Origin of the sequence: Nocardia ninae NBRC 108245, assembly GCF_007990755.1 — a bacterium.
GTDB lineage: Bacteria > Actinomycetota > Actinomycetes > Mycobacteriales > Mycobacteriaceae > Nocardia > Nocardia ninae.
In genome coordinates, this window is the sequence record NZ_BJXA01000062.1 from 1 (window position 1) to 54,964 (window position 54,964).

The following is a 54,964-nucleotide window of genomic DNA, read 5'->3' on the forward strand; positions in this document are numbered from 1 at the left end:
CCAGGCGGCCGCCGCCGTCCCGACCGCGCTGCCCGCACTGCCCGCCGACCCGGTCTCCGCGCTCATGCAGGGCGTCGCGGTGCCCGCGCTGCCCGGCGTCGACCTGTTGATGAAGCCGATCCTCGACCTGCTCAGCAGCTTCGGCACCGGCGTCATCGGCGCGCTCGACCCGACCGCCATCCTGAGCCAGTCCTCCAAGGTCATCGATATGGCCATGCAGGTCGGCAAGGGCAGCATGACCACCGTCGAGCAGCTGTGGCAGAGCCAGGCCGCCCGCAACGCACAGGCCACCAGCCAGCAGGCCAACGTCGAAGGCCAGGAGACCAGCAAGCGCGGCATCGACATCTCCGAACTCACCCAGCGGGCCGCCGCGGTGGTACAGCAGGGGAACGCGCAATTGCTCACCGTCGCTTCGTCGTTCGCCACGCAGGCGACCGCCATGGCGCCGGTCATCCTGACCCCGCCCGCCCAGGCCACGCTGATGGCGTCGGCGACCGAGCACCTCGGTCAAGCCGTCGGCATCGTCAACGCCACCCGCGGTGACCTCGCAGGCAAGACCGGCGAGCTGAGCGGCATGGTGCAGCAGCTGGTCGCCCCCGGCGGCGGTCCGGCACCGCAGGAGATCGCGCAGGCGCTGGCCCAGAACGTCGGCCAGCCGATCCTGGAGCAGGCGCAGTCGACCGCGTCGGACACGGCGACGCAGGCCGCGGGCCTGAATTCGTCCACCGGCGCCCCGACTTCGACGTCGCCCGCCTCGGTGAACAGCACCGGCAGCCCGAGCACGACCAACCACGGCACCCCGGTCGGTGTGCCAGGCAGCCCGTCGAGCCGTACCGGCACGGGCAGTCCGAGCAGTCGGCCCAGCACCGGTACCCCGTCGATGCCCAAGACCACCGCCTTGCCCGGCACCAGCATGTCGCCGCTCCGATCGATCAGCGGTGTCCCCGGCACCACCGGTTTCGGCCCGACCTCGACCGGCACGCCGAGCACGACCGCGGCAGGCGCGGGCAGCGGTTTCATGGGTGCGCCCGGCGCTGCAGGCGGTCAGCGCAACGAGGACGAGCACTCGCGGAATGTGCAGCCTTACCAAAGTGCCACCGGGAACGACGATCTCACCGGTCCGCTCGGTGAATCCACGCCGGATGTGATCGGTGCGACGCACTCGGATGAGATCATCGGCTCCGACTACGAGCAGGATCAGTTCTAGGAACGCATCGTTCGGGGTAGCCCGGCTCGAGCAGTGGAAGTTTGCTCGGGTCGGGCTCTTTGCCGTTATGGGTGGTTGGCCCGAGAAGTTGCTGTGCTGCGCGGAATCGCTGGGCCGCACCCGGATACTCGGCCGGCGTAGGGAAGCTGCTCCGCAGCAGCGTCATCCATACGGTGCTGCGGAGGTTAAGCCGAACCGGTGTTCCGTGCTTCACCGAACGGACGTGGTGGCGAGGAATGTCGAGTGGCGCCGCCGCTATTACCCTTTCGGCGGAGCTGGCGAGGTCGTGGTTCGCCGTGCGGGACATGGCGGCGTGGGATGTCGAGTGGTGCCGCCGTCGTGTCCCGCCCGGTGAAGCTCGCGAAGTCGAATGGGAAATGATGGCGGCAAATGTCCAGTGGCGGTGCCGTCACGTCCCGCTCGGTGGAGCTGGCGAGGTCGAATGGGGCGTGGTGGCGGGGAGGGGTAAGTGAGGCCAGCGCTATGTCCGCTCGGCGCAGGTAAGTCGAGCGGGCCGCCGACTGCGTGCGAAAGCTGGGCTGTGGCGCGAGGTGTCGAGTGGCGGGGGCCGTCATGTCCCGCTGGGTGGAGCTGGCGAGGTCGAACGGGACGTGGAGGCGTGAGATGTCGAGTGGCGCTGCCGTCATGTCCCGCCCGGTGAAGCTGGCGAGGTCGAATGGGACACGGTGGCGGGGAATGTCGAGTGGCGACTTCGCTATGTCCCGTTCGGCGGAGTTGACGAGGTCGTGGTTCTCCGAGCGGGACATGGTGGGGAAGTCGAGTGGTGTCGCCATGTTCCGCTCGGCGGAGCCGGGCGCGGGTCAGGGGACGGGGATGAAGGCGTCGAGTAGCTTGCGGTAGAGGTCGGCGAAGCGCTTGCGGGCGGATTGTTGGTCCGGGGACAGCCCTTCGGTGGAGTCGGGGGCGTAGACGATGAGGTGGGCGTCTTCCTCGGGGGCCTGTGGCATCAGGTCGATGATCTGGCTGCCCTGGTCGGTGATGGTCGGCATGCCGAAGTCGACGGCGGCGAGGGCTCGGGTTTCGGCCAGGGCGGCGGTGAGGACCTCGGGTGGGATGTGGCCGTTGACCTTCTGCGGTGGGCTGTCCGGATGTCGTTCCGCGGCAACGGCATCGGGGATCTTGACGGCGCGGCCGTCACCGGATACCTCGAGTTGGGGGCGGAGGTCGATGCGGGTCTGCCAGCCGTTCGGGATGGTGGTGAGGGTGAGCAGCGCCAGCGGAGCGGAGACGGGACCGTGCGCCGCCGGCTGATCGGGCGGGTCGGCTGCCGCGGTTCCGGTGCTGATCGCGAGCGTCAGCATGGCGACCAGCAGTGCGGCTTTCGTTTGTCGCATAGTTCGCAACCTCCGTATCGATGAAAACGCTCCGCTGACATCGCACAGGGATGTCAGCGGAGCGTCAAATCCGCGCGTGGCGAATACCGTTGGCGTGTTGGGCAATCCGACCGGTCAGCGCAGTGCCGGCGGGTTGTCCACACTCGGCGCAGAGTAGGTGTCGCAAGCTTTGACCTGACCGGTCTTGTACCCGGTGAGGAACCACTTCTGCCGCTGCTCCGACGACCCGTGCGTCCAAGCCTCCGGATTCACCCGTCCCCGGGACGCCTGCTGGATCCGGTCGTCGCCGACGGCCGACGCGGCCGAGAGCGCGTCGCGGATGTCGTTGTCCGACAGCGGCTTCAAGAATGGCTGGTTGCTGCCCGGCGCCGGGGTCTTGTCCGCGAAGTGCGCCCAGAGACCGGCGTAGCAGTCGGCCTGCAGTTCGGTGCGCACGGCGGCGGAGTTCGCGCCCTGCGGATCCCGTTGGGCGCGGTCGATATCGCCGAGCTGGTTCTGGATGTGGTGGCCGATCTCGTGCGCCACCACGTACTCCTGGGCGAGCGGTCCACCGCTGGCGCCGAAGCGGTCGACGAGCTCCTGGAAGAAGCTGACGTCGAAGTAGGCGGACTGGTCTGCCGGGCAATAGAACGGGCCGACCGCGCTGGTCGCATTGCCGCATCCGGTGCTGATGGCGCCGGAGAACATCCGGACCTTCGGCTCCACATAACGCTGGCCGGTCTGCTTCGGCAGTTCGGGTGCCCACACCGAGTCCAGACTCTGGATGGTGAGCGCGACCCGGCAGTCGACGTATTTGTTGGCGCTCGCTCCGTCTGTGCAGTGTTCCGGCAAGCCACCACCGGGCGCCTGTGCCACCTGGGAGTCCTGGGCGCCGGTGAGATCGCCGATCAACGAACCCGGATCGCCGCCGAGCAGCAGTGCCAGCACCAGCACGATCAGTCCGCCCGCACCACCCCCCAGCGCGATTTTGCCGCCCCTGCCCGGTCCGCCACCTACCGAAACCCGGTCGGGGTCGATCTGCATGCCCTCGTTGAAGGTCATCGTCGTCGCTCTCTGTGTTGTCGCCTGCACGGGCGCCGCGTGGTCTAAAGCTTGACACAGGCGGGGCGAGGTCTGTTTCCACCCGGCGGACGTGTTTCGCTACGAGGACGGGATGCCACGTTCCGGGCGATTCAACCGGTGAGCGGCGCAGCGGAATCGACGTGGCGGACGGATCGAGCGGGAACGGCGGACCCACGCCGTCGCGACTGAGGTGAACAGCATGGATATCGGTTTCCGGCTCAGCGGCCGGGCTGGCTACGATGACTACCGCACCTGGCCATTGCCTGCCGGTGCGAAGTCGTCGAAAGGAACCTTGTGCTGCGCACCCACTTGGCTGGTTCGCTGCGAAGCGAGCATGCCGGTCAGACCGTGACCCTCACCGGATGGGTGGCCAGGCGGCGTGACCACGGTGGCGTGATCTTCATCGATCTGCGCGACGCGTCGGGTGTGTCGCAGGCGGTGTTCCGTGAGGGCGAACCGGCCGAGCAGGCCCACCGGCTCCGCGCCGAATACTGCGTGCGCGTCACCGGCGTGGTAGAGCTGCGCCCGGACGGCAACGAGAACCCGGAGCTGCCGACCGGCACCATCGAGGTGAACGTCACCGAGCTCGAGGTGCTCAACGAGAGCGCGCCGCTGCCGTTCCAGCTGGACGAGCAGCCCGGCGAAGAAGCCCGGCTGAAGTACCGCTACCTGGACCTGCGCCGCGAAGGCCCGGCGCACGCGATCCGGCTGCGGTCCAAGGCGAACGCCGCCGCCCGCGCGGTGCTGGCGAACCACGAGTTCGTCGAGGTCGAGACGCCGACGCTGACTCGCTCCACCCCCGAGGGTGCCCGCGACTTCCTGGTGCCCGCGCGCCTGCAGCCCGGCAGCTTCTACGCGCTGCCGCAGAGCCCGCAGCTGTTCAAGCAGCTGCTCATGGTCGGCGGCATCGAGCGCTACTACCAGATCGCGCGCTGCTACCGCGACGAAGACTTCCGCGCCGACCGCCAGCCCGAGTTCACTCAGCTCGACATCGAGATGAGCTTCGTGCGCCAGGACGATGTGATCCTGCTCGCCGAGCAGATCCTGGTCGGGCTGTGGAAGCTGATCGGCTACGACATCCCCACCCCGATTCCGCACATGACCTACGCGGAAGCCATGCGGCGCTTCGGTTCCGACAAGCCGGACCTGCGGTTCGGCATCGAGATCACCGAGTGCGCCGAGTACTTCAAGGACACGCCGTTCCGGGTGTTCCAGGCGCCGTACGTCGGCGCGGTCGTCATGCCGGGCGGCGCGAGCCAGCCGCGGCGTCAGCTCGACGCCTGGCAGGAGTGGGCCAAGCAGCGCGGCGCCAAGGGTCTGGCGTATGTGCTGATCAACGAGGACGGCACGCTCGGCGGCCCGGTCGCCAAGAACCTGAGCGACGCGGAGCGCGACGGGCTGGCCAAGCACGTCGGCGCGGTGCCCGGCGACTGCGTGTTCTTCGCGGCAGGCCCGGCCAAGGCGCAGCGCGCGCTGCTCGGTGCGGCGCGTGGCGAGATCGCCCGCAAGGTCGGGCTGATCGACGAGAACGCGTGGGCGTTCGTGTGGATCGTGGACGCGCCGATGTTCGAGCCCGCCGCCGAGGCCACCGCGAGTGGCGATGTGGCACTTGGACATTCGGCCTGGACGGCGGTGCACCACGCGTTCACCTCGCCGAAGCCGGAGTCCGTCGACACCTTCGACACCGACCCCGGTTCCGCGCTCGCCTACGCCTACGACATCGTCTGCAACGGCAACGAGATCGGCGGCGGAAGCATCCGTATCCACCGCCGCGATGTGCAGGAGCGCGTCTTCAAGGTGATGGGCATCAGCCAGGAGGAGGCGCAGGAGAAGTTCGGATTCCTGTTGGACGCCTTCGCCTTCGGCGCACCGCCGCACGGCGGCATCGCGTTCGGCTGGGACCGCATCGTCGCGCTGCTCGCCGGGCTCGACTCGATCCGTGAGGTGATCGCGTTCCCGAAGACCGGCGGCGGCGTCGACCCGCTCACCGACGCGCCCGCACCGATCACCGAGCAGCAGCGCAAGGAGGCGGGGCTGGACGCCAAGCCCGCGTCCAAGGGCGACAAGGCCGACGCGAAGGCGGACAAGCCCGCCGAATAACGGTGGGAACGGTACCTTCTGGACAGTTTCGATCCGTCGACCCGCCGGGCGACGCTGACCACGAGGGGATCCGTTGCTGCATCTGCGCATGATCAGCCCGTCGGACACCACCGACAAGGTGCTGGCCGTGCTCGCCGCGAATCCAGGGGCCACCCATGTGACCCTGGCTCGCGGCGTCGCGGTGGAACCCGTCGGCGACCTGATCCAGGCCGACGTCGCGCGCGAGGCCGCCAACGAGGTGCTGGCCGAGGTGACCGCGCTCGGGATCTGCGAATCCGGCGGCATTACCCTCGGCCCGGTCGAGACCGTGTTGTCCGAAGCGGGAGACCGGGCGGTCAAGGCGGCGCCGGGCGATCCGACCGACGCGGTGGTGTGGGAAGAACTGCTCGCGCAGACGAAAGAGGAGTCGACACTCAACTCGACGTTCATCGCCTTCCTCACCATCGCCTGCCTGCTTGCCGCGGTAGGTGTGGCCACCGATTCTCCGGTGACCATCGTGGGAGCGATGGTGGTCGGGCCGGAGTTCGGTCCGCTCGCCGCGTTCGCGGTCGGCATGGTGCGCAGGGATTTTCGGCTCGCGCGCCGATCCGCGATCGCGTTGGCTGTCGGGTTCCCGATAGCGATGGTGATCACGCTGTTCGCAACGTTGATGTGGGAACAGTTCGGCTGGATCAAGCTGAACGGCGTGGAGAGCCTGCCCAACGTCGACTTCATCTATGAGGTAGGGCCGTTCTCGCTGGTCGTCGCGTTGCTGGCCGGGGCGGCGGGCATGCTGTCGCTGGTTACCTCGAAATCGGCGGCGCTGGTCGGTGTGTTCATCTCGGTGACCACTGTGCCCGCTGCCGGATTCGCCGTCGTCGCAGCCACTTTGGGGGAGTGGAACGCGGCGTTCATGTCCGCGGGTCAGCTCGCGGTGAACCTGGCGGGCATCGTTACGGCCGGTGTGATAGTGCTTGCGCTGCGGCCTCGGGCGGGAAACGAGTCCGGTCCCATGGAACGTTTCAAGCGGTGGATCGGTATGCGCTCGTTGGTTGAGAAGTAGCACCACGGCCCCGTAACCGCACCGGTCAATCTGCAGTGGGGCAGGGGCTGGATGTCAAAGCGGCGCGTTCCGTCATCGGTCGATCTGCCGCGCACCAAGCGGTTACCCCGACCGCAGGAGCACAGCCGCACACTTTCTGATGTGACGCACATGGAATCGCATGCAATTTCGTGTGCGCCACATCAAAAGTTGTGCGGCTGCCGGGTTGTGCGTGCGGCTTACGCCGACATGTGGCGGATTAGAGAGGGGAGACGGTGCCTCCGGTGAGGGTGCGGTAGGCGTAGGTGACTGCCATGACTGCCACGGGTCCTGCAACGAGTAAACCGAGGCCGCACAGTAGAACACCGACGAAGGTGACGAACAGGACGGAAAGGGCAAGCAGTAGCACCGGCCAGATGTTGGTGACCACCAGCGTGGCGCTGGACTTGATCGCCTCGAATGGCCCCTCGTTCTGGTCGACGACGAAGTGCAGGGAGAACATGCACAGGATGCCGGCGATCAGTCCGGGCACGAGGCAGAGCGCTGCACCGATGACGGTCAGGAGGAACGCCAGCAGGGCGGTGATCAGCACATTGCCGGCGTTCACGAAACGGAAGTACGAACCGAAATGCGGTTTGTAGCCGTCGGTTTCATAGAGTGCGCCGCGCACCATGGCGGCTTGCAGCAGCCAGACGGCGGCGAGTACCGCGAGGAAGATCAGTAGTACCGGCAGCAACGTCGTGGGGTCGGTGAGTTGCACGACGAGCACGAAGCCGAGGTAGATGACCAACCCGCATGCGATCACTCCCATCCACGGCCCTGGATTCGAGCGGAACCGTTCCCAGCCGTAGCTGAGCGCCTGGCCCACATCGAGGGTGCCGGGGGCGGAAGCGGCGGCTTGCTGGTAGCCGTAGGTGGGTGGTGTTCCCTGCGGGGGCAGCATGCCCGGTTGTTGCATGCCGCCTTGTGGTGGCGCACCGTAGGACGGCACGTTCCCTTGTGGCGGCATCGATCCCGGTGGCATGGTGCCTTGCTGCGGCATCGAGCCGGGTGGCATGCCTTGTTGCGGCATGGGTCCGGGTGGCATGCCCTGTTGCGGCGTGGATCCGGGTGGCATGCCCTGTTGCGGCGTGGATCCGGGTGGCATGGTGCCATGCGGTGGTGATCCAGTTGGCACGTTTCCTTGGTGTGGTGATCCCGACGGCATGTTGCCGTGTGGCGGCAGCGATCCGGCTGGCGATGTCCCCTCTTGCGGCATGGAACCCGGCGGTACGTTTCCTTGCGATGGCATGGAACCCGACGGCATGTTTCCTTGTTGTGGCGAGCCGGTCGGCATATTTCCTTGTGGCGGCAGCGATCCCGGCGGCACGTTCCCCTGCGAGGGCATCGCTCCCTGCGGCCCAGCGCCTGATGGTGGCGTAGCGCCTGGAGGCATACCCGCGGATGCCGCACCGGCCCCGGACCCTGGCCCCGGAGGCATACCCGCGGGTTCCGCTGCGGGTCCGGTCCCTGGCGCACCGTAACTCGGCTGCGCCGTTTGCTCAGGATGTGCTGATTGCTGCGGCGGCGCTACCGGCGGCGGTGGCTCGACGGGTTCGCTGCCGTACTGCGCGGCACCCGGACCTTCGAACTGCGGGTACCCGGCCGACCCCGCCATCTCGTGCTTGCCGTGCTCGGTGCTCGTGCCCGGCGGCTGCGGTGGGTGACTTTCGTGCTGGCCCTGTTGCGCCGCGCGGCGTTCGTCGTCTCCGTGCTCGGGAGGGTCGCCAGCTGATGCGTGGGGCGGGGGAGGCGGTGTGCCGGTCATGCCATAGACCTTTCCACTCAACTGGTTTGCGGTGTGGCGCAGAGCAGTTGACGATGAGAAAACCTGACGGGTGCAATCGTGTCAAGCAACGGGCGTCCGTCCCGTAACCTCGAGAGAGACACGCCGAACGACGCGGAAAGGTTGTGTATCCGCTCGCTAGAAGTGACCTGATGCGAGTAACTTGAAGGGCGATGACCGCACTATTGGCCGAACGCGCCGCCGAAGTCGTGTCCGCAGCGCAACAGTTGCTCACAAAGCGAATGGGTGCTCCGGTAAAGCTGAGCGATCCGATCGAACTCAGCGGTAGTGGTAGAACGACGGTTCTCCGTGTGCGTGTAGCGGAAAACCCCTACTCGCTGCCGCGAACGCTCATCGTCAAACAAGTTCGCGGACACTCGCAGGACCGCACCACGGGTGGTCTCGCGCCCGGAGTCGCCAGCATCGATTCCGCGTTCCTCCGTGAAGCGGTCTCGTACCAGTTCACCACCGCCCTGAGCCGCGAACAGCGACCGGGCGCGTACCTGATCGCGCACAGTTTGCCTGAGCGTTTGCTGATCCTCAGTGACCTCGGCGAGAATTCGCTGCTCACTCAGATGTTGCGGTCCGGCGCCGAACCGGCGACCAGGAACGGGATGATGGCGTTCGCGCAGGCGCTCGGCCGTATGCACGCCGCCACCGTCGGCCGCGAAGCCGATTTCGTCGCCCTGCTGCGCCGCGTCGACGTGGTGCATCGCGTGGACGGCATTGCCCAGCAGGCCGAATCCGCGATCGCCGAGGTGCCCGGACTGCTGCAGCGTGAACTCGGCATCGAGGTGCCCGGCGAGATCGCCGAACGGATCGTGCGCGGCAACCGACTGTTCTCCGCCGGGCGATTCCGCGCGTTCAGTCCGTCGGATCTGTGCCCCGACAACGTGATTCTCAACGAGGAAGGCGCACGCTTCCTCGACTACGAGTGGGGCGGGTTCCGCGACGCCACCCTCGACATCGCCTACGCACTGGTGTCGTTCCCCGGTTGCCTGTGCGACTTCGAACTGTCCAGGGAACGCGCCAGGCAGATGGTCGAAGCTTGGCGTTCCGAAGTGGTCGGCGTGTGGCCCGCGCTGGCCGACGACGAGCTGATGTCCGAGCGCATCCTCGAAGCTCGCCTCATCTGGGTCTGGTTGTCCACATACTGGTTCCTCCCCGCAGACCACGCCCGCATCGCAGCCGCGCGCGAACACGGCATGTCCGTGCCACGCTCGGAAGCGCTGATCAACCGCTGGGCCGCGTTGGCCGAAGACGCCCGCTGCACCGGCGACGACATCATCGGCGACTTCGCCGAAGACGTCTCAGCGATGCTGGAAGAACGCTGGTCGGAGTAGCTGGAACGCACCACCGTTCCGTACCGCCGACTTGACGTAGATTCCGCGCTCTTGACTGAGGTTGCAGCGTGCGTCAAGAGTGCGGAACTTACGTCAAGTGAGATGACTTGGGTTCGGTGTTGAAGCCTTTGGTGGTTTGCGCTGTGGTTGTCGGGTGAGTGGCACGTGACGGTCGGCTCGTCACGTGTGCTGCCACCAGCGCCAGGCCGACACCTTTCAGTCCGCGGTGGCAACGGCTTTGTTGGACGAGTAGTCGCCGAACGGGACAGCCCGGGGGTCCACTCGCGGTCTAGTGCCGCCAGTCCCGCTCGGCGGTTGGTGACCTCTAGGCGTTGCCAGGAGTGGCAGCGTCGCTGAATTGGATTGGCGCTGCGGCGAATCACGCGGGTCGCCCCCGAAAGTTGCGCTAGCGACGGGCCGATAATAAATGGCACAATGCGTAAGAGTCCGACTTCAAGCGTCGGAATTGATCGAGGGGGCCATCATGGGTTACCTGCTATCAGCGATTGCCGTGCTGGCCATCCTTGCCGCCGCATTCACAATCCTGGTCATCCGCCGCCGCAACGCGGACCGCCACGAACCTGGAAACCCCCTGACCCGCGCCCAACAGGCAGGCACCCAGCTGAGCGGACAGTTTCCCGGTGGTGGTCGAAACCGTCGGCGCCGCAAGAAAGGTTCCCGCGGCTGGGCCGCCGGCGGCGCGGGCATCGGCATCGGTGGTGGCTGCGGTGGCGGTGGCGACAGCGGTGGTGGTGGCTGCGGAGGCGGCGGTGGAGGGGGCGGCGGCGGCGAGTAACGCCGCACGGTCAGCTCAGATCGCCGGCGAGGAACGGTGAAACGCGCGGCAGCACCTCCGTTGCATTACTCCACGCGGTGATGTGGTCGTGGTCGGGTATCGACAGGAACGTCGTGCTGGTCCGTTCGGCGAATGTCCGCATCGGCTGGTACCAGATGTCGCCGGTGCCTGCGTAGAGGAGCATCGGGACGGGCGACTCGGCCAACCGGTCATGCAGGCCGGGCTCGGCGGAGAACGCCGCGTAGTTCGCGCGCAGCGCCGCCGGGTCTGCGGCTTCGATCACGGCGGCGAGCGCGGGATCGGCGGTGGATCCCTGCTCGATCAGCGGGTACACATCGGCGTCGTCGGGCAAGCCCAGTTGGCCGCGCATCAGGGCTAGGGCCGAACCGAATCCATCGATCGGGTCGAAGGCGCCCGCGACGAGCCTGGTGAGACGCTCGGGTGCGTGCACGGCGACAGCGAATCCGGTCAGCGCGCCGAGCGAATAGCCCCAGTACGCGGCCCGATCCGCGCCGGCCTCGTCGAGCACCGCGGTCACGTAATCGGTTCGCCGCTCCAGTGCGTAGTCGATCGGATCCCGCGGGCTGTCACTGCCGCCGAGACCGAGTGGGTCCACGGTAATCACCGTGTGGGTCGCCGCCAAGACCGCGGTGTATCCGGCGTCGGTCCAGTGCGCGCCGACCTGGAACATGCCGGGGTGCAGCACCAGCGGCGGCCCGTCCCCGACCACGTCGAAGGCGATCTTGTGTCCGTTGCTGCGTGCGATAGGCACCTTGATTCCTTTCATCGACTGTTCGAAAGCCGGATGAGCGTACCGATCGTCAACCCCGCCTCGGTGCGAACCTCGGGGCTGTGGTGTCCGTTGAGCTTCCTCCGGCACGGCTCGCGTTTCCGAGCGGAAACCGTCCGATCGACCTGCCACGCAAGGCCTCTGGTTGATCCGACGGAAGCCAGGTCAGCAGTGACAGCTCAGGACCCGGGGAACGTCTCGCGAATGCGCGCATCCGTCAACACGGTGTCGTCCTACCAAAGACCCAGCCCTCGTCCTTTGATCTGTCCTTGGACAGAAAGCGAACCCGCCTCGTTCGATGCCGGTGGTTGGCAATGTGGTGGCTTCGCGGTGTCGGCTTGCCACAAGTCAGCGCGCCGGTGTCGCTTTGTCAGACTGCGGCCATCGACTTAGGGCTTGCCGGACAAACTTTCAGCCTGCCGGCGTGGAACGAGGATCGAGGCGCCCACCTGTCTGAACAGGCCAGCGAAGTTCTGTCGCAGCCAGTCGGCCGCGCCGCGCAGCCAGTCGGCGTGGCGGGGCTTGCCGAGTGGACTGTCCGTGTGCCGGGGCTAGCCGCGCGGACTGTCAGTGTGGTGGCCGCACCGCGCGGACTGTCAGCTTGCCGGTGTGGAGCGCGGTTCGAGGCGTCCGCCGGATCGGACGGCGAGCGAAGTTCCGTGGCGTACAGCGGAGTTCGGGTCGGTGACGTCGATGAGGTAGAACCAGTCCATTTGGGTCTGTTCGGAAGTTACCTCTAGTACGCCGTAGCCGTGGGAGTCCAGTTCGGTGTACTGCAGGTGGCGGTTGACGCTTCGGATCGAGTCCGCGATGGGGGCCGAGTTGAGCTTCAGTAGGTCGCCGATGCTGGTGGAGGTGACCGAGGGGATGACGAATTCGGTGCCTGCGGTGGCGCCTGCGGGGTAGTTGGCGGCGTCGACGGGGAGGTCGGCGGCCCAGGAGGTGTGGATGTCGCCGGTCAGGAACACGACGTCGGAGATCTGCTGGTCGGTGATCGTGCGAAACAGGTGCTGGCGGTCGGCGGTGTAGCCGTCCCACTGGTCGCCGTTGATGGTGAGGCCGGACTGCGGGAGGCCGAGGGTGCTGGTGATGGCGGCGGTGGTGGCCGGTTCGAGCGGCGGGAAGACGAGTGGGGCGATCATCACCGAATTGCCGACCAGCTTCCAGCGCACCGGCGCGGACGCCAAACCGGCAGTGAGCCAGTCCATTTGGGCTTTTCCGGTGATGGTGCGTGCGGGGTTGTCCGCCTCGCGCCAGCCCGCGCCGGGCTTCGCCTCTTGGTCGCGATAGCTGCGCAGGTCCAGCATGGACAGCTCGGCGAGCGTGCCGAAACGGAGCCTGCGGTAGATCTGCACCTCCGCGCCGGAACCCTGCGCGCGCACCGGCATCCACTCCAGATAGGCCTGCGCGGACGCGGCGCGGCGGTCCTGCCAGTTGCCCTGGGTTGCCGGGTTGTGGTTGTTGGCACCGCCGGACCACGAGTTGTCGGCGGATTCGTGGTCGTCCCAAGTGCAGATGAACGGCTGGCGGGCGTGCAGCTCGAGCAGGTCGGGGTCGGTCTTGTACTGCGCGTGCCGGATTCGATAGTCGGCCAGGCTGACGATCTCGTTCGCCGGATCATGCGGCCGCACAGTGCCATTGCGTCCGCCATACACGCCGCGGCCGTACTCGTAGATGTAATCGCCGAGGTGCACGATGGCGTCGAGATCGGTGCGGGCGGCGAGATGCCGGTAGGCCCCGAAGTATCCGGCCTCCCAGTTCGCGCAGGAGACGATCCCGAAGCGGAGGCGCTCCGGCGAATCGCCGAGCGCCGGGGCGGTCCGGGTTCGGCCGATCGGCGAGGTTTCGCCGAGGGCGGTGAACCGGTAGAAGTACTCGCGACCCGGCGCGAGGCCCGCGGCATCGATCTTCACGGTGTGATCGGAAGTCGCTGCGGCCGTGACGTTCCCGGACGCCGCGACGCTACCGAACCCCTCGTCCTCAGCGATTTCCCAACGCACACTTGCCGATTCGCCCACACCTGAGCCGGGCGTCGCCTCGTCGGACACGGTGACGCGGGTCCACAGGATCACCCCGTTCGGCAACGGATCGCCAGAGGCGACCCCGTGCCGGAAAACCGCACTCGCCGCTCGCGCCGGAGCCGCGCTCAGCACCGCCGCCGCGGTAGCAGCCGCGCCACCTTTCAGCAGGGTGCGCCGCGCGAAGGGCCCGAACGGAGAATCTGAAACGACCGTGTTTTCAGCCACGAGTATTGATCACATCCGATGTGCGGTCGACACGCAAATCGGCTCGCCGCACACCGCCCAGATCGCCGAACGGAACATTGAGGCGGCCCACGCGGCGTGTCCCCACCGACAACGGTCTTGCTGCCGAGCGGGACGTCGTGGCGGCCGATGCGGTGCGTCGTCGCCGCCATGTCCCTTTCAGCGACGACTGTGCTGTCGAGCGAGACATCGTGGTGGCGTGCCCGCACGCATAGGACGCAGCGTCGAGCAGATCGCGACACGTCTTCGCCACCGTGTCCCGCGGCAGCGTGCGGGTGGCGGTGCAGCGCGTTCGGTCTTGTCGGTGTACCTCGGTAACGTTGCCGGATGTGACCGATGGCTTGTTCGACGTGCCCGGCGACGGTGTGCCTGCAGAGCACAGCATCGACAATGTGGTGCGCCGTGATTCCGGGGCGCCGCTTGCGGTGCGGATGCGGCCTGCGTCGTTGGACGAGGTGGTCGGGCAGCAGCATTTGCTCGGGCCGGGGTCGCCGTTGCGGCGGTTGGTGGAGGGGTCGGGGGCGGCGTCGGTGCTGCTGTACGGTCCGCCCGGGACGGGTAAGACGACGTTGGCGTCGCTGATTTCGCATTCGACCGGTCGCCGGTTCGAGGCACTGTCCGCCTTGTCGGCGGGGGTGAAGGAAGTGCGGGCGGTGATCGATGTCGCGCGACGCAGGCTGTCGGCGGGCGAGCAGACCGTCTTGTTCATCGATGAGGTGCATCGCTTCTCGAAGACGCAGCAGGACGCGCTGCTCGCCGCAGTCGAGAACCGGATTGTGCTGCTTGTCGGCGCCACTACGGAGAATCCGTCGTTCTCGGTGGTGTCGCCGCTGCTGTCCCGCTCGCTGGTGCTGCAACTGCAATCGCTCACCGAGGACGACATCCGTCAGGTACTCCTGCGGGCGATCCACGACAAACGCGGACTGGACGACCAGTACACGGTCTCGGACGAGGCGCTCGACCACATCGTCCGCATCGCGGGTGGTGACGCACGCCGCGCGCTCACCGCGCTGGAAGCCTCGGCCGAATCCTCGCTCGACGGCACCGTCGGCGTCGAACTCGTCGAGGCCAGCGTGGACAAGGCCGCCGTCCGCTACGACCGGGCAGGCGACCAGCACTACGACGTGATCAGCGCCTTCATCAAATCCATCCGCGGCTCCGACGTCGACGCCGCACTGCACTACCTCGCGCGGATGCTCACGGCGGGTGAGGACCCACGCTTCATCGCGCGCAGGCTGATGATCCATGCCAGCGAGGACATCGGCATGGCCGACCCGACCGCCCTGCAAACCGCCACCGCCGCCGCGCAGGTCGTCCAGCTGGTCGGTCTGCCGGAAGCCCGTCTCGCCTTGGCGCAGGCCACCATTCACCTGGCCAGCGCACCCAAATCCGGCGCCGTGATCGCCGCGCTCGGCGCCGCCATGGCCGACGTGGCTGCTGGCAAAGCAGGTGCGGTACCGCCGCATCTGCGCGACGGCCACTACGCAGGCGCCGCGAAACTCGGCAACGCCAAGGGCTACAAATACCCGCACGACAACCGCGACGGCGTGCTCGCCCAGCAATACCCGCCGGACGAGCTGGTCGGCGTCGACTACTACCAACCCACCGACCACGGCAACGAACGCGAAATCGGCCCACGGGTGGACAAGCTGCGCCGGATCATCCGCGGAAAGTAGGCGGAACCGGCGTACGTACCCGCGGTCGATGCCCAGCCTGGTGGGGCCGCGCTGCGCTGGGCCATCCGCAGATGTAGACGGAAAGTTGGCAGAGCTCGGCCTTCGCACCCACCGTCGGCGGCCTATCGGCGGGACCGTGCCGCGCCGGTCCGCCCGCGGAAGCGAGGTCGAACTCGCCCTTCGCACCCACCCTCGATGCCCTGCCAGCGGGACCGAGCACCGACAGCTCGTCAGACAATCGCCGCAAGGTTGCCGGGTGTCCCACAGCACCCGACTCGATGAAAAACCACGTGCACGGCACCGGTAGGCTGGATATCTGTGCAGACCCACGAGATTCGACGGCGCTTCCTGGACCATTTCGTCCGTGCCGGCCACACCGAGGTGCCGAGTGCCTCGCTGATCTTGGCCGACCCGAACCTGCTGTTCGTCAACGCAGGCATGGTCCAGTTCAAGCCGTACTTCCTGGGCCAGGAGGCTCCGCCGTACCCGCGCGCGACGAGCGTGCAGAAGTGTGTGCGCACCGGTGACATCGAAGAGGTCGGCGTCACCACGCGGCACAACACCTTCTTCCAGATGGCGGGCAACTTCTCCTTCGGTGACTACTTCAAGGAAGAGGCGATCCGCCTCGCCTGGGAGTTGATCAGCAAGTCGCAGGAGGACGGCGGTTTCGGCTTCGATCCCGAGCGGATCTGGGTGACCGCGTACGAATCCGACCCCGAGGCGGCCGAGATCTGGCGCCGCGTCGCGGGCATTCCCGAGGAGCGGATCCAGTTCCGCGACGGCAAGGACAACTACTGGGACATGGGCGTGCCCGGTCCCGGTGGTCCGTGCTCGGAGATCTACTTCGATCGCGGACCCGAGTACGGTCGCGACGGCGGCCCGGTCGCCGACGAGGACCGCTACCTCGAGATCTGGAATCTCGTGTTCATGCAGGACGTTCGCGGTGAGCTGAGCCCGAAGGAGGGCCATCCGCCGATCGGTTCGCTGCCGAAGAAGAACATCGACACCGGCATGGGCGTCGAGCGGGTCGCCATGCTGTTGCAGGGGGTCGAGAACGTCTACGAGACCGACCTGCTGCGCCCGATCATCGACAAGGCCGAGGAACTCACCGGCCGCTCCTACGGCGTCGAGCACGAAAACGATCGCCGCTTCCGGGTGATCGCCGACCACACCCGTTCCAGCGCCATGCTCATCGCCGACGGTGTGAACCCGGGCAACGACGGGCGCGGCTACGTCCTGCGCAGGCTGCTGCGCCGGATCGTGCGCTCGGCGCGACTGTTGGGCGCGGAAAAGCCGGTGATGGCGGAGTTCATGAAGGTCGTCAGCGACCTGATGGCGCCGTCGTACCCCGAACTGGCCACCGATTTCCAGCGCATCGAGACGATCGCCGTCGGCGAGGAGACGGCCTTCCTCAAGACGTTGAACACCGGCTCCGCGCTGTTCGACAACACCGCGAGCGCGGTGCAGGCCAAGGGCGGCAACACGATTCCCGGATCGGATGCCTTCAAGCTGCACGACACCTACGGCTTCCCGATCGAGCTGACGCTGGAGATGGCGGCCGAGGCCGGGCTGACGGTGGACGAGAACGGTTTCCGTGAGCTGATGGCCCAGCAGGTGGCCAACGCCAAGGAAGACGCGCGCAAACGCAAGCACGGCCACGCCGACCTGACCGTCTACAAGGAGCTGGTCGACCGCGGCGCCACCGAGTTCACCGGTTTCGACGAGCTGACCTCCGAGGCGAACGTGCTCGCCCTGATCGCCGACGGCGTGCGGGTGCCCGTGGCCTCGGCGGGCCAGGACGTCGAGGTGATCCTCGATCGCAGCCCGCTCTACGCCGAGGCCGGCGGCCAGATCGCGGACCGCGGCTCCATCACGGCTTCGGGTGTGAAGCTGCGTGTCAACGACGTGCAGAAGATCGCCAAGAAGCTGTGGGTGCACAAGACCACCGTCGAGCAGGGGCAGATCACCGAGGGCGATGTCGTTCTCGCGCAGGCGGATCCGGCTTGGCGGCGCGGCGCCACCCAGGGCCACTCCGGCACGCACATGGTGCATGCCGCGCTGCGGCAGATCCTCGGCCCGAACGCGGTGCAGGCGGGCTCACTGAACAAGCCGGGCTACCTGCGGTTCGACTTCAACTGGCAGGGGCAGCTCTCCGAGAGCCAGAAGGCCGATATCGAGGCCGTGTCCAACGACGCGGTAGGCGCGGACTTCCCGGTCAACACCTTCGTCACCGACCTCACCAAGGCCAAGCAGATGGGCGCGATGGCGCTGTTCGGCGAGAACTACGGCGACGAGGTGCGCGTGGTGGAGATCGGCGGCCCGTTCTCGATGGAGCTGTGCGGTGGTACGCACGTGCAGCATTCCTCGCAGATCGGCCCGATCACCGTGCTCGGCGAGTCCTCGGTCGGTTCCGGCATCCGCCGCGTGGAGGCCTTCGTCGGCCTCGACTCCTACAAGTACCTGGCCAAGGAGCGCGCGCTGCTGGCCGGTGTGGCGTCCTCACTGAAGGTGCCCTCGGAAGAGGTGCCCGCGCGGGTCGAGCAACTGGTGGAGCGGCTCAAGGTGGCCGAGAAGGAACTCGAGCGCACCAAGATGGCCGCCGTGCTGTCGTCCGCGGGCAAGTTCGTCGAGGAGGCCGAGCGGATCGGTGCCGTGCTGCTGGTCGCCGTCGCGGCGCCCGAGGGCGTCACCGCCGGCGATCTGCGCACGCTGGCCACCGACATCCGCGGCCGGTTCGGCACGAACCCCGCCGTGGTGGTGCTGCTCGGCAACGCCGACGGCAAGGTGCCGTTCGTGGTGACCGTCAACAAGGGCGCTCAGGACCTCGGCTTCAAGGCCGGCGAACTGGTCGCCGCCTTCGGCCCGAGCATCGCCGGGCGCGGTGGTGGGAAGCCGGAGATGGCGCAGGGCGCCGGATCCGATCCGTCGGGGATTCCCGCCGGCCTTGCCGCGGTCCGCGCTCGGGTGGCCGAACTGGCCGGGTGATGGCTTCGCCGAGCGATTCCGAGGGGGGTGGCGGTCGGGCACGTGACGTGGCCGACCCTGACCATCCCGAGAGGTCGGCGCCGCACGGCGCCGACCGGCCCCATCCAGACACCGACCCGGGTCGTGGTCGGCGGATCGCCGTCGATGTCGGCAGTGTCCGTATCGGCGTCGCGTCGAGCGACCCCGACGGTGTCCTCGCCACGCCCGTGGAGACCGTGCCGCGTGCGAAGCCGAACAAGCGCTCGGCCGCGCCCGCGCCCGATATCGCCAGAATTGCTGAAATTGTGCGGGAGTACGAGGCCGTCGAAGTGATCGTGGGTCTGCCCCGAACATTACGCGGGGAGAAGGGCACTGCCGCTACCATTGCCACCGCATTCGCCGATCAGTTGCGGGCCGCCGTGTCGCCGGTGCCTATACGACTTTCCGACGAACGTTTGACTACGGTGTCAGCTGCACGTGCATTGCGGGACAGTGGAGTTCGCGCGCGTGGCCAGCGGCAAGTGATCGATCAGGCGGCGGCCGTCTCGATCCTGCAAGGATGGTTGGACGAACGGAGTGCGGTGTTGAGGTCGGTTGAAGCGGTGCGGCACGCGTCGTCCGAGGACGACGCATGACGGATCGATGGGCACGGGCCGAGGAACGGTACCGGCAGCGCGAAGCTGACCGGCGTTACCGGCGTGACGACCGAGCCTGGGGCGGGCAGAACAGCAGAGACACGCGCGGCAAGACGAACCGGGTGGTCGGCCGGGAGCAGGACGACTGGGACGACTACGAGGACGACACCACCGTCATCCCGCGCTACACCGACGACATGGAGCCGCCCGAACCCGCGCCACGCCCGCGGGCCGACGCGGAGCGCCCGCCGCGTAAGCGCGTCGGCCGCCGGGAAGCGGCCCGGCACGAGGACGACGAGCCGGAGGAAGGCAGCCGGCGGTCGCGCAGTGCGCAGCGCGGCAAACGCTCCCGTGCGGCCTCACGCAAGGCGCAGGAGCGCAAGCGGCGCAGGCGCACCATGTGGCTGTTCGCCGGTGTCTTCGTGCTGCTGTTCGCCGGTGCCGCGGTGTTCGCGGGCATGAAGCTGATCGAGAAGCTCGGTCCGCCTGAGGATTTCGCCGGACCGGTCGGCCCGTTGGTCGTGGTGCAGGTGCACGACGGCGACACCTCGCAGCAGATCGCGGCCAGCATGAAGGAAAAGGGCATCGTCGCCAGCACCGGCGCGTTCATCGAAGCGGCCGTGCGCAATACGAACATGAACTCGGTGCAGCCCGGCTTCTACGCGATCCCGAGCCGCAGTCCCGCCGTGCAGGCGGTGTCCGCGTTGACCGGTAAGCAGGCCAGGGTCGGCAACCTCGTCATTCCCGAGGGACGGTTGCTGCACGACCAGTTCGAGGTGGGCTCCGGCAGGCGCACCGACGGCATCTACCGCATGATGGCCGAGGCCAGCTGCATCGGCACCGGCACGAACCAGAAGTGCGCGACCTACGAAGAACTCCAGGCCGCCGGTTCGAGCGTCGACCTCGCCGCGCTCGGCGTGCCCGCCTGGGCCGCGCAAGGCGTGCAGAACTGCCCCGACCGGACCAGGCAGCTGGAAGGCCTGATCGCTGCGGGCACATTGGACTTCGACCCGAGCGGCACGCCGGTGGAGATGCTGCGGCAGGTCGTGACGGCCAGCGCCAAGGCCTATGAATCCACCGGCCTGTTGCAGTCCGGCGGCGAGACCAAGTTGACGCCGTATCAGACGCTGATCGCCGCGTCGCTCGTCGAACGCGAGGCCAAGCCGCAGGACATGGGCAAGGTCGCGCGGGTGATCGTCAACCGGCTGCGGGTTCCGCAGATGCTGCAGTTCGACTCGACGGTGAACTACGCACTCGACCGCACCGAGGTGCAGACCACCGACGCGGACCGCGCGCAGGAAACGCCGTGGAACACCTACGCGATGTCCGGGCTGCCCGCGACGCCGATCGCCGCGCCGTCGCTGAACGCGTTGCGCGCCATGGAGAATCCGGAACCCGGGCCGTGGTTGTACTTCGTGACGGTCGACAAACAGGGCACCACCCTGTTCACCGACGATTACACCCAGCATCAGCGCTACATTCGGCAGGCCCAGGCGAGCGGAATCCTCGACAGTGGTCGCTGAACGCAAAGCGGCGGTGCTGGGTAAGCCCATCGCGCACTCGCGTTCGCCGCAGTTGCACCTGGCCGCGTACCGCGCGCTCGGGCTCGACTGGAGCTACGAACGCATCGAGTGCACGGCCGAGCAGTTGCCCGGACTGGTCGACGGGCTCGGGGCCGAATGGGTCGGGCTGTCGGTGACCATGCCCGGCAAAGAGGCGGCGCTGGTCTATGCCGCTGAGCGCACCGAGCGGGCGATGCTGGTCGGGTCGGCCAACACGCTCGTCCGGCGTGACGGTGGCTGGCTGGCCGACTGCACCGATGTGGACGGTGTGCTCGGTGCGCTGCGCGGGGGTGGGATTGTCGGTTTGGACGAGGCCGTGGTGCTCGGTGCCGGTGGTACCGCGCGGCCTGCGCTGCTCGCGTTGTCCGAACTCGGTGCGAAGACGGTGACCGTGATCGCGCGGGATGCCGGTCGGGCAAGCAGCGCTTTGGATCTCGCGGAGCGGCTCGGCATGAATGCGGCGGTGACGGCGTTCGATCCGGACGCGCTCGTCGGACTGTGTGAGCGGGCGAGCGTGGTGGTGAGCACGATTCCGGCCGAGGCCGCTGCGGTCGTTGCGGAGGCGGTGGCGAAGGCGCCGGTGGTGCTCGACGCGATCTACAACCCGTGGCCGACGCCGCTGGCCGAGGCAGTTACGCGGGCTGGACATACGGTGGTCAGCGGGTTGCAGATGCTGTTGAACCAGGCGTATGGGCAGGTCGAGTTGTTCACTGGGTGTCCGGCTCCGCGCGCGGAAATGGCTGCGGCGCTGGAGAGTCCGGGCTAGCTCGCCTCGTGTAGGCGTGCGTCGGCTGGAAGTGGCCGTGGTGCTGGGGTGTTCGGGCTGACCCGGCTGGTGTTGGCGTGTGTCGGCTGGAGGTGCCTTGGCGCTGAGGAATTCGCACTCGTTCTCGGGATCCGCGCTTGCTATTGGTCCCTAGACAGTGCGGATCCCGAAACATGGTGTGCCTGCTGACTTCAGCGGTTCTAAGCCGCGGCCTGACGCGGCGGATGTGGGTGTACGTCGGCTGGAAGTAGCTGCAGTGCTGGTGAGTTCGGCCGCACGGGCTGATGGAGGCGTGGCTGCGGGGCGTTGCGGGTGCTGGCGAGGGGGACCTGGACCGGCCGGTGTTTGGCGAAATACTCGGTGGTCCGACGCTCCGGTGGCTCCCTCGCCCAATCATGAGCGACGCTGCCATCATGTCCCGTTCGGAGGTGGTCATCGTGTCGTGGGGGACATCGTGGCGTCGAATTGCGGGTGAGGCCGCCGTCATGCCCCGTTCACGGGTGGTCATTGTGTGGAGGGGGACATGATGGCGCTGAATTGGGCCGTTGCGCTTGGTGCGGGGTGATCGTTCGATGGGGTGCCGTGGGTTCGTGTGGTCCGGGTGGTCGACGTCGGCGACGGTTGCGCTACAGACCCGGCGCGGTGGACACGAGATGCCGGTGGGGACGAGATGCTGTTCAGACAGGCCGACCTTGCTCGGTCCCATGGCCTACCTGGGGTGGGAATGGCGCGCAGCCGGGAGTGCGCGCCCGTGTGCGGCCGACGAGTGTCGGCGTAGTTCTGGTGCTGGAGTCGGGTCAGTCGACGCTGTCGTCGGTAGGAGAACACTTCGTCAGAAACTGATACCGGTTCTAGTTTGGTTCGGCGACGGGCAGGGTTATGGTGGTGCGCATGAATGCTTGGGTGTTGCGGGCCATCGTGCTCGGCGCGCTGGTCGTTTTCCTGCGTGCCGCGCTCGGGTTCGCGATGGTGAACTGGCCGACCCACGGGGTGTGGATGCGGATGTTCGGCCTGTTTCTGCTCGTCGCGGTCGTTCTGTACTGGGGATTGCTGGACGGGCGCAAGGACCGGTCGGCCGAGCCCGATCCCGAACGCGGCACCGACCTCACCCTGCTCTGGCTGAAAGCCGCAGTGGCGGGCGGTGTCGGCAGCGGGCTCGGCGCATGGCTCCTCGACTGGCTGCCCAAGTTCGACCTCGGCGACAACGGCCTCCTCTTCGAACTCACCGCAGGCTCCGCATTCATCGTCCTGCTCATCTTCATCCCCGCCCTCATCGGCGTCGGCCTCGGCCGCATCCTCGCGGACCGCGCCAACAACAAGCAGCCCACCCCCGCACCCACCCCGGTCTGACCCGGCGAGCCCCACTTTCAGCCGACCTCACGGCGGTTTTGTGGCTCGCTGATCACGCTCGAGCAGAGGTTCGAGGCAAACAGAACGGCGCACCCCGTGGGAGTGCGCCGTTTCTGCTGTGCGCGTGCGGGTTACAGGAGGATGCCGGTGCTCGGGGTGCCTTCGCGGGCGATGGCGGAGTAGGCGGCGGCGAGGAGGGTGGGGTCGGGGCCTTCCAGGCGGCCGGGCTTGGCCAGGCCGTCGAGGACGACGAAGCGCAGGACGCCGGAGCGGGTTTTCTTGTCGGTTTGCATGGTGTCGAGGAGCTGGGGGAGGGCGTCGGCGTCGTAGGTGGTCGGCAGGCCGACGCTTTCCAGGACGGCGCGGTGGCGGTCGGCGGTGGCGTCGTCGAGACGGCCTGCGAGGCGGCCGAGTTCGGCGGCGAAGACCAGGCCGACCGAAACAGCGGCGCCATGACGCCAGCGGTAGCGCTCGCGGCGCTCGATCGCGTGGCCGAGGGTGTGGCCGTAGTTGAGGATCTCGCGGAGGCTGGCCTCCTTGAGGTCGGCGGCGACCACGTCGGCCTTCACCTGGATCGCGCGCCGGATCAGCTCGGGCAGCACGTCGCGGGTTGGGTCGAGCGCGGCTTCGGGGTCGCGCTCCACCAGGTCGAGGATCACCGGGTCGGCGATGAAACCGGCCTTGATGATCTCAGCCATGCCCGCCACGATCTCGTTGCGCGGCACGGTCTCCAGGGTGGCCAGGTCGACGAGCACGGCGGCGGGTTCGTGGAAGCAGCCGACCAGGTTCTTGCCGGCTTCGGTGTTGATGCCGGTCTTGCCGCCGACGGCCGCGTCGACCATGGCCAGCAGCGTGGTGGGCACGTGCACGATCTGCACGCCGCGCATCCAGGTGGCGGCCACGAAGCCGGCCAGATCGGTTGCGGCGCCGCCACCGAGGCTCACCACGACATCGTTGCGGGTCAGGCCGATCCGCCCGAGCACCTCCCAGCAGAAGCCCGCGACGGCGAGTTCCTTGCCTGCCTCGGCGTCCGGGATCTCGATGCGGTGGGCATCGATGCCGGTGTCGGCCAACGCCTTGCGCACCGCCTCGGCGGTCTCGGCGAGCGGCGGCTGATGGAAGATCGCCACCGATCGCACGCCTTTCGTCGCGCCGTTGACCGCCTCGACGAGCTCACCGAGCAGCCCACGGCCGATGATCACCGGATACGGGTCCGCGGTACGAACTTCGAGACGATTCGGCTCACTCACGTCTGCTGCTCCGATTCTGTTGATGCTTCCTGGTGTTTGCGCGCGCGAACGCGAGCCCGCCGCGCCCTGGCGCGTCTGGCCCGCCCGCTCGACGACGTGCCTTGGCCGGAATCTTCCGTGCCGTTCGACGGTGCTGTCGCGTCGGTTTCAGCCGCGGCAGCCGACCGGCGAGCGCGCCAGCCTCTCCCGGACGAGCCGGAAGATTTCGGCGCCACGGTCTCAGTGGCGGCCGGGCCGTTCGCAACCGAGCTGGTCGCTGCAGACTCTGCGGTCGCCGGGGCGTCCGCAACCGACGTCGTCGCCGACTCGCCACCACCTCGCCGCGTGCGCCAGCTCCGCCCCGCGTTCGCAACGGATTTCTCCGGCGCAGCGGACGCCTCCTGCTCGCCGGATCCCTCTGCGGCCTCCCGCGCGGCGGCTGCCCTGCGCGCGGCAGCACGCGCACGTGCGCGGCGCCGGGCCCGAGATCGACTGCTGCCCTGCGGCGTTGCGGCGCCTTCGGCGGTGATCGGTGGAGTCGTGGTGTCGGTGAGCTCCGGACAGTCGGCATCCGCACCGGTGTCCGGCGTGACCGGCTCGAAACCGAGTTTGGCGAGCACCATCTTGACGACGCGCCCCGGGCTGCGGCCGTCGGTGCGCACCCGGACGGTGGCGACCTCGCGGTAGAGCGGGCGCCGCTTGCGCATCAGCTCGCGGTACTTGGCGGCGGGGTCGGCACCGTTGAGCAGCGGTCGGTTGGTGCTCGCCCCGGTGCGGCGGAGTCCTTCGCCGACACTGATTTCCAGGTAGACGACGGTGCGGTTGCGCAGCAGCGCCCTGGTGTCCTCGGACAGCACGGCGCCGCCGCCGAGTGAGACGACGCCGCGTTCGGCGAGGATGGCGCGGCGCACCACCCGCTCCTCGATCCGGCGGAACTCGGGTTCGCCGTCGGTGGCGAAGATCTCCGGAATGGTGCGCCCGGTCTCGCGTTCGATGCCCGCGTCGGTGTCGTACAGCTCGACGCCGAGTTCCTTGGCGAGCTTGCGGCCGATCGTCGTTTTCCCCGCGCCCGGCGGTCCGACCAGCACCACGCGCGGCGCGCGCGGATCGGTCTGCACGATCATGGCGTGCTGGTGTCAGCGGGCGCGTTGTGCGGGCGGGCGCTGATCCGCTTGACGTAGCTGGTGATGTTCTCCAGGGTCTCGCCGAGCGAGTCGCCGCCGAACTTCTCCAGCGCGGCCTGCGCGACGACCAGCGCGACCATGGACTCCGCGACGACGCCGGCTGCGGGCACGGCGCACACGTCCGAGCGCTGGTGGATGGCGACGGCTTCCTCGCCGGTGGTCATGTCGACGGTGGCCAGGGCGCGCGGCACGGTGGAGATCGGCTTCATCGCGGCGCGCACGCGCAGTGCTTCGCCGTTGGTCATGCCGCCCTCCAGGCCGCCGGCCCGGTTGGTCGAGCGCAGCACGCCGTCGCTGCCGGGCCGCATCTCGTCGTGCGCCTGGCTGCCGCGCCTGCGCGCGGTCTCGAAACCGTCGCCGACCTCGACGCCCTTGATGGCCTGGATGCCCATGAGTGCGGCGGCGAGCCGCGAATCGAGACGGTTCTCGCCACTGGTGAACGAGCCCAGTCCGACCGGCAGACCCTCGACGACCACCTCGACGACGCCACCGAGGGTGTCACCGTCCTTCTTGGCCGCCTCGATCTCGGCGATCATCGCGGCCTCGGCGTCCTTGTCGAACGCGCGCACCGGGCTCTCGTCGATGGCGGCGAGGTCGGCGGCGGCCGGGATGACACCCGTGGTGTTCTGGGCGGTGCCGATCGAGACGACGTGCGAGATCACCTCGACGCCGAACGCCTGCCGCAGGAAGTTCCGCGCCACGGTGCCCGCCGCGACGCGCGCCGCGGTTTCCCGGGCACTGGCGCGTTCCAGCACGTTGCGTGCGTCGTCGAAGTCGTACTTGAGCATGCCGGAGTAGTCGGCGTGGCCGGGGCGTGGCCGGGTGAGCGGGGCATTGCGGGCCAGTTCGGCGAGCTCGTCCGGGTCGACCGGGTCGGCGGACATGACCGTCGTCCACTTGGGCCACTCGGAGTTGGCGATCTCGATGGCGACCGGTCCGCCCATGGTGCGGCCGTGCCGGACACCGCCGACGACGGTCACCTTGTCGGCCTCGAACTTCATCCTGGCGCCGCGGCCGTACCCGAGCCTGCGGCGCGCCAACTGCGCGGAGATCTCGTCGGACGTGACCTCGACACCGGCCACCATCCCCTCGAGGATGGTGACGAGAGCGGGACCGTGGGATTCTCCGGCAGTTATCCAGCGCAACACGTGCTCCATCTTCCCATGTCGGCGCGCCCGCTCCGGCACGCGGCCCGCAGTGATGACGGGCACGTTCGGCGCACCCACCGTCCCCGCACCCGGTGAGGCGCTGTCGCATCGGCCCGAACCCCCGATGCCCGACGCCGCAATCCGCCGACGCCTTGCCCGTCGCCCGACGCACCTTGCGGTACTCGCGGGCGGCCGTCGCCCGGCCGCAATGCGGTTCAGCCCGGGATTGGCAGAAGCAATGCCTGCCGCTGTCCGCATCATCCGGCACTCGCGGTGGCCAGCGCACACACTGTGGCTATACACATAGCAGGCCCGTGCGGTACCGCGATTCGGCCGGGCCTGTTGCACTTGCCCGTGGCGACCAATTCGGCGCGCGGCGGCGCATTCGAAGGGCTCGGTGGAATCCGACTAAGGCGTGTTCGCGCTCGCTTCCACACCCCGTGCCGGTCATGAGCATCAGGCGCCGATCGACCGGCGGGATCGCGGGTTCGGCGGGAGAAATTGATGGGACCACGAATCCGGCACAAGACAACCACGGCAATCCCCGCGCACGCCGTGAGCAACGGCGCGGCCACCGCCGCCTGAACCCACACGTCCCCACCACCGAGCGCCGCCGCCGCACCCAACCCGACGGCAAGCTTCACATCTCCGGCACCGAACGCCGCGGGTAGCGCCAGATGCACCAGCAGATACGGCACCGCGAGCAGCACGGCACCCAGTAATGCGGCTGTGCATTGATCTGTGGACAAGGCATAACCGAACACCGTGACCGCACCCCATCCGGTCAGCGAATTCGGCAATCTCCGCCGCCGAAAATCGATGACGCTCAACACAACACACCACGCGAGGAGGGCGGCGAAGGCAACATTCGGCATGCCGTCCACTCTCGTCCGATCGCGGCGCGTGACAACCCCGCTCGACCCGAATGTGGATAGCTTTCCGACATGTGGACAACGATCGATCCCCATGCCGCCCGGTTCGTAAAACGGCGAGTACCAACGGCATCCGCGATCGCAAGCATGATCTTCCGCACGAGGTCAGCGCACTCGCGGCAGCCCGAGCACGTGTTGTATGCGGGCGATACGGCGTGTCGGCGGTAGCTTTGAACCATGTGTGCTGATCACGTGGGCCAGACGCCCGACTACGCCGCGCGGCGTGGCGCGCTGCGGAGCCTGCTGGTGGAGAACGGAGTCGACGCTCTGCTGGTCACCGATCTGGTGAACCTCAGATACCTGACGGGGTTCACCGGATCCAACGCGGCGCTGCTCGTGCACTCCTGGGACATGCGCAATGCTGAAGAGCGCACGGTGATCGGCACCGACGGCCGCTATCGCACCCAGGTCGCCGAGCAGGTTCCGGATCTCCGCGCCGAGATCGCCAGGGCGACCGCCCGCCGGATCCTCGAGCTGGCCGGGGAGTGGCAGCTCGGCCGGGTCGGCTACGAGAGCCACATCGTCACCGTCGAGCAACATCGCGGCTTCGTCGAGCAACGCACCGGCCTGGATTTCGTCCCCACACCCGGCCTGGTCGAGCAGCTGCGCATGGTGAAGGACGCCTACGAGGTGGCCCAGCTCCGGGCGGCCTGCGCGGTGGGCGACGCCGGGCTCGCCACGCTGCTGGAACGCGGCCTGCTGCGCCCCGGCCGCACCGAACGACAGGTCGCCAGGGACCTGGAGTGGGCCATGTACGAGCACGGCGCCGACGCGGTGTCGTTCGAGACCATCGTCGCGACCGGGGTGAATTCGGCTGTCCCGCATCATCGGCCGACCGAGGCGGTGCTGGCCGCCGGTGATTTCGTCAAACTCGACTTCGGCGCCACGGTCGGCGGCTACCACTCGGACATGACCCGCACCTTCGTGCTCGGCACCCCCAGCGACTGGCAACGCGAGGTGTATGAGCTGGTCGCAGCCTCGCAGCGGGCCGGGCGAGAGGCACTGCGACCCGGCGTCAAGGTCGCCGACGTGGACGCGGCGTCGCGCGCGGTGATCGAGGCGGCCGGACACGGCAAGCTGTTCGTGCACGGCCTCGGGCACGGGGTGGGATTGCAGATCCACGAAGCGCCGGGCATCGCGAAAAACGGAACCGGTACACTTCTTGCTGGCGTGGCGGTGACCGTCGAACCCGGTGTGTACTTTCCCGGCCGCGGCGGGGTCCGGATCGAGGACACGCTCGTGGTGCGCGAAGGGGGCCCGGAGTTGCTCACCAACACCAGCAAAGATCTGACCGTCGTCGATTGACGTCGGTCGACCACCATGTTGTTTACGAATTAGGAGATCCGAGGACAGTGGCGGACACCAGCGACTTCAAGAACGGCCTTGTGCTGAAGATCGACGGTCAGCTCCAGCAGATCGTCGAATTCCAGCACGTCAAGCCGGGCAAGGGTCCCGCGTTCGTGCGGACCAAGCTGAAGAACGTGCTGTCCGGCAAGGTCGTCGACAAGACCTTCAACGCGGGCGTCAAGGTGGAGACCGCGACGGTCGACCGCCGCGACATGACCTACCTGTACCACGACGGTTCGGACTTCGTCTTCATGGACGGCGACACCTTCGACCAGATCTCCATCGCCGAGGCGACCATCGGCCCCGGCGCGCGCTTCCTGCTGGAGAACATGACCGTGCAGGTCGCCACGCACGAGGGCGCGCCGCTGTACGTCGAGCTCCCGGTCACCGTCGAGCTCGAGGTCCAGCACACCGACATCGGCCTGCAGGGCGACCGCTCCACCGGCGGCACCAAGCCCGCCACGCTGGAGACCGGCGCCGAGGTTCAGGTCCCGCTGTTCATCAACACCGGCGACAAGCTGCGCATCGACTCGCGTGATGGCAGCTACCTCGGCCGAGTCAACGCCTGATCGCCCCCCGCGGTGGGAGCGTCAGGCCCGGAGGCGGTAGCGAAGCGTAACCACGCAGGGCCCGCTCCGACCGCCATAGATACAGCGACTGGGATAATGGTGACTGTGGCTGAACAGCCGTTAGACAAAAAGTCGTTCAAGAAGCTCGGCACGCGGCACAAAGCCCGCCGCCGGGCCGTGGATCTGCTCTTCGAGGCAGAGGCACGCGACGTCGACCCGGCCGACCTGCTCGACGAGCGGGTCGAGCTGGCCGCCCGCGACCAGGGGGTCGCGCCGGTGCACGCCTACACGCACACGCTGGTCGAGGGCGTCGCCGACGACCTCGATCGGGTGGACGGCACCATCGAGTCCTACCTGAAGGACTGGGAGCTGTCCCGGCTGCCCGCCGTCGACCGCGCCATTCTGCGGATCGCGGTGTGGGAGTTGTTCCACGCCAACGATGTTCCGCCGGTCGTCGCGGTGGACGAGGCGGTGGAGCTGGCCAAGGAGCTGTCCACCGACGACTCCCCGTCGTTCGTGAACGGCGTGCTCGGCCAGGTCGTGCTGATCGCGCCGCAGGTGCGGGCCGCGGCCGCCGCCACCCGCGCGCCGCGCCCCGAGGCCGAGGCGTGAAGAAGTACCTGATCCTGGCGATGCGCACACCGCGCTTCGACCCGGCCGTGATCGAGCCGCACAAGCTCTTCCTGAAGCAGCTGAGCGAGCGCGGTCAGCTGGTGGAGAGCGCCCGCTTCACCGACGGCACCGGTGGGGCATACTTCATTACCGCCGAAAACCTCGACGCCGCAACGGAACTCGCGTTCGCCGACCCGGTGCACACCACCGGCTCCTCGACCGTGACCGTTCACGAGTGGGAACCCACCACCCCCAACTAACGCCCAGCCGCACACCTTCTGACTGAGCGCATAGGGGATCGCATTCCCTATGCGGGACATCGGAAAGCGTGCGGCTGTCGCTTTGTGCGCGCTGACCGACGCGTGACCCTTGCGCTCCCGCCGGGGGTGTACGGGACCGGCGGGAGCGGGATGCCGAGGCATCCGGGCCTGCTGCCGCCGAGTGCTCGGCGACCGGTTCCCATCCTGTTTCCTCAACTGCACTCGAGGTCAAGGGGGCCGGATGTGGGCTGGAGCACGCTGCGTCGGCAGGGAAGCCTTGTGCCTGCGCACTTGTGAGCCTGCCGAGTGTTGGCGCGCACTACTTCCGCTTTCTTTCGCGGCGGGTCGACGGCTGCCTCTATCCTGGGGGGAATAGAGGGGAGGGCCGCATGGGGCGGTTGCTGATCTGGTTGCGTAACAACGTCGACGGTGTGGTCGCGTTGGTGCTCGCCGTGGTGGTCGGCCTGCTCGCAGTCCTCGACGTGATCAGCGTGGACAACGTCAACGCGGCGGTGCTCCTGGTACTCGCGTTGCTGGCGACCACCCTGCTGCGCGATCGGCACCTGTCGGCTCAGGCTGTGCGCGACGCGAATTCGGTGCAGCTGCTCTACGGTCCGGAGATCGGGCACGCGCACACGCTCGCCCGGCGCGGCACCGAGCAGTGGATCTTCAAGGGCGGCACCGGAACCTACATCCGCGCGGTGACGCTGCGCGAGTGCGTGGAGAACGCCCGGCGCGAACAACGCCCGCTGCGTGTGCAATTGGAGATTCTCGACCCGACCAACGAAGCGCTGTGCAAGACCTACGCCCAGTTCCGTTCGTCGTTGTCGCCCGAGGCCGACCGCACCGGCGAGTCGTGGACCACCGAGCGCACCCGCAAGGAAGCCTTCGCCACCGTGCTGGCCGCCTGCTGGTACCGGCAGCGGTTCACCTTCCTGACCATCGACGTCGGCTTGTCGACGGTGATGACGACGTTCCGCTGGGATCTGTCGTCCAGCTGCGTGATCGTCACCCAGGACAATCCGAACACGCCCGCGCTGATGTTCGAGCGGGACAAACCGTATTACCGCGATTTCAACCGCGAGCTGGTCGCCAGCTTCAAGCAGACCCGGCAGGTCGCGCTGAGCCGTAGCGAGGAACTGCCGCTGTCCGACGAGCCGACCGTCGACCAGGTCCGCAGCCTGTTCCAGCTGCTCTCGCTGGAACTCCCGGCCGCTTTCACCGATCGCGACGTCGCCGACATCGTGCGTCGCGCGCTCCAGCCGAGGAACCCGTATTAGTGAACGAATATGCCCGCGTCCGCACGTTGATCGGTTCCGATGCCACCGGCGCCGCGGTGCGCCGCTGGGCCCGCGACGTGCTCGCGGGTGTCGTCGACGGTAGCTCGGAGCTGACCGCGGTCCGGCATCCGTTGGGGTTCTTGTGTTTTCCCGCGTGGCGCGGCGGCGGTCTCGGTATCTGCGTGCACGTCTGGACCGAGGGGGTGCGCGACGACTCGACCACCTCGAAGGTGCACGCGCACAGCTGGGATCTGCTCAGCACCGTGCTGTACGGCACCGTCGGCAACGAGATCATCGAGATAGACAGCGCGCCGGCCCGTCCGACGCATCGCCTGTTCGAGATCCAGAGCACCGCGGACGGCGACCTGGTGCGGGCGACGCAGCGGCTGGTCAGCTACCGGACCCGCTCCCGCGAATACTTCCACTCGGGCGAGGTATACACCCTTCCGAACGGTGCGTTCCACGTGTCCGATGTGCACGGCGAGGCGGCGACGGTGGTGCTCGGCGAGGACAATCGCGACCGGCCGGACCTGTCGCTCGGTACGATCGCCACCAGCGACCACTGGGTGCACCGCACGCTGTGCACCCCCACCGAGACCCGGCGCGCCGCGCACACCGTGCTGGCCCACCTGCGGGATCAGCCGCTACCGAAGCAACTGGAGAACCGATGCGAGCGGGCAACGTAATGAACCAGGTACTCCCGGACACCTTGCTCGATATCGCGGCCGAGGTGGCCGTCACGGCGGCGGTCGAGGCGGGCCACGCGATCCGGGCCGGGCTGCTGGGCGCGCTGACCGTGCACACCAAGGACGCGACCGGCGACGTGGTCACCGACCTGGATCTGCGCGCGGAGCAGATCATCCTGGGCCATCTGCGGCGCGTCTTCCCGGACCATCGCATCCTCGCCGAGGAGTCCGGCGTCCTCGGCAGCACCGACGACACCTGGTGCTGGGTCGTCGACCCGCTGGACGGCACCAACAACATCACCATCGGCCTACCGGTCTGCACGGTCGGTATCGCGCTGTGCCACAACGGGACACCGGTCCTCGGCGTGGTGCACGAGCCGATCGCCGACCACACCTGGACCGCCGTCCGCGGCCGCGGCGCCTTCGGCCCGAACGGCCCGCTGTGGCATCCGGCGCGCCGTCCCGCGGCCGCCCCGGTGCTCGCGTGGCTCCAGGGTTACCCGGTGACTCGCGCCGACCCGACCGCCCGCGCCCTGCGCCTCACCCTGGAGTCGGCGTCCCGCCGCCTGATCCAACTCTGGTCCCCGCTGCTGTGCTGGGTCATGTTGAGCAACGGTGACATCGACGGTTTCGTCGGCTACCGCGCGGGCCTCGTCGACCTCCCCGCCGGCGCCCTGCTCGCCCGCGAATCCGGCATGCACCTCACCGACTTCGACGGCACCACCCTCGACGAGCGCCTCGAATTACCCGTCGGCGAAGTGGATTTCATCGCAGGCAGCGCCGAGATGATCCCCGAACTGACGCTGCTGGTGAAGTCCGCGGCAGAGGTCACCGTCACCGGTCTACCCGACTAGCCGAAGACGAGCAGGGCCGCGACAGCGCCGGTGGTGCCGACAACGGCGAGCCCGAGTCCGGTCAGCACGAAGCGCAGCATGGGGACTCGAACGTTGTGTGTGCGGCAGAATTCCAGGCAGAGCAGCGTTGCCAGCGAGGCCCAGGGGGTGACGATCGGGCCGATGTTGGTGCCGATGAGCAAGGCCAGCAGTTGATTGTGGTTCTCCGGCGGTACGACCGCTTCGCCCGCGGTGTAGGCGGGGAGATTGTTGGCGATGTTCGACAGCGTCGCGCCCGCGCCCGCCGCGCGGAAGGCACCGGCCGCGCCCGAGTCGGACCCGATCAACGTGTGCATCAGATCGGATAGGCCGAGGCGGCCGAGGGTGGGTACCACCAGGAATAGCCCGACGACGAAAACCAGTAGCCGCCAAGGGAACAGCGCCCAGCGCAGCGACGGGCGGTCGAAGACGGCGAAGGCGAGCACCGCGATGGCGGCGGCGATGGTCGCGGCGATGCCGATGCGATGGCCGACGAACGGGATAGCGAAGATGAACAGCAGGCAGGCACCCGCCGTGGTGTACATCAACACCCGTTCCTTCGCATTCTGCGGCCGGATCGGCTCGGGCGGCAGGTAGCGGTCGTTGTCGCGGCGTCCGCGCCGCCAGTACCACACCCAGAGGCACAGCATCGTCGCCGCCAGCGAAACCAGCTGGGGCGCCCACATTTTCGCGGCGAACTCGGTCGCCGTGAGCGCGACCCGGTCGGCGGCGAGCAGATTGGTCAGGTTGGAGACCGGCAGCAGCAGGCTGGCCGTGTTGGCGAGCCAGATGGTGGTGATGGCCAGCGGGAGCGGCGGGATGCGGGCCGGCGCGGCGAGCGCGAGCATGACCGGGGTGATCAGGACGGCCGTCGTATCGAGGTTCAACAGCGTTGTGGTGGCGGAGGCGAACAGCACGCACAGCACGAACAACGCCGGATAGTAGCCCCGCCCGAGAATGGCCAGCCGGTGCGCGATCACGTCGAACACCTTGGCCTGACGGGTGAGTTCGGCCAGCACGATCACGCTGCCGAGGAACAGCAGCAGCGGGCCGATCCGGCGCATGTTGTCGGCGGCCTCGTCGCGCGGCAACAGCCCAGTGAGCACGCACAGCAGCCCGGCGAGCAGCAGCCCGATCCGGACCCAGTCCAGCACGCTCAAACCCCAGTGCAGGCGTTCGGCCGCCGCCGCGGCGCTCGCCGGAGGGTTCCGTTCGGAGGAGTCGACCTGTTCGGGCACAACTGCCATGCTATTGGCCTGGGCCATACTGGGTGCGTGACACAGCAGGGTGGGCGGGCACGGGACTTCTTCATCAGCTATTCCCCGGCGGACGAACGATGGGCCACGTGGCTGGCTTGGCAGTTGGAGAGCGCGGGATATCGCACCCTGATCCAGGCCTGGGACTTCGTGCCCGGCACCAACTTCATCGACTTCATGGACCGCGGCGTGCGCGACTCGACCGTCGTGCTCGCGGTGCTCTCCGAGAACTACCTCCAATCGCGTTACGGGACAATGGAATGGCAAGCCGCGTTCCGGACAGACCCCGGCAAGCTGCTGCCGATCCGCGTCGCCGACTGCGCGCTGGAGGGGCTGCTCGCCACCATCACCTACATCGACCTGGTGGGTGTGCCGACCGACGAGGAAGCCCGCCGCATCCTGCTGGAGCGGGTGCGGCACCTGCTCGCGGGCCGGGGCAAACCGCACATCGAACCTCGCTTCCCGAACGAACTCGGTGTCGGCGCGCTACCGGACCGCTACGGCGAAGAGGACCCGGCAGGCACCGTCGAGTCCCCGATGAGCAGGCGTACTCCCGTTGCGGCCCCGGCCTTTCCGGGTGGCAAGCACCGGGACGAGCACCGTTCCGGAGTCAGCGTGCTGCACGTGGCCGGTCCCCGCTTCGGCCGTGGCCTGTTCGCCGCCGACGAGCCGAGCACCGCCCGCGAACTCCAGTCGCGCATCTACGCGAACGTCACCCAGCTGGTCGGTCAGGGCGTGCCGAAACCCGACCTGATCGTCGTGACCGGCGATGTCACCGAATCCGGTCGCCCGCGCGAGGTGGACGAGGCCCTCACCTTCCTGACCGGGTTGCGCGTGCTGCTCGGACTCGAACCCGACCGGCTGATCGTGGTACCGGGCAATCACGATGTCTCCAAGGTGGCGTGTCACGCCTACTTCCTGAATTGCGAAGCGCGCGATCGTAAACCGCAGCCGCCGTACTTCCCGAAGCTCGAGCAGTACGCGCGGTTGTTCGCCGAGTTGTACCAGGGTCTGGACCATCTGGTGTTCGACGTCGGCCAGCCGTGGACGCTGTTCCCGATCCCCGAATTGCGGGTGGTGGTCGCAGGTTTGAACTCGACCATGGCGGCGACACACCTGCCCGACGACGACTATGGGAGCATCGGCGAACCCCAGGCCGCCTGGTTCGCCGAGCGCCTGCGGCAGTTCGAGGAGAGCGGCTGGCTCCGCCTCGGCGTGGTCCGGCACGACCCGCTGCCCGGCCCGGCCGCGTCGCCCCGCGATCCCGCGCTGCTGCGCGACGCGGACACCCTGTCGCGGCTGCTCGGCGGCCGGCTGAACCTGCTGCTGCACGGCCCGGGTCCCGGTGGGCCGCACCTGGATCGGCTGGACGGCAGGCTGCCCGTCATTCCCGGGGCCGCGGCCGGCCGTGATGAGATCATCCAGCTGACCCACGAGGGCCTCGCCCGTTTCTCCGCGACCGCAAAGGATCCCGCGGAACCCACCGCACGCCTGGCCGAGCCGTGGACGAATGCTGTTGCGGCACTGGCCTCGGACGCACCGGCCGAACTCACCGGTCCGGACGAGCTCACCGAGCCCGCCGCCCTGGAGGCGCCCGCCGTGCTCGACCCGCACGGGCGGCTGCTGGAACGGGTGGTCGAGGTGTGCGAAACCCGGTATCCGGAGGCCAAGATCCGCCGCGTCGAGACCGATCCGCCGCACCTGCTGCTCACCCATCAGCGCGACGAGGTCACCGCGCAGTGGCGCGTCGGCGTGCACGTCGGCGACATGACCAGGCGGGTGGTCGAGGAATTCCTGGGCCACGACCCGGAATACGGCTCCGAACTCGTCTATCGCGGTGCGCCGCCGCCGCGTTCGCTGCGCGACGAAGCCGCCAGCCATGGTCTGCGGGTACGCAGCTTCACCGAATTCCAGGGCCTGCTCGACCTGGACGAGTACCTGGCCAAGCAGGTGGAGCGGTTGCGCACCGACCGCCGCTACCCGCCGGATCTCTATGTGCCGCAACGTTTCCGGCTGCTGGAGCACGGCGAACAGCCGGTGCACGACGACCTGGTCGCCGAACTGCTGCGCCTGGTCGCCGTCGACCACGGCCGATTCGTCCTGGTGCTCGGCGACTTCGGCCGCGGCAAGACCTTCGCGCTGCACGAGGTGGCCCGCCGCATCACCGAGACGATGCCCGCGCTGATCCCGATCCTGATCGACCTGCGCACCCTCGACAAAACGCATTCGGTGGACGCGCTGGTCGCCGCGCACCTGGCCAACCACGGCGAGGACCGGATCGACCTGAAAGCGTTGCGTTACATGCTCCGTGAGGGCCGGGTGGTGCTGCTGTTCGACGGCTTCGACGAACTCGTCACCCGGATCAGCTACGAGTTCGCCGCGGACCATCTGGAGACGCTGCTGCAAGCCGCGGTCGGCAAGGCGAAGATCATTGTGGCCAGTCGCACTCAGCATTTCGAGTCCCGCGCGCAGGTGCTGACCGCGCTGGGGGAGCGGGTCGGGCTGCTCCAGGATCGGCAGATCCTCAGCATCGAGGAGTTCGCGCCCGCGCAGGTGCACGCCTTCCTCACCAACCGCTACGGCGGCGACGTGCCGCGCGCCGACGCCAGGATGCGGCTGATCACCGGCATCCAGGACCTGCTCGGCCTGGCCCAGAACCCGCGCATGCTCAGCTTCATCGCCGATCTGGACGAGCGGCGGTTGCGGGCCGCGGCGGGCGCCCAGCAGACCGTCGGCGCGGCCGGGCTGTATCGGGAGATCCTCGAATCCTGGTTGTCCTACGAGGCCGATCGCACCGCCGCGACGGCGGGCTCGCTGCCCGGTCTCGGCCTGCACGAATTGTGGCTCGCCGTCACCGAATTCGCGTTGCGCATCTGGGAGACCGGCGAGCCGTACCTGCGGCTGGCCGAATTGACCGAGGTGGCACAGCATCTGGTGGAGATGACCGGCGCGAACCGGATGTCGGTGCAGCAGTCCACGCACGCCATCGGGTCCGGCAGCCTGCTGGTGCGGACCGAGGACAACCTGTTCGGCTTCATCCACTCGTCGGTGCCGGAATGGCTGGTGGCCAACCACATCGCCGAACAGTTCGCCGCTGGTGTCGCCGCACCGCCGCAGCTCGCGCACGCGCCGCTGTCCCAGCTGTCCATCGACTTCCTGTGCGACCTGGCCGATATCCGGTCCGCGCGCACCTGGGCCGACGGCGTGCTCGACGACCCGGCCGCCGACGAGGTCTCCCGGACCAACGCGATCCGGCTGACCACCCGGCTGCGCACCGCGCCCACCGCCGACCTGCGCGGCGCGGTGCTGGCCGGTGAGGATTTGTCCTATCGCGACATGCAGCAGGTCGATCTGACCGGCGCGGATCTGTCCGGCGCCCGGCTGGTCGGGGTGAACCTGGACCGGGCGATCCTGCGTGGTGCCCGGCTGGTCGGTGCCCGCCTGGACGAGGCGAGTCTGGTCGGCGCCGACCTCACCGACGCCGATCTCACCAGGGCGCGGCTGGCCCGCGCGGATCTGACCGGGTCGCGCGCACCGGGTAGTCGCTGGAACCGCGCGGCACTGCTCGATGTCGTCGGCACGCCGGCGGGCACCGATCTGCGCGGCGCCGCCCTGGTGCCCGGCTCGGAGGCCAGGACCGAATTCGCCCCTGCATCGATCGGTGTCCGGCACGGATTCCATGCCAGGCACGGCCGGTTGCCGCAGCCGGTCGCCTACAGCCCGGACGGCGGCACCCTGGCCATCGGCAGCGATGACGGCGGCGTGCTGATCTGCGACTCGGAGACCGGGCTGCCGCTGCGCACGTTGCAGGGGCATCGCAATCGCTCGTTCGCGGTCGCCTACACCGACACCGTGCTGATCAGCGGGTCCAGCGACGGCACCGTCGGGCTCTGGGACGTGACGACCGGCGAGCTGCGCCGAATCCTGCACGGCCACAGCCAATGGCCGTGGCCGGTCATGCTGAGCCGCGCGGGTGACCTGCTGGCCACCGGCGATGCCGAGGGCATGCTGCGGCTGTGGTCGCTACCCGGCGGTGACCTGCGGCACGAATGCGTTCCCGCAGACGGCAGCCGAGAGTTGATCTACAGCTTGGCTTTTCACGACGGCGTGGTCGCCGCCGCGTATCGCGACGGTGTGGTGCGGCTGTGGGATGCCGAAACCGGTCGGGAGCGCGGCAAGTTCGTCGGCGCTCCGGGTTCGGTGTTCCGGGTCGCGTTCAATCCAGCGGGTGATCTGCTCGCGGTCGGCGATGTCCGCGGCCTGGTCGCGCTCTGGGATCCGGTGCGCTGCACCTTGGTTCGTGAGCTGCCCGGCCACACCGGACGGGTGTACACGCTGGCCTTCCATCCCCGGTTGCCGCTGCTGGCCAGCGGGGATACCGATGGGGGACTGCGCCTCTGGGATGTCGAGACCGGTCAGGTGCGGCACGCGCCGTCCGACCACAACGCGGCCATCTACTGGGTGGTCTTCGATCCGACCGGCGACCTGCTGGCCGCCGGTGACAGCGCGGGTCTGCTCACGCTGCGCGACAGCGCGACCGCCGAACTGCGGCACCGGATCACCGCGCACACCGGCTCGATCTGGCCGTTCGCCTTCCGGCCGGACGGCGGGCAGCTCGCGGTCACCGACGACCAATTCACCACGCGGCTCTGGGATCCCGTGACGGGCGGCTCCAGGCACGTGCTCACCGGGCACGGCAGGCAGGTCCGGTCGGTGACGTTCAACGCGGACGGCACGCTGCTCGCGGCAGGCGGCAACGACGGCGTGGTGCGGCTGTGGGATCCGGTGACGGCCAAGCAGATCCGGCGTCTGGTCGGCAGCGAGGACCGGCTGATCACCTTCGAAACGGCGCTGTTCAGTCCGGTGCAGCCGCAGCAGCTCGCGGTGGTCGGCAACGACGGGCGGTTGAGCCTGCTCAATCTCGACACCGGTCTGTTCCAGCGGCACATCAATGTCGAGGCCGCGCCGGTCTGGGCGATCGCCTTCGATCCCACCGATCAGTACGTGGCCACCGCGAACGACGACGACACGGTGATCATCTGGTCGCGGACCACCGGCGCGCTGCACATGGTGTGCTCGCAGCACCACGGACGGGTGCGGTCCATCGCCTTCGACGCCGAGGGCGCCACCATGGCCACCGGCTGCGACGATGCTGTGGTGCGGCTGTGGGACGTCGAATCCGGCAGGCTGCTGCGCGAACTGCACGGGCACCGCGATCGGGTGTATGCCGTAGTCCTGCACGGTGACCGCGTGGCGAGCGTTTCCTGGGACAAGACGGTGCGCATCTGGGATGCCGACTCCGGGGCCTGCCTGCACGAGCTCACCCGGCACACCGGCCGCGTGTGGGCGGCGGCGGTCGACCCGCAGAGCGGCATCCTGGCCACCGGCGGCGAAGATCTGGTGGTTCGCCTGTGGGACATGGCAACCGGGCGGCACCTGCACACCATGGAGGGGCACAAGCGGCAGGTGTGGTCGCTGGCCTTCCACCCGTCCGGGCGGCTGCTGGCCAGTGGTGGCGACGACGGCAACACGATTCTGTGGACCGTGCCGGGCGGCGACTATCCGGACCCGGAGACGGCGCCGACCATTCGCGCGGAACTGCTCGGACTGTCCGAGGGGTGGGCGGCGCTCGCCCCCGACGGGCGGTACAAGTTCGAGGGCAATACCGCGGGTCAGTTCTGGCATGTGATCGGCATGGCGCGGTTCGAATCCGGGGAGCTGGATCCTTATCTGCCCGAGGTCGGGCAGATACCGCTGGACGCGCCGTTCTGAGCTAGGCGACGCCGCGCGCCAGATTGTCCCCGGCGCCGCGCAGGAACGGATTGCTGTCGCGCAGCGCCTTTTCGATGATCACCTGGACGTCGGCGTCGTCGTAGTCGTCGGGAATGTCCAGGCCGAGGACCTCGAACAGCGTCCGTACCTCCGCGACGGTCGGTTCCTGATCGAGCGGAACCCGGGGCGCCAGTTCGATGGGTACGCGACGGCATTCGTGGAAGCTGGTCTGCAACTCGGTGCGCCACGAGTCGTAGTAGGGCTGGCCGCGTTGCACGATCATCGCCGGAAAGCGCGGCCCGCGTTGGGTGACGATCAGATAGCGCGAGGACATATCCCAGCGAAACATCGACACGCTCGAGGTGAGCGCGATCTCGATATCGAGGAATTGGCGCAGCCGCTGTTTATACCAGCAGACGGCGAGAATCGTTGCGTACAACTCGATTTGGGTGCCTTTGGCGGTCCAGGTGAGCGCGTCGTCGTTCGCGCCTTCGGCCAGCGTTCGATACAGCGCCGCATAGCGGTGGCAGACATCGAGATCGGTGGGATCGAGGATCTCGATGCGCGCGTGGAAATCCCGGCCGTCGTGATGGGCCTGCTTGAGGCAGTCGGGCAGCGTCACCACGCGTGTGTGCGCGCCGGTGCCACCTTTGAACGTCCAGCGTTCGGTGCCTTGCCGTGCCTTGGCAAGTGCCTCCGAGACCTCGGCGCCGACGGCGAAGCGGACGGCGGCCAGGTCGTCGAGTGTGCGCTGGGTTCGTTCCAGCACGCCCTCGACGGGTGTCAGGGTGGCGACCCGCTCATGCAGTTCGCGCAAAGTGCCCGCGACCTCGGTGATCGTCTGCCGGATTTCCGCGTTCACCGATTCCTGGCGCCACCGGTCCCGGAGCATCGCATAGGCGACCACACCGAGCGTGAGCGGAATGACCTTGCTGACCAGATCGGTGGGAATCACGTCGACGAGGCCTAATACGCTCATGGTCACGGCTAGCGCCACCGCGACCACGCTTTCCGCATTGGATTTGATCCACTCGAGATCGGTTCGCAGCTGCGCTGAAAAACGCCCCATCTGCGCTCTCTTTCCACCCCGCGGGCCCCGACAGACGACCTCAGAGTAATCGTCTGCCAGTCGCTATGCCCGGCGATTCGCCCAGCGGCACAACGGATAACCCGACAGACCAGTCCCGTTCCGCCCCGCGCACCCCGGGCGGCTCCGACACAGAGATAGAATTAGTGTTGCATCATCGCAACAGTGAGGAGATCGGACATGGCCGACACGAACGGAACGGCAGCGGCCGCGCTGGCGGCACTCCGCGCTCATCGCTGCACCCCCGAGCAGGCCTCGGCGTTGTTCGACAGCCTGCCCGCGGTGTCGTTCGACGAGATCACTACCGGACGCTGGCAAGGTGACGAGCTGGACACCGGGCATCCGTTCGCCGGTGTGCTGGTCGCGTCGGGGTGGTACGGCAAGCAGTTCGACGACGCGGATACCGTGCATCCGCTGCTGTTCGCCGCCGACGGCGTGGTGTTTCCGGTGGATCCGCGGCGGGTGCCGCTCGGTCTGGCGGGACGCGTGCCGATGGCGGGCGTGCGGGCCGGGAAGAAAATGCTCGGCTACCTACGGTTCGCCTTCCAAACGCACCGGCCGACAGCGCGTTTGCGGAATGTGGAGTATCGCGGCGTGCTCAGTGCGGCGATGATCTACGACCACCTGCCGATCATCGATCACTTCCGGCGGGTCGACGCGCACACGCTGCTCGGTGTGATGGATATGCGCGGTTTGGCCGAACCGTACTTCTTCATCCTGTGGCAGGAATCCACCTCCTGAACCGGGACGACCGAGTTTCGATCCGCGACAGCGCATCTCGGCCCGGCGCGCAGCCACAGGCAGTAGCATTTCCAGCACAGGCGATACCTTGCGGCACCGACCGAGGAGGGACAGTCGATGGAGCACACGACCTGCCTGGTGGTCGGCGGGGGACCGGCCGGGATGATCCTCGGATTGCTGCTCGCGCGGGCCGGCGTAGAGGTGACGGTGCTGGAGAAGCACAAGGATTTTCTGCGTGACTTCCGCGGCGATACCGTGCATCCCACCACCCTCGACCTGCTCGACGAGCTCGGGCTCGGTGCGGAATTCGCGAAACTGCCGTCGCGCAAGCTGGAACAGATACAGCTGGCCACCGCCTCCGGGTTGCAGACGTTCGCCTCGCTGCGGGATCTGCCCGGCAAGCACAAGTACATCGCCATGGTGCCGCAGTGGGACCTGCTCGACCTGCTGGCGCGCGCCGCCCAGCAGGAGCCGACCTTCCGGCTGCGGATGAATACCGAAGCGACCGAGCTGATCTGGTCGGACGGCAAGGTCGCCGGCGTCGGTTATCGGACCACCGACGGCGGCACCGGCGAGATCCGCGCGGACCTCACCGTTGCCTGCGACGGGCGCGGTTCGGTGCTGCGCGGCGCCGCCGGCCTGCCGTCCCGGAATTGGCCGACGCCGATGGACGTGTGGTGGTTCCGCTTGCCGCGCACCGAGATCGACCCCGCCGGCGCGGTACCGATCGTCACCGCGCACCGCGCCGCGGTCCTGCTCGACCGCGGCGATTACTGGCAGTGCGCCACCCTCATCGCCAAGGGCACCGACGCGGTGGCGCGACGGGGGCCGGTCGAGGAGATCATGCGCACCATGGCCGACGCGGTGCCCTGGTTGAAAGATCGGGTCGACGCGCTCACCAGCTGGGACGAGGTGAAGCTGCTCGACGTCCAGCTCGACCGCCTGACCACCTGGTACAGCGGGGGACTGCTGTTCATCGGCGACGCCGCGCACGCCATGTCCCCGGTCGGTGGCGTCGGCATCAACCTGGCCGTCCAGGACGCCGTCGCGGCCGCGAGAATCCTTGCCGCGCCGCTGCTCTCGAAATCCGTGAGCACCCGCGACCTGGCCAAGGTGCAGCGTCGACGCACCCTGCCGACCGTGGTAACTCAAGGCATGCAACGGATTCTGCATGCCCGGGTGCTCCGTCCGGCGCTCCAGGGCGGCATCAATATCGCCAACGCCCCGCAAGCCCCACTGCCGGTCCGCGTGCTGCGCCGAATCCCCGTGGTGCGCAGCATCCCACCATTCCTGATAGCCCGCGGCGTTCTCCCGGAGCACGCCCCAGCCTTCGCCCGCCGCGCCCCCAGCTGACCTCCCGCGCAGGTCTCCGCCGAGCGGTACTCCCCGGTTACAATTCGTAGTCCGGGCGGAGAATGATCCTGCCCAGTGGTGTGCGGCTCTCGATGAGCTGGTGGGCGTGTGCTGCTTGGTCCAGCGGCAGCACCGTCTCGACCAGCGGATCCAGACCTCCTGCCGCGGCGCGGTCCAAAGTCGCGGTGTGGGCAGCGGCGACCCGGGCCAGCCAGGCGGGGCCCGCGCAACCAGTGAGAGTCAGGCCGCGGGTGATCAGATCGGCGGCGCTCAGCTGGGCGGGGGCGCCGGAGAGCCAGCCGTAGCTGAGCATGCGGCCGTGCAGCGGCGTCATGAGGTCGAGGAGATCGCGGGCGGTGCTGCCGCCGATCGAGTCGAAGACCACGTCGAGCGTTGCGCCACCGAGGATTTCGCGCAGTAGCGTCGGCCATTCGGGGTCGTTGTGATCGATCACCTCGTCCGCGCCGAGCTTGCGTGCCTGTTCGATCTTCGCGGGACCGCCCGCCGTGGCGATGATGCGCGCGGCGCCGTACTCCCCGGCGAGCTGGGTGAGGTAGCTGCCGATACCTGTTGCGGCGGCTTCGATCAGCACCGTTTCGGTGCCGGTGAGCCGGGCCGTTTCCAGCAGTGGCAACGCCACCGACCCGCTCATCAGCACCGCCGCCGCGTCCACCGAGGACAGGCCGTCCGGGATCGGCGTTACGGAATCTGCTGGGGCGCTGACGAATTCGGCGTAAGCGCCAAAACCCATGGTGGCCACTGTCACGCGACGGCCGATCAGTGCGGGATCCACCTCCGCGCCCACCTCGGTCACCACGCCGGCGGCTTGGAAACCGAAGACCAGCGGCGGCTCGGCACCGATAGGGAACTCGCCGGAGCGCAGCTTGGTCTCCGGGAACAGGACCGGGATGGCCTCGGCGCGGATCACGACCTCACCCGCACCTGCCTGCGGCGGCGCAACCTCCTCGAGGACCAATACCTCGGGTCCGCCGGTCCCCGTCATTACGATTGCCTTCATCATGAACTCCATAAGTTGACTATCGGTCCAGTTGCTCCGGCAACGATATGGACCGGCGGTCAAGTTTGTCAATGAAAGCGGGTGTGATGACCGACGGGCGTCCGAAGGAACGGGCCGACGCCGCGCGCAACCGGCGTGCGATTCTCGACGCGACGACCGCGCTGCTGGCCGAACACGGCGCCGAGGCGATCACCATGGACCGGGTCGCCGCCGCGGCCGGGGTGGGGAAGGGCACCATCTTTCACCGCTTCGGCAACCGCGCGGGACTGCTGCACGAGATGGTCGCCGAGAGCGCACTCACCTTGATGGACGCCATCACCAGCGGGCCGCCACCTTTGGGGCCCGGCGCACCGGCCGACGCGCGACTGCTCGCCTATTTCGACGCGATGACACGACTGGTGATCGAGAACTCGGAGTTGATGGTCGCCTATCGCACGGTGCCGCCGCACCCGCGCACCGGCGAGTTCCACGCGTTCTGGGACAACCACATCACCGCATTACTGCACGAAGCCCGCCCCGATCTCGACGCCCAGGTGGTCGGCAGGTTGCTTCTCGCCACGATCGGCGGCGAACTGGTGCCGACCATGGTCCGCTCCGGTGCGACCGACCGGCTGCTCGGCGCCGTGCGCGAACTCGTCGAATCCGTGCTGCGTCGGCCCTGAAAGATGCTGTGCGCTAGAACATTGCGGCAATCATCGCGAGCGGCAGATTGATGATGCCGTGCACCAGGAACAGCAACCAGGGATTCCGGTACCGCGACCACAGGTAGCCGAGGAACAGGCCGTAACCGCCGACGTGGACGAAGGTGGCGGCGAGGTCGATGCCGAAACCGTTGCCGCCGTGGATCTTTACGTGCCAGGCGGCGAATATCAACGAGGAGACCACGATCGCGGGCCAGCGTCCGACCGTGGCTTCCAGTCTGGTCTGCAACCAGACCCGGTAGAAGATCTCCTCCAGCACCGCGTTCAGGAAGAACACTCCGACCACCGCGATGAGATCCGGAGGCGGACCGGTGTATGGCCGACCGAACAGGGTGAACAAGGCCAGGAAGGTCACTACTGCGGGCATCGGGCGCAGCCATCGGCCCTGTGTGTCGATCCGATACCACTCGCGCCCCGCCACCAACCGGTACAGCAGCGGAATGGTCACCAGCAGAAGCAGTTTCAAGCCGACGAACCACAGGTCGCCACCGGGGGAGAGGTAGAAGCCGACCGCGAAGGCGAGCCCGAGCGCGAGGAGCCACCACGCCTGACGTTCGACCGCGCGTGGATCGGCGGTCGGAAAGAGGACGTCGTCGCGTCGCTTCGGCGGCACCAGCCAGGCGACCGCCAGCCCGCCGGCCACCGTCAGGACGGCAATCCACAGCGCCACGGTGTCGTCGGAGGTGGCCGAGACACGCATCATCGTGTGCCCCGTCGCGATCAGCGTCACCACCGCGGCCAGGTACACCGAGCCCCCCGCTGTCAGCAGGAGTCCGCCGGCCCTTCGAAGTCGCATGCGCCTCACGATGCCATCGGCGCGCTATCGTGCCGACCCGGCGGACCGAATGTCATCCGAAAGGACGAGACCCGCCGTCGAAGTCACTCCGGGGCGAGGATGGCGTCGAAACGTTCGTCCGCGCTGTCGAGTTGGCCGAGGATGTGCTGCTTCACCTCGTCGTCCAGGGGTGTGTCCGCTCGGGTGACGAGGTCGCGGTAGATGGCGGTCAGTGGACGGTATTTGGCAGCGAGCTTGTGCATGGCGGGCTCGGTCGCATACAGAATGCCCACCCCGTTGTCGGTGAAGTCGGAGAGCTTGATGATCCTGGCCCACGGGGCTTGCTCGAGATTGGCGGCGACGTGTTCGCGGTATTGGAGGTGCCGGTCGATCGACGGGTCCGGTTCGGGATTGGTGACGGCCGCGACCAGCTCGGCCACCCGCTCGCCGAAGCGGTCGGCGAGTTCGGCGAGGGCCGCCGCGGTGGCCGGACCGGGCCGGTCGCCGGCCAGTTCCACGGGGTGATCCTCGACGGCATCGTGCAACAGGCCCGCGGCGACCAGATCGCCGTCGCGCACCCGGTAGTGGCTGATGATCCGGATGGCCACGCGCAGTAGATGATTGAGATACGGTTCGCGTCCGTAGCGGTCGTCACGGTGGAGTTCGGTGGCCAGGTCGAGCGCGTCGGTGAGCCGGTCGGCGTCCGGCAGGTCCGCGATCTCCAGCAGTAATCGTTCGCGCAGCCCGGCCTCGCCGTAGACCTCGCTGATCGTGTGCAGCGGCATCACGGCCAAGACCCCCGCCCCAGGATTGCTCATGCTGTCAATCTAACGGCGCACCGCGCTCGGCGTCGCGGTAAAAATCCGTTGCCGCCGCCGGTGGGGCCGTGGTGTCCTGAATGGAACGCGAGGCAGGAACCGGAGGTACACGTGGCCGCGCAAGACAAGCGGCCGCGACACTGCTCGGCCACCGACGAGATGTTGAAGCTGCACCGGCGCACGATGGTGCTCGACGGACGGGTGTACACCGTCGTCAGCCTGCGCCCCGGCAGCGATTTCCGCTTCGCCACCAACCGTTTTCACGACACCTGGCATGTGCTGACCGACTGGCGCGGTGCGCGGGTGCTCGCACGGTTGGTGTGGGGGCTGGCGTATCAGCGGCGGCCGGGCACCCTGGTCGTGCTCGATCCGGCGCAGCTGGACTCGAATCCGTTCGACGGTGCGCCGTCGGATCCGATTGTGTTCGTGCCGTCCGAGCTGACCGTCTTCACCAGGGCGGCGGCGGTGGCGTTGCGGCGCCGGTTGCCGTTCCGCGAACGTTCCGAAGGCACCGTGCGCTGGCAGACCTTCGGGTTGAACGGGGCGGTCGACGAGGTGCGGGCGTGGCGTGCCAAGGTCGTGAGCGAACGATTCGACCACTACCTGCCGCAGCCCACCGGTTGGCTGCGGGTGGATCGGATCGGCGGCTTGGTCACCCTTTTCGGCGCGGCCGACCAATTGCGTGAGCTGGCGCAAAGTCTCGCCACTCTGGGCACCTATGACTACTTCGGCATGGACTATCACTATCTGGATTACCCGGAAACCAACGGTGAGGTGCAGATCTTTCGGGACTACCGCAGTCGGGTGACCACCGCCCGTCGCGCCCGCATGGACATCCTCGGGCCCGATCACTACGGACCCATCACCGAGGATGACGAACGCGCCATCTGGGCCCACGCCGCCGCCCTGCGTCGTAATCGCCTCCCGCGCCTCCCCGAACCCGCACCCAACTAGGCGCAGCGCCGCACCCCTCGGTGCTGTTGCGGCGCTGCGCCGTTGGGGGAGGTGGTTCTGCCTGGCTGCGGTCCACCAGCGCCCGTCCTCTTTGATCAGGACGTAGAGCGCGATCATCGCGTGGTCGAGATCGATCAGCTCGCCGTCGGCCGTGGTCGCCCGCGCCACCTTGTGGGCGACCGCCACGTCGGGGCGCAGGAAGGTGATGTCGGTGACCTCGTAGCGGACGTACTGGTCCTTCAAGAATCCGGCCAGCCCACGACGATTCGCTTCGAGCAGCGCGTCGCGTCCGGTCAGCAGTGCGCCCACCGCATTGACGACGGCGGCGTTCGCGGTGAAGTCGGCGGTCATCAATTCGGCGTCGTTGGTGTTGTACGCGGTCTCGACATTGCCGATGATCTGCTCGATGGCCGCGATATCGGCGGTGTGGTCGACGGTCGTGTCGCTGACCATGGGCGGCTGAAAGGTCTCCGTGTTCATGGGATCAGCCTCCAACCTCAACAATGGTTCATGTCAAGGCCAGCGGCGTGCACCGTCTTCAGCGCACGCCGCGGGTGCGGAACTGGATGCTGATCCGCGGACCGGTCGGCTTCCGAGTTTTCGGCACGGCGTGCTCCCAGGTGCGCTGACAGGAGCCGCCCATCACCAGCAGATCGCCGTGCCCCACCTGGTATCGGATGCTCTCGCCGCCGCCGCGCGGGCGCAGCAACAGTGCGCGTGGCGCACCGATCGACACGATCGCCACCATGGTGTCCTGGGTCGCGCCGCGGCCGAAGTTGTCGCCGTGCCAGGCGACGCTGTCCTGTCCGTCGCGGTAATAACACAGCCCGGCCGTGCGGAACGGCTCGCCGAGTTCGCGCCGGTAGTGCTCGCTCAACGCCTGCCGCGCGTCGGCCAGTGCCGGATCGGGCAGCGGCTCGTGCTCCTCGTAGAACTTGAGCAACCGCGGCACATCCACCACGCGGTCATACATCGGCCGCCGTTCGGCCTGCCATGGCACGTCGTCGACCAGCCGGTCGAACAGCGCGTCGGCACCCGACAGCCACCCGGGCAGCACGTCCACCCAGGCGCCGTGGTCCAGCACCGTGCGCCGCGCGGCGCGCAGCGACCCGAATTCGGTATCACCGAACCCGTCGAGCAGTGATCCCTGCAGCGGTGTCGACATGTCAGCGAATCTACCCGTAATCGAACATATGTGCTAGCGCTGATCGGACGTGGCGGTCTCGATCCTCGGGCGTAGCGGCACGCCATTCGCTTAACTGGCGGGGCCGGTAGACACGAAGGGGAGCGGACGATGAGCGGAACTGGACCGGAAGCGCCGATGGCGGGGGTTGCGATGACCGCGATAGGAGTCGCGGTAATCCGAGTGCGGGAATCGGATCGGCCGGACCGGCTGTACGACGATCCACTGGCCCGGAATTTCGTCGCGGCCGCCCGCAGCGGTTTCCTCGAGACCGAGGACGGCGCGCAGCGTTGGGCGCAGCTGGAAGCGCTGGCCGACACCTTCTTCGAGGGCCGGACGGTCACTGTCCGGCTGATCGACGATCAGGTGACCGAGGCGGTGGCGCAGGGTTGTCGGCAGGTCGTGGTGCTCGGCGCCGGATTGGATACGCGCGCATTCCGATTGGGTTTGCCGGCCGACATTCGCTTCTTCGAGCTCGACCTGCCGGAGCTGTTCGCGTTCAAGGAGCCGGTCCTGGCGGGTGCCGTGCCGACCTGCGATCGTCGGGTGGTTGCCGCCGATCTACGGGGTGACTGGGCAGAAGCGCTGCGCGCGAATGATTTTCAGCCCGACGTCCCGACGCACTGGGTCGACGAAGGCGTACTCGGATACCTGTCCCGCGCGGATGCCCTGCGGCTCGCCGAAAGGCTGACCGAGCTCTCCGCTCCGGCAAGCCGTTTCGACGTCCTCCGGTTCGCGGTCGACGAAAACCCCGCCCAGTACAGCGAACTCCGCCGGCTCGTCCGCGCCGGGCACGAAGGCGAGGACCGGCTCGCCGGCTTGGGTCCCGACGCCGAGGAATGGCTCGCGGACCGCGGGTGGCACACCACCTTCCGCAGCTGGGCCGAACTCGTCGCACCGCTCGGCCGTCCGGTGGACAACCCAGGGGTCGGCTTGATCATCGCGGTGCGTGCATGATCCAGCGTGGCCCCGCTCACAAAGCTGCGCGTTGGAAGGCCTTGTCCACCAACCGCTCCGGTCGTTGACCAGCGCGCAGTAAGCAGCCATACAGGGCGTTGTGGGCCGACAGGCCAGTGCCTGCCGGTAGGTGAGGGTTACCGACCGTGGCCTGCGGGCAGGCATCGGTGTCAGAGGTGGCTGTGATGATCGGACGATGCACGTTAGCTCCATTGAAGAGTCCTGGCGACGGATCGACTCATGGCTCGCCGCGCATGCGCCGCGTACCTTCGCATCTTTGCGCCCACCCGCCTCACGGGAGGCCATCGCCGCCGCAGCTACCGAGTTGGAGGTGGAGTTCCCCACGGATCTGATCGCTTATCTGCGCCACCACGACGGAGTCTCGCCCGGGTCGCGGGGTTACGTCTCCCCAGAGGAGGGCGGGTTCAGCTTCCCCGGTTTCGAGCCCTACACCCTCGCCCAGATCCTCTCCTCGGGTCGGAGCCAACAGGAGTCGTGGGCCAGGTACGAAGACGACCCGGTGATGGAGGGCTTCTGGCACCACGATTTCGTACCCTTCGCCCGCGATATCAGTGCGGACGGGCTGGTCGTGGACTGCCGTCGAGGCGAGTCCTTCGGCGCGGTGGGCTGGCAGCGGGAGGCCGATACCGTGAGCTTCGGAGAATGGGGAAGCCTCGCGGCCTTCCTGGAACAGATCGCCGAATCCCTCGAAGGCGGAACCGCCATAACGGTGGGGCTGTCGTATGTGCCTGTCGTCGACGACGGGATGCTGCTGTGGGAGCACGCTCCCGAACCGCGCGCCGAGCCTCGGTCCCTGTTCGACCTCGCGCTCGCCGACCCGGCCACCGCCGCGCCAGGCCGGACGACTTCCCACGCCACGCCGAACCAGACCTGGCCCAGCGGTTACGACAATTTCTGCCTGACCTTCGCGCAGGACTTGGACGAGACCGAACTCCTGCGCCGGTTCGGCGCGTTCCCCGAGACCCGACGCCCACGGTGGCGGGAGGAGGCCGCGATTTTAGAACAGCGGCAGGACGCTAGCGTGCTGCTGCCGGTGGTCCGCGTGGGAGCCCACGGCGGGTGGGCGTTCGGCATCGAGGAAGGTCTTCATCTTTTCGAGGGCATACGCGACGAGGTGCTGCGCCGTGTGTCCGGTGGCACCCGCGCGGTGTCCGTGAGCTATTGGGAGGACGGCACGACCCCGGTCGCCCTTGTCGACAACGGCGAACTGGTGACGAGGTACGACACCCGACCGCCCGTCCCACACGGCGCGCGCGACCCGTTCGAGGTCTTCCCCGGTCTGCCGTCGCCCGTTCCGGAACCCACACCTGAGCAGCGGCGGGAACGGCTGCTGGCGGTGTGTGACGCGGTCGTTCGCCGCTGTGGCATCCCCCTGCCCCCGCCCGGCCTGGCGGGGGAACTCGACAGCGCGCGGATCCTTCCCCTGCTCCCGGACAACAACTTCGGGTACCCGGAGGACAACTTCAAGACACCCGTGCCCGACCGGTTTGCCGCCCTCGTCGACGCCGCGACGCCCGAGCGCCTGCGCCGCGTACTCGCCACACAGATGTCGTCACTGGCCACCGAGACCGGACTCGACACCTATGCCGAGGTCACTGCCGCACTGTCCGTGCTGAGCGAGGAGGATCACCCCGGCATTACCGACGATTCCGCCCTTGACCTGCGCCTGCGCCGCGTGCACGCCGAGGCCCAAGTGATATACGCCGACTGGAAAGACCGGTCCCTCTGGCAGGACCGCGCCATGGCCGCCCGCGCCCTGGCCGACGCGCTCAACCTGCCGGCCCGGGAAGCCCTGGGCTTGGTCGTGGGGCTGCGTCAGGACCCCCACTGGCGGCAGGAGTTTCGCAAACAGTTGACCGACGACTGATTCCTGCATGATCCAGGGTGCGGCCCAGCCAGTACGGCGAGCGCAGGTAGCGGCCATGGCGCGCGTTGGGAAGCGCTGTCGGCCAACAGGTTTCGGCGGCCGACCCACCTCTGCGTCGCGGCAGGTGCGGATGAGTCGACAGCCGCCCCAGCCACGGAACTCACTGCATAATTCGGGTTCGGCGGCGATTTCGTATGCGGCAAGCTGGTGCGATGGGTTCTGAACTGGATTCCGACCGGCGTCCGCTGCTGTTCCTGACGTTGGTCACCGCGATGTCGTTGCCTTTCTTCGTCTTGGGCGCGTTCGTCGACAGTGTGCGGGTGGGTGCGCTGGAATTGCCTGCCAGCGCGGCGATGTTCCTGGTGCCGGTACTCGCGGCGGTGTTCCTCGTCCGCCGGGACGAAGGCAGAAAGGCGGTCTGGGCGCTGCTGCGGCGCGCGTTCGACTATTCGGCCGCACCGCACAAGGTTTGGTACCTCGTGGCGGCGGGGGTGCCCGTAGTCGCCGGAATAGCTGCCTACGGGATCGCCCGGGGGTTGGACGCGGTCGGCGCGAGTCTCCCAATTGCCCTGTCGGCGTTGCCTTTCGTGCTGATCGCAACGTTGTTCTCGGCGACCTGCGAGGAACTGGGCTGGACCGGCTACGCGACCGATCCGCTGCAGCGGCGCTGGGGTCCGGTGTGGGCGGGCATTGCCCTCGGAATCTATTGGGCGGTCTGGCATCTGGTGCCGCTCGCGCAGGTCGGGCACGGGTTCTGGTGGATCTCCGGATGGTTCGTCGGGACCGTAGCCGGGCGAGTGCTGATCGTCTGGCTGCACAACCGAACCGGCCAGGGGGTCCTGGCCGCGATTCTGTTTCACGCCATGCTCAATGTAACCGCTGTGGTGACACCGGATTACGGCGAGCCGATCGTCCTGATTCTCGGCGGAGCGCTCCTGACCCTGGCCGCAGTCCTGGCATATGTTCTTGGGCCACTACGCGACCGGGCGGCATCGCCGGCTACCACAACTGTCGATGGCTGATAGGCCAGATCCATGGACCACTCAGCCGCAGGACCGTCTGGCCACGACGCAGCCTGCCGGCGGGTTGACGCTAGGCGGTGGCGGGCACCGTAGCGGTACGTGTTCGGGTTCCGGATGGAAAATTTGCTGGCGCACGGCCACGGCCGCACAGCCGACTGTTCCGCTCGACGCGGATGGTCAAAGGTGGTGCCACCATCAGGTTTCCGGCGATGACCGTGCATTGTGCAGATGAGACCGGAGCAACCGGTGGGACGGGCAGCCGACTTGATCATCGCGTCCGCGCATGATCGTGCGTGGCCCCGCTCACAGCCCGGCCGTGGCCCCGCTCACACCGCGCTACACCTGGTGAAAGCCGGGTTTCGGCCGCTGTTACGCTGCTTGCCGTAAGACATCCTTTAACGGACCGTCCGGTGAGGCGGGGAAGGAGGTCGGCATGGCCGTGCCCGAACGGGCCGCCAAGTCCGGCGCTGCCGAGACATCGCAGCGACACACCCCCGAGGGGGTGGAGGCGGGGCGGGAGCTGTTGTCGGCTTCCGATGTGAGCCGGACCATCGCGCGCATCGCGCATCAGATCATCGAGAAGACCGCGCTGGACGCGGGCGAGCAAGGCGCGCCACGCGTCGTGCTGATCGGCATCCCCACCAGGGGCACATCGCTGGCCGCGCGGCTCACCGACAAGATCGAGGAATTCTCCGGCGTCCGCCCGGCCCTCGGCTCGCTCGACATCACCCTCTACCGCGACGATCTGCGCACCCGGCCGCACCGGCCGCTGGAGCGCACCTCGGTCCCGGAGGGCGGCATCGAAGACGCGCTGGTCGTGCTGATCGACGACGTCCTCTTCTCCGGCCGCACCGTGCGCTCCGCCCTGGACGGGCTGCGCGACCTCGGCCGTCCGCGCGCCGTGCAACTCGCGGTGCTCATCGACCGCGGCCACCGCGAACTCCCGATCCGGGCCGACTACGTGGGCAAGAACGTGCCCACCTCGCGCTCCGAAGACATCTCGGTCCTGCTCACCGAACACGACGGCCGCGACGGCGTTTACCTGCGCCAGGAGGTTGAGTCGTGAGGCATCTTTTGACGGTCGGCGATTTGGATCGCGCCACCGCGACGGAGTACCTGGACGAGGCCGAACGTTTCGAGCAGGCGCTGCTCGGCCGCGAGGTGCACAAGCTGCCGACCCTGCGCGGACGCACCGTGATGACGGTGTTCTACGAGAACTCCACCCGCACCCGGGTGTCGTTCGAGGTCGCGGGCAAGTGGATGAGCGCCGACGTGATCAACGTCAGCGCCAGCAGCTCCTCGGTCTCCAAGGGCGAATCGCTGCGCGACACCGCGCTCACCCTGCACGCCGCGGGCGCCGACGCGCTGATCGTGCGGCATCCGGCTTCCGGTGCGGCACACCAGATCGCGCGCTGGATGGACGCCTGGGCGGTGCAGTCGGGCCGCACCTCCGGCCCAGCCATCATCAATGCGGGTGACGGCACGCACGAGCACCCCACCCAGGCGCTGCTCGACGCGCTGACCCTGCGCCAGCGGCTCGGCGATATCGAGGGCAAGCGAGTCGTCATCGTCGGTGACATCCTGCACAGCCGGGTGGCCCGCTCGAACGTCTTCCTGCTGGCGACCCTCGGTGCGGAGGTGGTGCTGGTCGCGCCGCGCACGCTGCTGCCGGTCGGGGTGGACGCCTGGCCCGCCAGGATCGCGCACTCGCTGGACGCCGAATTGCCCGGCGCCGACGCGGTTCTCATGCTGCGAGTGCAGGCGGAGCGGATGAACGGCGGCTTCTTCCCGTCGGCCCGCGAATACTCGATCAATTACGGACTGTCCGAGCGCAGGCTGGCGCTGCTGGACGAGCATGCGACGGTCCTGCATCCCGGCCCGATGCTGCGCGGCATGGAAATCGCGTCGCCGGTGGCCGATTCGGCGCAGGCCGCGATCTTGCAACAGGTGACGAACGGAGTACACATGCGCATGGCCGTCCTGTTCCGGCTGCTGGTCGGTACACAGGAGGCGGTGGCATGAGCGAGCTTCTGATCAAGGGCGCCTTGGTTTATGGCGAGGGCGAACCGGTCGACGTGCTGGTCGCTGACGGTGTGATCCGAGAGATCGGTACCGATCTCGGTGCAGGCGACGACGTGGAAGTCATCGACGCCGCCGGCCAGATCCTGCTGCCCGGCTTCGTCGATCTGCACACGCACCTGCGCGAGCCGGGCCGCGAGGACACCGAAACCATCGAATCCGGTTCCGCTGCAGCCGCGTTGGGCGGTTACACGGCGGTGTTCGCGATGGCCAACACCAGCCCGGTGGCCGACTCGGTGGTCGTCACCGACCACGTGTGGCGGCGCGGGCAAGAGGTCGGCCTGGTCGACGTGTACCCGGTGGGCGCGGTCACCGTCGGCCTCGAAGGCAAGCAGCTCGCCGAGATGGGCACCATGGCAGCAGGTGTCGGCGCGGTGCGGATGTTCTCGGACGACGGCCACTGCGTCTACGACCCGCTGCTCATGCGTCGCGCGCTGGAATACGCGAACACCCTCGGCGTGCTGATCGCCCAGCACGCCGAGGAGCCACGGCTCACCGTCGGCGCGATCGCGCACGAGGGCCCCA

General features: G+C 68.1%; 44 protein-coding genes and 2 pseudogenes. 30 read left to right on the forward strand and 16 right to left on the reverse strand.

From position 1 onward, the window contains the following. Nucleotides 1–1,207 (forward strand): hypothetical protein (locus NN4_RS32430; RefSeq protein WP_147139399.1); only part of this gene is annotated, 1,207 nt, incomplete at its 5' end. Between the two features lie 821 nt (nt 1,208–2,028). Here NN4_RS32430 and NN4_RS32435 read toward each other — a convergent pair. Both NN4_RS32435 and ypfJ read right to left on the reverse strand, forming a co-directional pair. Then, entirely contained in the window at nt 2,029–2,562 is a 534-nt protein-coding gene (locus NN4_RS32435; protein WP_147139401.1) for a hypothetical protein, read from the reverse strand. Between the two features lie 114 nt (nt 2,563–2,676). After that, on the reverse strand, nt 2,677–3,603 hold the full coding sequence (gene ypfJ, locus NN4_RS32440; RefSeq protein ID WP_147139403.1) for a KPN_02809 family neutral zinc metallopeptidase: 927 nt from the start codon (nt 3,601–3,603) through the stop codon (nt 2,677–2,679). Between the two features lie 315 nt (nt 3,604–3,918). Between ypfJ and aspS the strand changes: the two genes are divergently transcribed. Beyond that, nucleotides 3,919–5,724, forward strand: coding sequence for an aspartate--tRNA ligase (gene aspS, locus NN4_RS32445; protein ID WP_147139404.1), 1,806 nt, complete (start codon nt 3,919–3,921; stop codon nt 5,722–5,724). A 73-nt stretch (nt 5,725–5,797) separates the two neighbouring features. Then, complete coding sequence (locus NN4_RS32450) at nt 5,798–6,766, forward strand: DUF389 domain-containing protein (protein ID WP_186818736.1); 969 nt, start codon at nt 5,798–5,800, stop codon at nt 6,764–6,766. Nucleotides 6,767–7,004: 238 nt separating this feature from the next. Here NN4_RS32450 and NN4_RS32455 read toward each other — a convergent pair whose 3' ends face one another. Further along, nucleotides 7,005–7,892 (reverse strand): hypothetical protein, encoded by an 888-nt coding sequence (locus tag NN4_RS32455; protein WP_246181200.1) that lies wholly within the window; start codon nt 7,890–7,892, stop codon nt 7,005–7,007. 408 nt (nt 7,893–8,300) lie between these two features. Here NN4_RS32455 and NN4_RS45295 point away from each other — a divergent pair, with 408 nt between their 5' ends. The 3 genes from NN4_RS45295 to NN4_RS45300 all read left to right on the forward strand — a co-directional run bounded on the left by NN4_RS45295 (nt 8,301) and on the right by NN4_RS45300 (nt 10,709). Further along, entirely contained in the window at nt 8,301–8,519 is a 219-nt protein-coding gene (locus tag NN4_RS45295; protein ID WP_186818737.1) for a hypothetical protein, read from the forward strand. A 224-nt stretch (nt 8,520–8,743) separates the two neighbouring features. Then, nucleotides 8,744–9,913 carry a phosphotransferase family protein gene (locus NN4_RS32460; protein ID WP_107657975.1) on the forward strand — a complete coding sequence of 390 codons (1,170 nt, stop codon included), beginning with the start codon at nt 8,744–8,746 and terminating at the stop codon, nt 9,911–9,913. Between the two features lie 484 nt (nt 9,914–10,397). Continuing rightward, nucleotides 10,398–10,709 (forward strand): hypothetical protein, encoded by a 312-nt coding sequence (locus tag NN4_RS45300; RefSeq protein ID WP_186818738.1) that lies wholly within the window; start codon nt 10,398–10,400, stop codon nt 10,707–10,709. Nucleotides 10,710–10,719: 10 nt separating this feature from the next. On the opposite strand, the gene NN4_RS32470 is transcribed toward NN4_RS45300, so the two are convergent. Both NN4_RS32470 and NN4_RS32475 read right to left on the reverse strand, forming a co-directional pair. Next, complete coding sequence (locus NN4_RS32470) at nt 10,720–11,481, reverse strand: alpha/beta fold hydrolase (RefSeq protein ID WP_186818739.1); 762 nt, start codon at nt 11,479–11,481, stop codon at nt 10,720–10,722. Between the two features lie 614 nt (nt 11,482–12,095). Continuing rightward, complete coding sequence (locus tag NN4_RS32475) at nt 12,096–13,745, reverse strand: alkaline phosphatase D family protein (protein WP_371865783.1); 1,650 nt, start codon at nt 13,743–13,745, stop codon at nt 12,096–12,098. A gap of 347 nt (nt 13,746–14,092) precedes the next feature. Here NN4_RS32475 and NN4_RS32480 point away from each other — a divergent pair, with 347 nt between their 5' ends. The 6 genes from NN4_RS32480 (at nt 14,093) to NN4_RS32505 (ending at nt 22,716) form a co-directional block, all read left to right on the forward strand. After that, nucleotides 14,093–15,439, forward strand: a complete 1,347-nt coding sequence (locus tag NN4_RS32480; RefSeq protein ID WP_147139411.1) for a replication-associated recombination protein A — start codon at nt 14,093–14,095, stop codon at nt 15,437–15,439. A gap of 318 nt (nt 15,440–15,757) precedes the next feature. Then, complete coding sequence (alaS, locus tag NN4_RS32485) at nt 15,758–18,424, forward strand: alanine--tRNA ligase (RefSeq protein WP_147139413.1); 2,667 nt, start codon at nt 15,758–15,760, stop codon at nt 18,422–18,424. Next, complete coding sequence (ruvX, locus tag NN4_RS32490) at nt 18,424–19,038, forward strand: Holliday junction resolvase RuvX (RefSeq protein WP_147139416.1); 615 nt, start codon at nt 18,424–18,426, stop codon at nt 19,036–19,038. The genes alaS and ruvX overlap by 1 nt, the downstream gene beginning before the upstream one ends. Continuing rightward, nucleotides 19,035–20,561: an endolytic transglycosylase MltG gene (gene mltG, locus NN4_RS32495; protein ID WP_186818740.1), complete on the forward strand. Its 1,527-nt coding sequence runs from the start codon at nt 19,035–19,037 to the stop codon at nt 20,559–20,561. The genes ruvX and mltG overlap by 4 nt, the downstream gene beginning before the upstream one ends. Further along, nucleotides 20,551–21,366 (forward strand): shikimate dehydrogenase, encoded by an 816-nt coding sequence (locus tag NN4_RS32500; RefSeq protein ID WP_147139419.1) that lies wholly within the window; start codon nt 20,551–20,553, stop codon nt 21,364–21,366. The genes mltG and NN4_RS32500 overlap by 11 nt, the downstream gene beginning before the upstream one ends. Before the next feature lie 891 nt (nt 21,367–22,257). Further along, nucleotides 22,258–22,716 carry a B-4DMT family transporter gene (locus tag NN4_RS32505; protein ID WP_246181201.1) on the forward strand — a complete coding sequence of 153 codons (459 nt, stop codon included), beginning with the start codon at nt 22,258–22,260 and terminating at the stop codon, nt 22,714–22,716. A gap of 131 nt (nt 22,717–22,847) precedes the next feature. On the opposite strand, the gene aroB is transcribed toward NN4_RS32505, so the two are convergent. The 4 genes and pseudogenes from aroB to NN4_RS32525 all read right to left on the reverse strand — a co-directional run bounded on the left by aroB (nt 22,848) and on the right by NN4_RS32525 (nt 27,245). Beyond that, nucleotides 22,848–23,966, reverse strand: a complete 1,119-nt coding sequence (aroB, locus tag NN4_RS32510; RefSeq protein ID WP_147139423.1) for a 3-dehydroquinate synthase — start codon at nt 23,964–23,966, stop codon at nt 22,848–22,850. 584 nt (nt 23,967–24,550) lie between these two features. Then, nucleotides 24,551–25,069 (reverse strand): annotated as a pseudogene (locus NN4_RS46375) (shikimate kinase); the annotation flags it as partial. Continuing rightward, on the reverse strand, nt 25,066–26,277 hold the full coding sequence (gene aroC / locus NN4_RS32520; RefSeq protein WP_147139473.1) for a chorismate synthase: 1,212 nt from the start codon (nt 26,275–26,277) through the stop codon (nt 25,066–25,068). The pseudogene NN4_RS46375 and the gene aroC, both read right to left, overlap by 4 nt. Before the next feature lie 257 nt (nt 26,278–26,534). Beyond that, nucleotides 26,535–27,245 carry an A24 family peptidase gene (locus NN4_RS32525; RefSeq protein ID WP_308633342.1) on the reverse strand — a complete coding sequence of 237 codons (711 nt, stop codon included), beginning with the start codon at nt 27,243–27,245 and terminating at the stop codon, nt 26,535–26,537. A gap of 141 nt (nt 27,246–27,386) precedes the next feature. On the opposite strand from NN4_RS32525, the gene NN4_RS32535 reads away from it, so the two are divergent. The 7 genes from NN4_RS32535 to NN4_RS32565 all read left to right on the forward strand — a co-directional run bounded on the left by NN4_RS32535 (nt 27,387) and on the right by NN4_RS32565 (nt 32,817). Then, nucleotides 27,387–28,514, forward strand: a complete 1,128-nt coding sequence (locus NN4_RS32535; RefSeq protein ID WP_147139428.1) for a M24 family metallopeptidase — start codon at nt 27,387–27,389, stop codon at nt 28,512–28,514. 47 nt (nt 28,515–28,561) lie between these two features. Beyond that, nucleotides 28,562–29,125, forward strand: coding sequence for an elongation factor P (gene efp, locus NN4_RS32540; protein ID WP_147139430.1), 564 nt, complete (start codon nt 28,562–28,564; stop codon nt 29,123–29,125). A 105-nt stretch (nt 29,126–29,230) separates the two neighbouring features. Beyond that, nucleotides 29,231–29,737: a transcription antitermination factor NusB gene (nusB, locus tag NN4_RS32545; protein ID WP_147139432.1), complete on the forward strand. Its 507-nt coding sequence runs from the start codon at nt 29,231–29,233 to the stop codon at nt 29,735–29,737. After that, on the forward strand, nt 29,734–29,997 hold the full coding sequence (locus tag NN4_RS32550) for a YciI family protein (RefSeq protein ID WP_147139434.1): 264 nt from the start codon (nt 29,734–29,736) through the stop codon (nt 29,995–29,997). Before nusB ends, NN4_RS32550 begins: the two co-directional genes overlap by 4 nt. Before the next feature lie 389 nt (nt 29,998–30,386). Beyond that, the gene (locus NN4_RS32555; protein ID WP_135232058.1) at nt 30,387–31,277 is read left to right on the forward strand and encodes a hypothetical protein; all 891 of its coding nucleotides are present in this window, start codon (nt 30,387–30,389) and stop codon (nt 31,275–31,277) included. Beyond that, on the forward strand, nt 31,277–31,963 hold the full coding sequence (locus NN4_RS32560) for a hypothetical protein (RefSeq protein ID WP_147139436.1): 687 nt from the start codon (nt 31,277–31,279) through the stop codon (nt 31,961–31,963). The genes NN4_RS32555 and NN4_RS32560 overlap by 1 nt, the downstream gene beginning before the upstream one ends. Continuing rightward, nucleotides 31,945–32,817: an inositol monophosphatase family protein gene (locus NN4_RS32565; protein WP_246181202.1), complete on the forward strand. Its 873-nt coding sequence runs from the start codon at nt 31,945–31,947 to the stop codon at nt 32,815–32,817. Before NN4_RS32560 ends, NN4_RS32565 begins: the two co-directional genes overlap by 19 nt. Here NN4_RS32565 and NN4_RS32570 read toward each other — a convergent pair. Next, nucleotides 32,814–34,082: an ArsB/NhaD family transporter gene (locus NN4_RS32570; RefSeq protein WP_222595211.1), complete on the reverse strand. Its 1,269-nt coding sequence runs from the start codon at nt 34,080–34,082 to the stop codon at nt 32,814–32,816. The two genes, NN4_RS32565 and NN4_RS32570, sit on opposite strands and share 4 nt — an antisense overlap. 27 nt (nt 34,083–34,109) lie before the next feature. Here NN4_RS32570 and NN4_RS32575 point away from each other — a divergent pair, with 27 nt between their 5' ends. Continuing rightward, nucleotides 34,110–39,863, forward strand: coding sequence for a WD40 domain-containing protein (locus NN4_RS32575; RefSeq protein ID WP_147139439.1), 5,754 nt, complete (start codon nt 34,110–34,112; stop codon nt 39,861–39,863). A gap of 1 nt (nt 39,864) precedes the next feature. Here NN4_RS32575 and NN4_RS32580 read toward each other — a convergent pair whose 3' ends face one another. Further along, complete coding sequence (locus NN4_RS32580; RefSeq protein ID WP_147139442.1) at nt 39,865–40,932, reverse strand: hypothetical protein; 1,068 nt, start codon at nt 40,930–40,932, stop codon at nt 39,865–39,867. Between the two features lie 198 nt (nt 40,933–41,130). Here NN4_RS32580 and NN4_RS32585 point away from each other — a divergent pair, with 198 nt between their 5' ends. Together NN4_RS32585 and NN4_RS32590 are read left to right on the forward strand one after the other, a co-directional pair. Beyond that, complete coding sequence (locus NN4_RS32585) at nt 41,131–41,691, forward strand: DUF4334 domain-containing protein (protein WP_147139444.1); 561 nt, start codon at nt 41,131–41,133, stop codon at nt 41,689–41,691. 117 nt (nt 41,692–41,808) lie between these two features. Then, entirely contained in the window at nt 41,809–43,044 is a 1,236-nt protein-coding gene (locus NN4_RS32590) for an FAD-dependent oxidoreductase (protein WP_147139446.1), read from the forward strand. A gap of 37 nt (nt 43,045–43,081) precedes the next feature. On the opposite strand, the gene NN4_RS32595 is transcribed toward NN4_RS32590, so the two are convergent. Beyond that, complete coding sequence (locus NN4_RS32595; RefSeq protein WP_246181203.1) at nt 43,082–44,062, reverse strand: quinone oxidoreductase family protein; 981 nt, start codon at nt 44,060–44,062, stop codon at nt 43,082–43,084. A 71-nt stretch (nt 44,063–44,133) separates the two neighbouring features. Here NN4_RS32595 and NN4_RS32600 point away from each other — a divergent pair, with 71 nt between their 5' ends. Continuing rightward, nucleotides 44,134–44,724 (forward strand): TetR/AcrR family transcriptional regulator, encoded by a 591-nt coding sequence (locus NN4_RS32600; RefSeq protein ID WP_371865785.1) that lies wholly within the window; start codon nt 44,134–44,136, stop codon nt 44,722–44,724. Between the two features lie 13 nt (nt 44,725–44,737). Here NN4_RS32600 and NN4_RS32605 read toward each other — a convergent pair whose 3' ends face one another. Further along, nucleotides 44,738–45,559 carry a CPBP family intramembrane glutamic endopeptidase gene (locus NN4_RS32605; RefSeq protein ID WP_147139450.1) on the reverse strand — a complete coding sequence of 274 codons (822 nt, stop codon included), beginning with the start codon at nt 45,557–45,559 and terminating at the stop codon, nt 44,738–44,740. A gap of 83 nt (nt 45,560–45,642) precedes the next feature. After that, nucleotides 45,643–46,356, reverse strand: coding sequence for an HD domain-containing protein (locus NN4_RS32610; RefSeq protein ID WP_135232047.1), 714 nt, complete (start codon nt 46,354–46,356; stop codon nt 45,643–45,645). Between the two features lie 111 nt (nt 46,357–46,467). Here NN4_RS32610 and NN4_RS45310 point away from each other — a divergent pair, with 111 nt between their 5' ends. After that, entirely contained in the window at nt 46,468–47,310 is an 843-nt protein-coding gene (locus tag NN4_RS45310) for a hypothetical protein (protein ID WP_186818744.1), read from the forward strand. Nucleotides 47,311–47,412: 102 nt separating this feature from the next. On the opposite strand, the pseudogene NN4_RS32615 reads toward NN4_RS45310, so the two are convergent. Continuing rightward, nucleotides 47,413–47,790: pseudogene (locus NN4_RS32615) on the reverse strand (SgcJ/EcaC family oxidoreductase); the annotation flags it as partial. A 58-nt stretch (nt 47,791–47,848) separates the two neighbouring features. Beyond that, nucleotides 47,849–48,475 carry an alpha-ketoglutarate-dependent dioxygenase AlkB gene (locus NN4_RS32620; RefSeq protein WP_147139453.1) on the reverse strand — a complete coding sequence of 209 codons (627 nt, stop codon included), beginning with the start codon at nt 48,473–48,475 and terminating at the stop codon, nt 47,849–47,851. A gap of 129 nt (nt 48,476–48,604) precedes the next feature. Here NN4_RS32620 and NN4_RS32625 point away from each other — a divergent pair, with 129 nt between their 5' ends. From NN4_RS32625 to NN4_RS32650, 6 genes are all read left to right on the forward strand, one after another. Beyond that, entirely contained in the window at nt 48,605–49,450 is an 846-nt protein-coding gene (locus tag NN4_RS32625) for an SAM-dependent methyltransferase (RefSeq protein WP_147139455.1), read from the forward strand. Between the two features lie 277 nt (nt 49,451–49,727). Beyond that, complete coding sequence (locus NN4_RS32630; protein ID WP_222595212.1) at nt 49,728–51,338, forward strand: SMI1/KNR4 family protein; 1,611 nt, start codon at nt 49,728–49,730, stop codon at nt 51,336–51,338. 212 nt (nt 51,339–51,550) lie between these two features. Continuing rightward, nucleotides 51,551–52,360 (forward strand): CPBP family intramembrane glutamic endopeptidase, encoded by an 810-nt coding sequence (locus NN4_RS32635; RefSeq protein WP_186818741.1) that lies wholly within the window; start codon nt 51,551–51,553, stop codon nt 52,358–52,360. A 433-nt stretch (nt 52,361–52,793) separates the two neighbouring features. Further along, a complete protein-coding gene (pyrR, locus tag NN4_RS32640; protein ID WP_147139461.1) occupies nt 52,794–53,426 on the forward strand; it encodes a bifunctional pyr operon transcriptional regulator/uracil phosphoribosyltransferase PyrR in 633 nt (210 codons plus the stop codon). After that, nucleotides 53,423–54,382 carry an aspartate carbamoyltransferase catalytic subunit gene (locus NN4_RS32645; protein WP_147139463.1) on the forward strand — a complete coding sequence of 320 codons (960 nt, stop codon included), beginning with the start codon at nt 53,423–53,425 and terminating at the stop codon, nt 54,380–54,382. Before pyrR ends, NN4_RS32645 begins: the two co-directional genes overlap by 4 nt. Continuing rightward, nucleotides 54,379–54,964: amidohydrolase family protein (locus tag NN4_RS32650; protein WP_147139465.1), on the forward strand; the 586-nt coding region annotated here is incomplete at its 3' end. The genes NN4_RS32645 and NN4_RS32650, both read left to right, overlap by 4 nt.

Bases quoted from the DNA above. Each gene is read 5' to 3' on its own strand.
- NN4_RS32580 (WP_147139442.1), bottom strand. From the start codon at position 40,932: ATGGGGCGTTTTTCAGCGCAGCTGCGAACCGATCTCGAGTGGATCAAA.
- mltG (WP_186818740.1), top strand. From the start codon at position 19,035: ATGACGGATCGATGGGCACGGGCCGAGGAACGGTACCGGCAGCGCGAA.
- NN4_RS32585 (WP_147139444.1), top strand. From the start codon at position 41,131: ATGGCCGACACGAACGGAACGGCAGCGGCCGCGCTGGCGGCACTCCGC.
- NN4_RS32525 (WP_308633342.1), bottom strand. From the start codon at position 27,245: ATGGGGATCGATCGTTGTCCACATGTCGGAAAGCTATCCACATTCGGG.
- NN4_RS32625 (WP_147139455.1), top strand. From the start codon at position 48,605: ATGAGCGGAACTGGACCGGAAGCGCCGATGGCGGGGGTTGCGATGACC.
- NN4_RS45300 (WP_186818738.1), top strand. From the start codon at position 10,398: ATGGGTTACCTGCTATCAGCGATTGCCGTGCTGGCCATCCTTGCCGCC.
- NN4_RS32605 (WP_147139450.1), bottom strand. From the start codon at position 45,559: ATGCGACTTCGAAGGGCCGGCGGACTCCTGCTGACAGCGGGGGGCTCG.
- NN4_RS32595 (WP_246181203.1), bottom strand. From the start codon at position 44,062: ATGAAGGCAATCGTAATGACGGGGACCGGCGGACCCGAGGTATTGGTC.
- NN4_RS32610 (WP_135232047.1), bottom strand. From the start codon at position 46,356: ATGAGCAATCCTGGGGCGGGGGTCTTGGCCGTGATGCCGCTGCACACG.
- NN4_RS32535 (WP_147139428.1), top strand. From the start codon at position 27,387: ATGTGTGCTGATCACGTGGGCCAGACGCCCGACTACGCCGCGCGGCGT.
- NN4_RS32460 (WP_107657975.1), top strand. From the start codon at position 8,744: ATGACCGCACTATTGGCCGAACGCGCCGCCGAAGTCGTGTCCGCAGCG.
- NN4_RS32505 (WP_246181201.1), top strand. From the start codon at position 22,258: ATGAATGCTTGGGTGTTGCGGGCCATCGTGCTCGGCGCGCTGGTCGTT.
- NN4_RS32435 (WP_147139401.1), bottom strand. From the start codon at position 2,562: ATGCGACAAACGAAAGCCGCACTGCTGGTCGCCATGCTGACGCTCGCG.
- NN4_RS32600 (WP_371865785.1), top strand. From the start codon at position 44,134: ATGAAAGCGGGTGTGATGACCGACGGGCGTCCGAAGGAACGGGCCGAC.
- NN4_RS32590 (WP_147139446.1), top strand. From the start codon at position 41,809: ATGGAGCACACGACCTGCCTGGTGGTCGGCGGGGGACCGGCCGGGATG.
- pyrR (WP_147139461.1), top strand. From the start codon at position 52,794: ATGGCCGTGCCCGAACGGGCCGCCAAGTCCGGCGCTGCCGAGACATCG.
- NN4_RS32565 (WP_246181202.1), top strand. From the start codon at position 31,945: ATGCGAGCGGGCAACGTAATGAACCAGGTACTCCCGGACACCTTGCTC.
- ypfJ (WP_147139403.1), bottom strand. From the start codon at position 3,603: ATGACCTTCAACGAGGGCATGCAGATCGACCCCGACCGGGTTTCGGTA.
- ruvX (WP_147139416.1), top strand. From the start codon at position 18,424: ATGGCTTCGCCGAGCGATTCCGAGGGGGGTGGCGGTCGGGCACGTGAC.
- NN4_RS32455 (WP_246181200.1), bottom strand. From the start codon at position 7,892: ATGCCACCCGGATCCACGCCGCAACAGGGCATGCCACCCGGATCCACG.
- NN4_RS32635 (WP_186818741.1), top strand. From the start codon at position 51,551: ATGGGTTCTGAACTGGATTCCGACCGGCGTCCGCTGCTGTTCCTGACG.
- NN4_RS32620 (WP_147139453.1), bottom strand. From the start codon at position 48,475: ATGTCGACACCGCTGCAGGGATCACTGCTCGACGGGTTCGGTGATACC.
- NN4_RS32555 (WP_135232058.1), top strand. From the start codon at position 30,387: ATGGGGCGGTTGCTGATCTGGTTGCGTAACAACGTCGACGGTGTGGTC.
- NN4_RS32570 (WP_222595211.1), bottom strand. From the start codon at position 34,082: ATGGCAGTTGTGCCCGAACAGGTCGACTCCTCCGAACGGAACCCTCCG.